50 protein-coding genes (2 of these 50 only partly in view) are annotated in these 57,671 nt (G+C 45.7%); 22 read left to right on the top strand and 28 right to left on the bottom strand.

What is annotated here, in order from left to right; all coding sequences use genetic code 11:
• The 3 genes from ACQ4M5_RS12970 to ACQ4M5_RS12960 all read right to left on the bottom strand — a co-directional run.
• A protein-coding gene (locus ACQ4M5_RS12970; RefSeq protein WP_430676040.1) for an AAA-like domain-containing protein crosses the window boundary here: on the bottom strand, positions 1–2,637 show its 5' portion. It extends 825 nt beyond the left edge of the window; the window shows 2,637 of its 3,462 coding nt (coding positions 1–2,637); it begins with the start codon at positions 2,635–2,637; its stop codon lies off the left edge, out of view.
• A 95-nt stretch (positions 2,638–2,732) separates the two neighbouring features.
• Positions 2,733–3,050 carry a hypothetical protein gene (locus ACQ4M5_RS12965; RefSeq protein ID WP_430676039.1) on the bottom strand — a complete coding sequence of 106 codons (318 nt, stop codon included), beginning with the start codon at positions 3,048–3,050 and terminating at the stop codon, positions 2,733–2,735.
• Between the two features lie 80 nt (positions 3,051–3,130).
• Positions 3,131–3,256, bottom strand: a complete 126-nt coding sequence (locus ACQ4M5_RS12960; protein WP_430676038.1) for a hypothetical protein — start codon at positions 3,254–3,256, stop codon at positions 3,131–3,133.
• A 445-nt stretch (positions 3,257–3,701) separates the two neighbouring features.
• On the opposite strand from ACQ4M5_RS12960, the gene ACQ4M5_RS12955 reads away from it, so the two are divergent.
• A complete protein-coding gene (locus ACQ4M5_RS12955) occupies positions 3,702–4,400 on the top strand; it encodes a TIGR02466 family protein (RefSeq protein ID WP_430676037.1) in 699 nt (232 codons plus the stop codon).
• Here ACQ4M5_RS12955 and ACQ4M5_RS12950 read toward each other — a convergent pair.
• Positions 4,397–5,647 carry an AAA-like domain-containing protein gene (locus tag ACQ4M5_RS12950; RefSeq protein ID WP_430676036.1) on the bottom strand — a complete coding sequence of 417 codons (1,251 nt, stop codon included), beginning with the start codon at positions 5,645–5,647 and terminating at the stop codon, positions 4,397–4,399. The two genes, ACQ4M5_RS12955 and ACQ4M5_RS12950, sit on opposite strands and share 4 nt — an antisense overlap.
• A 206-nt stretch (positions 5,648–5,853) precedes the next feature.
• Between ACQ4M5_RS12950 and ACQ4M5_RS12945 the strand changes: the two genes are divergently transcribed.
• The 6 genes from ACQ4M5_RS12945 (at position 5,854) to ACQ4M5_RS12920 (ending at position 13,228) form a co-directional block, all read left to right on the top strand.
• Positions 5,854–7,440, top strand: coding sequence for an alanine/glycine:cation symporter family protein (locus ACQ4M5_RS12945; protein WP_430676035.1), 1,587 nt, complete (start codon positions 5,854–5,856; stop codon positions 7,438–7,440).
• Between the two features lie 20 nt (positions 7,441–7,460).
• A complete protein-coding gene (locus ACQ4M5_RS12940; RefSeq protein ID WP_430676034.1) occupies positions 7,461–7,892 on the top strand; it encodes a universal stress protein in 432 nt (143 codons plus the stop codon).
• 129 nt (positions 7,893–8,021) lie between these two features.
• The gene (locus tag ACQ4M5_RS12935) at positions 8,022–10,985 is read left to right on the top strand and encodes a protein kinase domain-containing protein (protein WP_430676033.1); all 2,964 of its coding nucleotides are present in this window, start codon (positions 8,022–8,024) and stop codon (positions 10,983–10,985) included.
• A gap of 45 nt (positions 10,986–11,030) precedes the next feature.
• Entirely contained in the window at positions 11,031–11,891 is an 861-nt protein-coding gene (gene crtA, locus ACQ4M5_RS12930) for a cyanoexosortase A (RefSeq protein ID WP_430676032.1), read from the top strand.
• Positions 11,872–12,492 (top strand): cyanoexosortase A system-associated protein, encoded by a 621-nt coding sequence (locus ACQ4M5_RS12925; protein ID WP_430676031.1) that lies wholly within the window; start codon positions 11,872–11,874, stop codon positions 12,490–12,492. Before crtA ends, ACQ4M5_RS12925 begins: the two co-directional genes overlap by 20 nt.
• A gap of 25 nt (positions 12,493–12,517) precedes the next feature.
• A complete protein-coding gene (locus ACQ4M5_RS12920) occupies positions 12,518–13,228 on the top strand; it encodes a biotin--[acetyl-CoA-carboxylase] ligase (RefSeq protein ID WP_430676030.1) in 711 nt (236 codons plus the stop codon).
• On the opposite strand, the gene ACQ4M5_RS12915 is transcribed toward ACQ4M5_RS12920, so the two are convergent.
• From ACQ4M5_RS12915 to ACQ4M5_RS12900, 4 genes are all read right to left on the bottom strand, one after another.
• Entirely contained in the window at positions 13,216–18,624 is a 5,409-nt protein-coding gene (locus ACQ4M5_RS12915; protein ID WP_430676029.1) for a trifunctional serine/threonine-protein kinase/ATP-binding protein/sensor histidine kinase, read from the bottom strand. The two genes, ACQ4M5_RS12920 and ACQ4M5_RS12915, sit on opposite strands and share 13 nt — an antisense overlap.
• Before the next feature lie 77 nt (positions 18,625–18,701).
• On the bottom strand, positions 18,702–20,261 hold the full coding sequence (locus ACQ4M5_RS12910) for an NAD(P)-binding domain-containing protein (protein WP_430676028.1): 1,560 nt from the start codon (positions 20,259–20,261) through the stop codon (positions 18,702–18,704).
• Positions 20,262–20,434: 173 nt separating this feature from the next.
• On the bottom strand, positions 20,435–21,178 hold the full coding sequence (locus ACQ4M5_RS12905) for a hypothetical protein (protein ID WP_430676027.1): 744 nt from the start codon (positions 21,176–21,178) through the stop codon (positions 20,435–20,437).
• 510 nt (positions 21,179–21,688) lie between these two features.
• Positions 21,689–22,342: an endonuclease III domain-containing protein gene (locus tag ACQ4M5_RS12900; protein WP_430676026.1), complete on the bottom strand. Its 654-nt coding sequence runs from the start codon at positions 22,340–22,342 to the stop codon at positions 21,689–21,691.
• 51 nt (positions 22,343–22,393) lie between these two features.
• On the opposite strand from ACQ4M5_RS12900, the gene ACQ4M5_RS12895 reads away from it, so the two are divergent.
• Complete coding sequence (locus ACQ4M5_RS12895) at positions 22,394–22,882, top strand: crossover junction endodeoxyribonuclease RuvC (RefSeq protein ID WP_430676025.1); 489 nt, start codon at positions 22,394–22,396, stop codon at positions 22,880–22,882.
• A 16-nt stretch (positions 22,883–22,898) separates the two neighbouring features.
• Here the strand turns inward: ACQ4M5_RS12895 and ACQ4M5_RS12890 are convergent, their stop codons facing one another.
• The 6 genes from ACQ4M5_RS12890 to ACQ4M5_RS12865 form a co-directional block, all read right to left on the bottom strand.
• Positions 22,899–23,306: a type II toxin-antitoxin system VapC family toxin gene (locus ACQ4M5_RS12890; protein ID WP_430676024.1), complete on the bottom strand. Its 408-nt coding sequence runs from the start codon at positions 23,304–23,306 to the stop codon at positions 22,899–22,901.
• Positions 23,303–23,503 (bottom strand): hypothetical protein, encoded by a 201-nt coding sequence (locus ACQ4M5_RS12885; RefSeq protein ID WP_430676023.1) that lies wholly within the window; start codon positions 23,501–23,503, stop codon positions 23,303–23,305. Before ACQ4M5_RS12885 ends, ACQ4M5_RS12890 begins: the two co-directional genes overlap by 4 nt.
• A gap of 193 nt (positions 23,504–23,696) precedes the next feature.
• Positions 23,697–24,089, bottom strand: a complete 393-nt coding sequence (locus tag ACQ4M5_RS12880; RefSeq protein WP_430676022.1) for a type II toxin-antitoxin system VapC family toxin — start codon at positions 24,087–24,089, stop codon at positions 23,697–23,699.
• On the bottom strand, positions 24,082–24,321 hold the full coding sequence (locus ACQ4M5_RS12875) for a hypothetical protein (RefSeq protein WP_430676021.1): 240 nt from the start codon (positions 24,319–24,321) through the stop codon (positions 24,082–24,084). The genes ACQ4M5_RS12880 and ACQ4M5_RS12875 overlap by 8 nt, the downstream gene beginning before the upstream one ends.
• A 116-nt stretch (positions 24,322–24,437) precedes the next feature.
• Entirely contained in the window at positions 24,438–25,631 is a 1,194-nt protein-coding gene (locus tag ACQ4M5_RS12870; RefSeq protein WP_430676020.1) for a M28 family peptidase, read from the bottom strand.
• A gap of 140 nt (positions 25,632–25,771) precedes the next feature.
• A complete protein-coding gene (locus tag ACQ4M5_RS12865) occupies positions 25,772–25,951 on the bottom strand; it encodes a chlorophyll a/b-binding protein (RefSeq protein ID WP_430676019.1) in 180 nt (59 codons plus the stop codon).
• A gap of 221 nt (positions 25,952–26,172) precedes the next feature.
• Between ACQ4M5_RS12865 and ACQ4M5_RS12860 the strand changes: the two genes are divergently transcribed.
• The 3 genes from ACQ4M5_RS12860 (at position 26,173) to ACQ4M5_RS12850 (ending at position 30,515) form a co-directional block, all read left to right on the top strand.
• Complete coding sequence (locus ACQ4M5_RS12860) at positions 26,173–27,591, top strand: folate/biopterin family MFS transporter (protein WP_430676018.1); 1,419 nt, start codon at positions 26,173–26,175, stop codon at positions 27,589–27,591.
• Positions 27,592–27,695: 104 nt separating this feature from the next.
• Complete coding sequence (locus ACQ4M5_RS12855) at positions 27,696–29,216, top strand: carotenoid oxygenase family protein (protein WP_430676017.1); 1,521 nt, start codon at positions 27,696–27,698, stop codon at positions 29,214–29,216.
• Between the two features lie 63 nt (positions 29,217–29,279).
• Positions 29,280–30,515, top strand: coding sequence for a lipid-A-disaccharide synthase (locus ACQ4M5_RS12850; RefSeq protein ID WP_430676016.1), 1,236 nt, complete (start codon positions 29,280–29,282; stop codon positions 30,513–30,515).
• On the opposite strand, the gene ACQ4M5_RS12845 is transcribed toward ACQ4M5_RS12850, so the two are convergent.
• The 4 genes from ACQ4M5_RS12845 to psbD all read right to left on the bottom strand — a co-directional run bounded on the left by ACQ4M5_RS12845 (position 30,502) and on the right by psbD (position 34,666).
• Positions 30,502–31,338: an NAD(P)H-binding protein gene (locus ACQ4M5_RS12845; RefSeq protein WP_430676015.1), complete on the bottom strand. Its 837-nt coding sequence runs from the start codon at positions 31,336–31,338 to the stop codon at positions 30,502–30,504. The two genes, ACQ4M5_RS12850 and ACQ4M5_RS12845, sit on opposite strands and share 14 nt — an antisense overlap.
• Before the next feature lie 99 nt (positions 31,339–31,437).
• Positions 31,438–32,109, bottom strand: coding sequence for a hypothetical protein (locus ACQ4M5_RS12840; RefSeq protein WP_430676014.1), 672 nt, complete (start codon positions 32,107–32,109; stop codon positions 31,438–31,440).
• 132 nt (positions 32,110–32,241) lie between these two features.
• Complete coding sequence (psbC, locus tag ACQ4M5_RS12835) at positions 32,242–33,624, bottom strand: photosystem II reaction center protein CP43 (protein ID WP_430676013.1); 1,383 nt, start codon at positions 33,622–33,624, stop codon at positions 32,242–32,244.
• Positions 33,608–34,666, bottom strand: coding sequence for a photosystem II D2 protein (photosystem q(a) protein) (psbD, locus tag ACQ4M5_RS12830; RefSeq protein WP_430676012.1), 1,059 nt, complete (start codon positions 34,664–34,666; stop codon positions 33,608–33,610). Before psbD ends, psbC begins: the two co-directional genes overlap by 17 nt.
• A 359-nt stretch (positions 34,667–35,025) precedes the next feature.
• Here psbD and ACQ4M5_RS12825 point away from each other — a divergent pair, with 359 nt between their 5' ends.
• The 5 genes from ACQ4M5_RS12825 (at position 35,026) to ACQ4M5_RS12805 (ending at position 40,019) form a co-directional block, all read left to right on the top strand.
• Positions 35,026–35,592, top strand: a complete 567-nt coding sequence (locus tag ACQ4M5_RS12825) for a photosystem I assembly protein Ycf4 (RefSeq protein WP_430676011.1) — start codon at positions 35,026–35,028, stop codon at positions 35,590–35,592.
• Positions 35,593–35,712: 120 nt separating this feature from the next.
• A complete protein-coding gene (locus ACQ4M5_RS12820) occupies positions 35,713–36,528 on the top strand; it encodes a peptidylprolyl isomerase (RefSeq protein ID WP_430676010.1) in 816 nt (271 codons plus the stop codon).
• A complete protein-coding gene (locus ACQ4M5_RS12815) occupies positions 36,529–37,641 on the top strand; it encodes a beta-ketoacyl-ACP synthase (protein WP_430676009.1) in 1,113 nt (370 codons plus the stop codon). It abuts the gene before it with no gap.
• 14 nt (positions 37,642–37,655) lie between these two features.
• Entirely contained in the window at positions 37,656–39,191 is a 1,536-nt protein-coding gene (locus tag ACQ4M5_RS12810; RefSeq protein ID WP_430676008.1) for an FAD-dependent oxidoreductase, read from the top strand.
• A gap of 3 nt (positions 39,192–39,194) precedes the next feature.
• Positions 39,195–40,019, top strand: coding sequence for a SirB1 family protein (locus tag ACQ4M5_RS12805; RefSeq protein WP_430676007.1), 825 nt, complete (start codon positions 39,195–39,197; stop codon positions 40,017–40,019).
• Here ACQ4M5_RS12805 and ACQ4M5_RS12800 read toward each other — a convergent pair.
• Positions 40,016–40,453 carry an SRPBCC family protein gene (locus tag ACQ4M5_RS12800; protein WP_430676006.1) on the bottom strand — a complete coding sequence of 146 codons (438 nt, stop codon included), beginning with the start codon at positions 40,451–40,453 and terminating at the stop codon, positions 40,016–40,018. The genes ACQ4M5_RS12805 and ACQ4M5_RS12800 overlap by 4 nt on opposite strands.
• Positions 40,454–40,823: 370 nt before the next feature.
• On the opposite strand from ACQ4M5_RS12800, the gene ACQ4M5_RS12795 reads away from it, so the two are divergent.
• A complete protein-coding gene (locus ACQ4M5_RS12795) occupies positions 40,824–42,554 on the top strand; it encodes a mechanosensitive ion channel (protein ID WP_430676005.1) in 1,731 nt (576 codons plus the stop codon).
• Positions 42,555–42,978: 424 nt separating this feature from the next.
• On the opposite strand, the gene ACQ4M5_RS12790 is transcribed toward ACQ4M5_RS12795, so the two are convergent.
• Entirely contained in the window at positions 42,979–43,899 is a 921-nt protein-coding gene (locus ACQ4M5_RS12790; RefSeq protein ID WP_430676004.1) for a DALR anticodon-binding domain-containing protein, read from the bottom strand.
• Between the two features lie 223 nt (positions 43,900–44,122).
• On the opposite strand from ACQ4M5_RS12790, the gene ACQ4M5_RS12785 reads away from it, so the two are divergent.
• Positions 44,123–44,839 (top strand): Crp/Fnr family transcriptional regulator, encoded by a 717-nt coding sequence (locus tag ACQ4M5_RS12785; protein ID WP_430676003.1) that lies wholly within the window; start codon positions 44,123–44,125, stop codon positions 44,837–44,839.
• Positions 44,840–44,909: 70 nt separating this feature from the next.
• Here ACQ4M5_RS12785 and ACQ4M5_RS12780 read toward each other — a convergent pair whose 3' ends face one another.
• From ACQ4M5_RS12780 to trmFO, 4 genes are all read right to left on the bottom strand, one after another.
• On the bottom strand, positions 44,910–45,803 hold the full coding sequence (locus tag ACQ4M5_RS12780; RefSeq protein ID WP_430676002.1) for an SMP-30/gluconolactonase/LRE family protein: 894 nt from the start codon (positions 45,801–45,803) through the stop codon (positions 44,910–44,912).
• Between the two features lie 186 nt (positions 45,804–45,989).
• Positions 45,990–46,124, bottom strand: coding sequence for a hypothetical protein (locus ACQ4M5_RS12775; RefSeq protein WP_430676001.1), 135 nt, complete (start codon positions 46,122–46,124; stop codon positions 45,990–45,992).
• A gap of 74 nt (positions 46,125–46,198) precedes the next feature.
• On the bottom strand, positions 46,199–47,410 hold the full coding sequence (locus tag ACQ4M5_RS12770) for a lipid-A-disaccharide synthase-related protein (protein WP_430676000.1): 1,212 nt from the start codon (positions 47,408–47,410) through the stop codon (positions 46,199–46,201).
• A complete protein-coding gene (gene trmFO, locus ACQ4M5_RS12765; RefSeq protein WP_430675999.1) occupies positions 47,391–48,758 on the bottom strand; it encodes an FADH(2)-oxidizing methylenetetrahydrofolate--tRNA-(uracil(54)-C(5))-methyltransferase TrmFO in 1,368 nt (455 codons plus the stop codon). Before trmFO ends, ACQ4M5_RS12770 begins: the two co-directional genes overlap by 20 nt.
• A 641-nt stretch (positions 48,759–49,399) precedes the next feature.
• Between trmFO and ACQ4M5_RS12760 the strand changes: the two genes are divergently transcribed.
• A complete protein-coding gene (locus tag ACQ4M5_RS12760; protein ID WP_430675998.1) occupies positions 49,400–50,812 on the top strand; it encodes a hypothetical protein in 1,413 nt (470 codons plus the stop codon).
• A gap of 90 nt (positions 50,813–50,902) precedes the next feature.
• Here the strand turns inward: ACQ4M5_RS12760 and ACQ4M5_RS12755 are convergent, their stop codons facing one another.
• From ACQ4M5_RS12755 to ACQ4M5_RS12745, 3 genes are read right to left on the bottom strand one after another with little or no spacing between them, the layout of a single operon-like run.
• The gene (locus tag ACQ4M5_RS12755; RefSeq protein WP_430675997.1) at positions 50,903–51,748 is read right to left on the bottom strand and encodes a metallophosphoesterase; all 846 of its coding nucleotides are present in this window, start codon (positions 51,746–51,748) and stop codon (positions 50,903–50,905) included.
• Between the two features lie 55 nt (positions 51,749–51,803).
• Positions 51,804–53,288, bottom strand: a complete 1,485-nt coding sequence (locus ACQ4M5_RS12750) for a mercuric reductase (RefSeq protein WP_430675996.1) — start codon at positions 53,286–53,288, stop codon at positions 51,804–51,806.
• Positions 53,289–53,292: 4 nt separating this feature from the next.
• Complete coding sequence (locus ACQ4M5_RS12745; RefSeq protein WP_430675995.1) at positions 53,293–53,898, bottom strand: TVP38/TMEM64 family protein; 606 nt, start codon at positions 53,896–53,898, stop codon at positions 53,293–53,295.
• Positions 53,899–54,151: 253 nt separating this feature from the next.
• Here ACQ4M5_RS12745 and ACQ4M5_RS12740 point away from each other — a divergent pair, with 253 nt between their 5' ends.
• A complete protein-coding gene (locus ACQ4M5_RS12740; RefSeq protein ID WP_430675994.1) occupies positions 54,152–54,868 on the top strand; it encodes a heme oxygenase (biliverdin-producing) in 717 nt (238 codons plus the stop codon).
• A 40-nt stretch (positions 54,869–54,908) separates the two neighbouring features.
• The gene (cobW, locus tag ACQ4M5_RS12735; RefSeq protein ID WP_430675993.1) at positions 54,909–56,021 is read left to right on the top strand and encodes a cobalamin biosynthesis protein CobW; all 1,113 of its coding nucleotides are present in this window, start codon (positions 54,909–54,911) and stop codon (positions 56,019–56,021) included.
• Positions 56,022–56,031: 10 nt separating this feature from the next.
• Here cobW and ACQ4M5_RS12730 read toward each other — a convergent pair whose 3' ends face one another.
• Positions 56,032–56,340 carry a Mo-dependent nitrogenase C-terminal domain-containing protein gene (locus tag ACQ4M5_RS12730; protein WP_430675992.1) on the bottom strand — a complete coding sequence of 103 codons (309 nt, stop codon included), beginning with the start codon at positions 56,338–56,340 and terminating at the stop codon, positions 56,032–56,034.
• Between the two features lie 521 nt (positions 56,341–56,861).
• Between ACQ4M5_RS12730 and ACQ4M5_RS12725 the strand changes: the two genes are divergently transcribed.
• A protein-coding gene (locus ACQ4M5_RS12725) for a methyltransferase domain-containing protein (RefSeq protein ID WP_430675991.1) crosses the window boundary here: on the top strand, positions 56,862–57,671 show its 5' portion. 30 nt of this gene lie beyond the right edge of the window; only the first 810 of its 840 coding nucleotides appear in the window; it begins with the start codon at positions 56,862–56,864; the stop codon falls past the right edge of the window.

Below are 57,671 nucleotides of genomic sequence, written 5' to 3'. Positions count from 1 at the left end.
AGATGCGATCGTGCTCAAAAATCGCCCATTCACATCCCAAAGTTTGATACTGCCATCCTGACTTGCACTGACTAATTCTTGACCATTCGGACTAAATCGCACACTATTTACTTCTGCGGTGTGCCCGCGCAACACTCGACGCAATGAATTTTCTAACTTCCAAAGTTTCACACTATTGTCATAGCTCGAAGATGCCAAAACTTTCCCGTCTGGGCTAAAACTGACACTGTAGATTGCACCTTTGTGACCTGTGAATACATTGATTTCGCGACCATCGGACACGCGCCATTGTTTTACAGTTCCGTCTTGGTATGCAGATGCGATCGTTTGACCATCGGGACTAAAACTCACGCTATAAACCTGTCCATTTCGGCTATTCAGTGTTCTAATCAAAGTCCCATCTTTCCAAAGTTTCACAGTTCCGTCACCACTCGCAGAAGCTAATAGATTACCTGAAAAACTTAAGCTATTAATCTGAGTTTCATGCGCTTTCCACTGTTTTAGTAACTTGCCTTGAATTGTCCAAAGTTTGATATCTCCATGTTCACCCGCAGAAGCAAAGGATTGTCCATCTGAACTAAAGCTAACTGTGTAGACTGCACCTTTATGTTTTAGCTGAGGCGTTTCAATTGCATCACCACTAAGCGTCCAGAGTCGAATTGTATTGTCCCAACTTGCGGATGCGATCGCACTCTTCCCAACTGCTACATTCTCAATTCCCCGTGTATGTCCCGGCAGCGTTTTAATTAATTCACCCGCTGAATTCCAAGCGTAAATCTTACCGTTTTGACTGGTTGCGAGTAAGCGATCGTCGTTCGTAAAAGCAACGCTAGTAAAAGCACTACAGCGTTTCTCCGGCTCACAAGATAGCGTTTTAATTAATTCACCTTCGACAGTCCAAAGCTTAACTGTTGTATCATCGCTTGCCGTTGCAATTCGTTTTCCATCTCGACTAAAAGCAACACCATTGATCTTATCTTGATGTTCCTGTAAACGATTCCATTCGTGAATGCTATAGATTGATTGTTGCAGCGTGTTGCTTGTTTCTAGAAGCAATTTAGACTGTGCATCAGGTGGTAAGTTTGAATAACTTTGAACAGCTTTAACACTTTCTAATAGTCCATTGAGTTGATCATTTTTTAGCGATCGTAGTTGTGCCGCAGCATTAAAACTCTCAATTTCAACCGACTTTCGAGCAATTTCAGCATTGCGTAGAACATTCCGAGCTTCGAGACTAACTGTGATTGCAGCGATCGACATCAGTGCCAACATTCCAAACCCAATTCGCGACACCCAACGCGCTTTCCACTGTGTTTTTGCAAGTCGCTGATTTGCTCTTCGTTCTTCAGCTTCCGCTTTTTGTCTTGCTTCAGTGAGAATTTGATTTGCTTGTTGTTCCGCTTTCAAAGCTTTCTGAACTTCACGAGTTTCAAGTTCACGACTCGCATCTAAGAACCAATAATCTCGATCGCTTAAACTTTTCCCTGCTGCCCAAATCTGCGCCTCTTGCAATGCCTGTTTTCGCAGCAACCAAGATTCATCCTGACCCGATGCCATCCAAGCATTTAACGCATCTGAATATGGGCAAATACTTGCTAAAATCTGCTCCGTCCATTCAAGGTTAAATACCTCTGCATAGATTGGATTGTAAACGGTAAGGTAGCCTTGTCTTTCAACTACTAATCCAGACAATCTTAGTTCAATTTGATCAAAGCTGCCGTCTGTTTTGAGTGTATGTGTGAGTGCTTTTTGGTAAAGTCCGAGCAATCGACCTGTACGTTTATTGAGTAAGCGATCGCGAATTGTTTTCAAATGCGTCGGCTCATCTTGGAACTCCCATTGCTCTAAAATTCTCGATCGAACAATGTTTCCAACATCATCTCCTGTTTGCTCTACTAATCGGCAAAGCTTCTGAGTCAGAAAAGGCTGTCCGTCTGTCCAATAGAGGATTTCTTCGATCACTGCTTTTGGATCAGCGACAGGCAAACCTTGAGCGAGGACATCGACTTCGTGTAATTGAAAACCGGAAAGCTCGATCGCGTATCCAATGTTAAACGGTGTTCGCTGCTTGTCCTGCATCAAATGGGAAGGCGAAGCAACTCCTAACAAAGCAAACGTTAATCGATCGTAGTTCGCATTTTCAACGCGACAATTGTAGCAAGCACGAATCGAAGCAAAGAAATCTTCAACCGGGAAAGGCAGACTTAGAACACTATCAATTTCATCAATGAAAATAACAATCTGTTGATTGATTTGAGCGAGAAGGATTTCTTCTAGAAAGCTACTCCAGCGTTGAACTGGGGTGAGAACTTGTCGATCGCGCCACCAATTCACCAGATCAAACTTCAGCTTAAATCGATTTGCCAAACTACCAATTAAACTGGCGTACCATTGTTCTGCACTAATTTGCTCAATTCCAATTGTTGTTAAATCAATTACTGCACAGGCAATATTTTCATTTTGTAACCTGTGCATTGTTTGAACTCGCAAGCTCGACTTTCCCATTTGGCGCGAATTCAACACATAGCAAAAATCACCGTTCTTCAAATGCTCGTAGAGAGTACGATCGGCGTTTCTTTTCACATAAGTGGGAGCATCGATCGGTAAATTGCCGCCGACTTGATACGGATGAGTCATGGGTCTGCTCGACATTGCAGCGATTCCCTATCTTATCTCCCTAAAAACATTTTCAACCTTATCTTACAAATCCGCGATATGTTAACGTCACTTGACTAGGATCTATATCTCCAACTCAGGAAAGCAAATAGAGCCACACCCAGCATTGAATAAATCAGAGTCATAATCCAGGACATTTCGCTAGGATTTACAGCATAAAACGCGGTTCGGAAGAAACCGACCTGAAGCGGAGTAAAAACAACTGCCGCAAATGCGAAATATCTAAACAAAAAATTACGTCTTGGGCTACTTCGCGACTGAACCGGGAGCATGAAAATAGCGCCGAAAATACCAGGCAATAGAAGAACCACCACCACAGGAAGCCAACCCATGATTAACAGTAGAACAAACGCGCCGAAAATACCGATATCCATAGCTCTTTAGGTGTTGGGTGAAAATAAGATGCCACTACCGACAATCACAGTAAGCATTGCTTGCGCGACCTCGGTCTGCACTACTGCCACAGCTTCTGAAATTGCTTCGCTCGTGATTTTCCTTGTGCGATCGCCTCCACACGCCTACGAGTTTCTTTGCGCTCTTCAGGAGCAAAAATCTCATTCGTCTTCAGGATTGAAGGCAAGAAGGATTAAATCCTGTGCAAGATATTGCATAATGAATCTCTTAAAGCTGATATTGTAAAGATGAGTCTGTTCAACAGTAGCGGAGAGACTTTCGTAATCTTTGACCAACATGGCACAAGGATATCAGCGATCGACTCATCCAAAAGATGGAGTTCAATGGCGGTATATTCAGATTGGCGGACTTCAAATTCTTCGCCGTTTCAAGATTCGTGACCCGCTGTTGTAGTGCTTGTAGGTCAATGGCGGACATTTGACGATTGCGAGACAACCGTTTCATCGATTGCTCTAATTGTCGCGTGGCTTGAGAGCGATCGCGCAAGAACTTACCCGTTGTCCACACTTTTTTGCAAATGCTAAACGCGGTTTCTACGAAATTGCGTCAACATGCTTTGATTCAGAACAACTGCTAAACTCGATTATACGAAAGATTGGAAGAAGATTCAGATGCCGATCGAGACTTGGTTTCCCCTAGCGATTTACTATGAAGATTTACCGGATGCTGCAAACCATCAACACAGTTTAATTAAGGCAGTTCTTAAGCTAGAGAGCGAAGTTCCTGAATCGCGAAACTATCCGGGAATGGCTTGGACTGGCGATATTCACGGAGTCAATCAGATTCATACTCACCCAGAATTTACCTGGATTGTGGAACAAGTTGAGCAGCACGTTTCAGCTTATTTACAGGATATTGGAGTTGATTTGAGCAAAGTTGATTTGTACATTCAGCGGGCTTGGTCGATTATCTCCCGAACAGAAGAAGAGGTCGGCGCTCATTCTCACAATACGGCTCACATTAGCGCGGTTTACTACATCCAAGTTCCAACTGATGAGACAGGCGATCCAGGGACTTTAGTGTTTTTCAATGATGCGCGAGTGAATGAAGTTTGTCCGGGCTTAGGAAGCGAGAACACAGATATCGTCGATGCTGATAACTATCTCAATCAGCTTTATGCAGCTTATCCACCTGTCGAGGGTCGGCTGATTATCTTTCCAGCGAAACAACGCCATGCGGTCACGACGAATGAAACTGACGAATTACGACTGTCATTATCGTTTGACATTGTGATTACTGCGACGGGGACATCTTCAGGAACTTATGAGTTTCTTACACCACCTGTGAGCCAGTGGAAACGGTTTGATTAAAGCCGATCGACAAAATACAACCGATACAATTCACATCTCGGAATCGCTGCATTCCCTTGTAAATGAACTAATCCCATACTTTCAAGCTTAAAGGCTTGCAATGGATCGAGCGGCACAGGTTCAGTAGATGAAATCACTGCTTTGAATGCGATCGCCAAATCCGTTCGTTGCTGCAATTGCATCCAATGTCTTCGCAGATGATCGCTATAGATTCCCGATTCGGTCGCGGCTGACTGGAGCAATTCATCGATCGATAATCTCTGCTTGATTGCGTGTTGAATCAAATAAGGATGACCCCCAACGAGATTCATTAAGCGATCGACATTCCAATCTAGCTGATATCGATCGAACAATTCTTGAACCTGATCACGATTGAATTCAGGCAGTTTCACGATCAAACCCACGCCACCAATCGGAGAATGATTAATGTCTAAATTGCTATAGACTTCTGTGGAATGAACAATGATTAATCGCAGCTTTTTCCAAATTGCGCCAATCTCGTCACCCTGCATCGCTCTTTGATTCCAGCCTCTTAAAAGAGCGCAAAAATCAGTCGCGATCGCACTATGTTCAAACACAATATCAACCTTATCGAGTGCTAATACCAACGGCGTTTCGATTTTCTGAAGTAAATAGTTCTCGAAATAGAGCGTACTGTTGTAGTTGCAGCCGAAAATATCAAACCAATACTCTGATAAGCGATTCGGTAAACCAATCGCGTGAGCAATACTCGCACAAAACCACTGAGAGAACTTATTCAAATCGGTCAGGACTGTACTATCACAGAGTTCAAAGTTAAAGACTTGAGTTCGAGAGCCATTTTGCCGAGCGTGACTTAAAACCTGCTCCATCAGCCAAGTTTTTCCCATATCTTGAGCGGCTCGAATGCGGATCAATGCTCCAGGCTTGAGAATTTCAGCGTAACAATCTTGTTCAACTGGAAATCGATCGATATATACTCGATCGCTCATAAATTCGCCCCTGAGCTTCGAGAACGCGCCTTGAAGGTGATTCTTCGTTACTTTCGTTCCTGTCGCTTCAGAGAGCAGTTTCCACAATTCAGGACCCACATTTCGCATCAAATGATCGAGTCCACAGCGATCGCGACAGTCCTGATGAATCTCGGTAAAGCTCTTTCCCTGCCACGCACCCCGAAACACAATGCGCTGAAGGTCACTCATCGATTTCCCGCTCGATTTGAAAATCAACTCATCCGCAAGCGCGATCGCACTCTCCACATCCATCATCGAACACCAGCAAGACGATCGCCTCCATTAAAACCTACTTTTTCAACAGCGGCAATTTTCCCAGATGCGCGATCGCACAATGTTCAAGCCTAGCTCCAACTTTAGACAGAATCCGCTCAACAATCGTTGAAAATGTATCTTACGGTACTAATTTGATTGATTCTTTCGTTTTAGTTGTACAAGTAAAATCAGAAGAAATAATTGCTATGAAGCTACTGCGAAATATTAGTAACCGTCTGGTCGATCGGATTGTCTCCAGTCAATCTTTTATGATTGCACTGATGGGAATCTGGATTGTGCTTGCCCTTGTAATGCCCGTCAGTGCCGCCTCTCCACAGTCTTCCACCTCGCCCACATTTCTAGAGACACTCAATACTACTTTTGCAGCAGTTGTCAAAAGATTATCTGAACTATTCTTTTTTCCAATTGGTGGCGAAAATGGATTTCCACTGATTGTTCTATGGTTGATCAGCGCGGGAGTCTATTTCACATTCAGACTCGGATTCATTAATTTTCGAGCATTTCGACATGCGATCGCAGTTGTCCAGGGTGAGTACGACAACCCAGAAGACCACGGAGAAGTTTCACACTTTCAAGCTTTGACCACGGCACTCTCAGGAACCGTAGGCTTAGGAAACATTGCTGGAGTTGCAGTTGCGATTCAATTAGGTGGACCCGGTGCAATGTTTTGGTTGACTTTGGCGGGATTGTTGGGCATGACTACGAAGTTGGTGGAATGTACGCTGGGAGTCAAATATCGGAAGGTGTTAGCAGATGGAACTGTTTTAGGTGGACCTGCTTATTATTTAACACGAGGCTTTGCTGCGAGAGGAATGGGTTCGATCGGGCGCGGATTAGCGATTTTGTTCGCGCTCACAATGGTGTTGGCAAGCTTGGGAGGTCCCAATATGTTCCAATCCAATCAAGCTTATGCGGCAATCGCAACGATTGTTCCTGGGTTCCCAAGCTGGTTGTTTGGAGGGCTGTTGATGCTGTTGGCGGGAGTTGTGATTTTAGGGGGGATTCAACGGATTGGTGCAGTGGCAGAAAAATTAGTGCCTGCGATGGCATTGATTTATGGGGTTGCTTGTCTATGGATTGTGCTGGTGAATCTTGCTGAAGTTCCGACTGCGATCGCAACAATTTTTCGAGAAGCATTCGCACCGACCGCCGTGGCAGGTGGATTTGTTGGAACAATGGTGCAAGGAATTCGACGGGCGACTTTCTCGAATGAAGCGGGAGTCGGATCGGCGGCAACCGCTCACTCTGCGGTGAAAACAGATGAACCTGTTCGAGAAGGAATCGTAGCGCTGTTGGAGCCGTTTATCGATACGGTGATTATCTGTAACTTAACTGCGATCGTTTTAGTGTTAACTCGAACCTATCAAAATGCAGATCCAAAACTCGAAGGCGTTGCACTCACCAGTCTTGCATTTGGATCAGTGATTAGCTGGTTTCCAATTGTGCTAAGTATTGCAGTCTTTCTGTTTGCATTTTCAACGATTTTGTCTTGGAGTTATTACGGGGTACAAGCTTGGGGCTATCTCTTCGGACAGCGTAGTTTAATTGTTTATAAGTTAATTTATCTGCTGTTCATCTTTCTGGGTGCTGTCACAAGCTTATCTGTTGTGATTGACTTCAGCGATATGATGTTTTTTGCAATGGCAATTCCAAATTTGATTGGTTGCTATATCCTTTCTAACGAAGTTGTACGAGATTTAAAGGACTACTGGCATCGTCTGAAATCAGGACAAATGCCCAAAGCCGCCAAACACACTGCAAACCAAAATTAATGATTCTCGGAGCATTCCCCATGAACTGGCTGGAAAAAAAGGCTGTTTTAGTTCCGATTTATTTTTCAGAAGCTGCTTTTGCTGCGGTTGTTCCGGCTCGATCGTTTGTCCATTCTGCAAATCAACTTCATCTCCTTCACGTATTGCCACCGCTGCATCCGACTGATCCCGCTGTCGTTTGGAACACCGTGAGCGATACGAGTCGAGAACATCAGGTTGAAGTGGCTTTGCGCGATCGACTCAAAGAATTAGGATACGAAGCGGCAAATGTGACTGTTGTAATTGGCAATCCTGTGAATGCAATCTTACAGTACGCGCAAGAGCATGGAATTGATTTGATTGTGGTTCCTGCTAAGGACGAGGAGGAAGGCGTTTTGAGCCATTTTCTGTTTGGTTCACTCGCGGAACAATTAGTCCGAAGTGCATCCTGCCCCGTTTTAGTGATTCGCTAGACTTGGCTGAACTTTCCTGAACTTGTGGAAAAACGAGGCTGAACTATTCTTGAAAACGCTGTATTGCGAGATATTCGCGCCATTGAATAAGGTGTGTGTAGTCCGCAATTGTCGTTTCTCTCCTCGACTATGCAAGCCACAAGTGTAATCTTCACCTCACATTGTTTTAACCCCACCTGCCAGCATCCTGAAAATCCACTCAACGCGGCTCAATGCCAGAACTGTGAAACACCGTTATTGTTGCTCGATCGATATCGTGCCATTCGCTTAATTGGTCAAGGCGGATTTGGACGAACCTTGCTTGTCACGGATGAAGCGAACAATTCGCGCTGTGTGATTAAGCAATTCTATCCACAGTCACATGGGAACTCTGAAAAAGCGGCTGAACTATTTCGACTCGAAGCACAACGATTAGAAACTTTGGGTCAGCATTCTCAAATTCCAAAGCTATTGAACTATTTTGAAAGCGATGGAAATCAATATCTTGTTCAAGAGTGGATTGATGGTCGGAACTTAGCGCAAGAGCTTGCAGAGGTTGGAGCCTTTAACGAAACTCAGATTCGACAACTATTGCAGGACATTTTGCCGATTCTCAAGTTTGTGCATGATCATCGGGTGATTCACCGGGATATTAAGCCAGAGAACATTGTGCGGAGAACGAGCGATCGCAAATTAGTCTTAGTCGATTTTGGTGCAGCAAAGTACACAACTGAGACGACCTTGGGCAAAACTGGAACGATGATCGGGTCTGCGGCGTACACTGCACCTGAACAAGTTCGAGGAAAAGCAATCTACGCGAGTGATCTCTACAGCTTAGGTGTCACTTGCATTCATCTGCTCACTCAGATGTCACCCTTTGAATTGTTCGATAGTGGCGAAAATAAATGGGTATGGCGACACTATCTAAACAAAGAAAGAACACGCGACGGATTTATCAAGCCAAAGCGCAAAACCGTTGTTAGTCCTTGGCTTGGAACAATTCTCGACAAACTGCTGGAGAGCGGCACAACCAAACGATACACCAATGCCGAGAGTGTTCTAAAAGACCTGAAATCGAAGCCTCGAAGATTCAAAAAACGCTATGTGGTTGCAACGATAACTGGAGTTGTCGCGATCGCAGCTTTCGGTGGTCTCAGAACATTTGTATCTCCCGTCGTTCAGCGAGTTTCACCGGATATCATCACACCAACATCATCAGAATCAACCGTTGCGGGGTTATACAGCACCAAAAGCGGAGAACAGCAATCCTTTCCACTGCAACATACTGAAGTCATGGCGCGAGTTACGGGTAACGTGTCGCGTGTGGAAGTTACGCAAACATTTACGAATCCCTATAAAACTCCGATAGAAGCGGTGTATATGTTCCCGCTACCGGATGAAGCAGCAGTCGATGATATGGAAATTCGAGTCGGCGATCGCATTATTCGCGGCATGATCAAGAAGCGCCAAGAAGCAAAACAACTATACGAAACTGCAAAACAGGAAGGCAAAACCGCAGGATTGTTAGAACAAGAGCGCGATAATGTTTTTACGCAATCACTCGCTAACATTAAACCTGGTGAAAAGATTGATGTAAAAATTCGCTATACCGAAAGCTTGAAGTTTGAGAAAGGTAGCTATGAATTCGCCTTTCCAATGGTCGTTGCCCCTCGATACAATCCGCTGGCTGGTGTGAAAGATGCTCTGAAATCGTCTCCAGAAACGCGACCGGGACAAAATATCGGAATGACGATCGAGATCGATGCAGGTGTTCCAATCAAAGGAATTCGATCAACGACGCATCAAATTCAATCACAGCAAGATAGTCGATCGACAAGAGTTCAACTAAAAAACGAGAACACGATTCCAAACAAAGACTTCGTGTTGCAGTATCAAGTTTCAGATACCAAAGCACAATCTACAACTTTAACCGATGTCGATCAGCGTGGCGGGCATTTTGCAACCTATCTCATTCCTGCGGTGAACTATCAGCAAAGTGAGATTGTTCCAAAAGATATTGTGTTCCTGATTGATACTTCTGGTTCACAGTCTGGTGAACCGATTCAAGCTTCTAAAGAGTTGATGCGTCGATTTATCAATGGCTTGAATCCGAATGATACCTTTACCATTACTGACTTCGCCAGTACAACTCAGCGGCTTTCTGATAAGCCTTTAACGAACACACCAGAGAATCGGAAAAAAGCGATCGACTATATCAACAAAATCGATGCAAACGGCGGCTCTGAACTATTCAATGGCGTTCAAGAAGTGATGAAATTTCCTGCTGCACCTGAAGGACGATTACGCAGTGTGGTCTTACTCACAGATGGCTTAGTCGGAGACGATGAGCGTGTCATTGCTGAAGTTCAGAAAAATCTCAAGCCTGGAAATCGATTGTATAGTTTCGGTGTCGGCTTCTCAGTTAACCGATTTTTAATCGATCGAGTTGCTGAACTTGGTCGCGGAACCTCTCAGATTGTGATTCCTGGAGAACCGTCTAATAAAGTCGTTGAGCAATTCTTTCAGCAGATCAACAATCCTGTATTAACCAACATCGAAGTCAGTTGGGAAGGGACAGGCGAAGCTCCTGAAATGTATCCCCAAAAGATTCCTGACTTATTCGCAAATCAGCCGATCGTATTGTTTGGCAAAAAGCGCGATCGTACTGACGGCAATCTAAAAATCACCGGAATCGCGGCGGGCGGCACAAGGTTCGAGAAGCGCGTTCCTGTTGATTTCGCTCAAAATTCGACCAGCTCTTTATCAGGTGGAATTGCTCAGTTGTGGGGTCGATCGCGCATTAAAGAACTATCCAATCAAATGTTTGCTAAAGAAACGGATACAGGTGTGAAAGCGATTACCGAAACTGCTCTCGATTATCGCTTGATGTCAAAGTACACTTCCTTTGTTGCCATTAGCCAAACTCAGCGAGTAGAGCCGAATTCGAGTCAGAAAGTTGATGTTCCCGTTGAGCTACCACCGAATATGCAGCCAACCAATGGAACTCAGACCGAAGAAGTTCCTGAACCTGCGGAAATTGCCGGAAGTCTGGTTGCGATCGCGCTTTTATGGTGGCGATTTGGACGACGACGGGCAAAAGTTGTGAAGCCCTAAAGTCTACTCTTGGGCACAACTGAGGAGGTTTAAGGAGAGGTGTGTTTGATAGTTCCTTTCCGTGTTCTGCCTGCTCGATGTGCCCTTTCCTATTCACCTATTTCCAATATGCGATACAGCTTGCTTGGATTGCTTTCTGCTCTGATCACATTACATTTGAGCTTAGTATTTAGAAGCGATAACACAGATTTAATTGGCTCTAGTCTGTTGTATTGGTCGGCCGCAATTCTGATTCTGCGCCAGAAACATTCACAGCTTAATTTCTCTAGCAATCTAACTTCGACGATCGTGGGTAGCTTAATTTTGATTTCCGTTTTAAGTAAAAGCGCTTCAATTGCTGGCAATGATATTTTTCTCAGAGTGTTTCCGATTTTTTCGATCGCATCTCTCACACTCATCGCATCAGGCATTCAAGGCTTAAAACAACATTGGCAAAAACTTCTCATCTTATTCATTTTCGCCATTCCGCCAGGACTCATTTTATTGTTCTTTGATCCTTCAGCAATTACAGCAAAAGTCTCTGCACTTATTTTATGGAGCTTAGGATTTCAAGTCTCAGTTCAAGGTGTATTGGTCAGCTTACCAAAAGGCTCGATCGAGGTTTATTCTGCCTGTGCTGGAGTTGCCACGATGTTGCAGCTTTTCGGAGTTGCGCTGATGTATCTATTCCTTCAGCCAACCAAGCTCTATCAAAAATTTCTAATTCCTGGAATTGCATTGTTAATTGCATTTCTAATCAATGCCTTTAGAGTCGCGCTCATGGCTGTTCTAGTCGCACTTGGTGATCAATCAGCATTTGAATATTGGCATGTTGGCAATGGCTCATTAGTGTTTTCAACAATTGCTGTTGTTGTGTTCTGTTTATCTTCGCAAGTTTTACTTCCTCATGAAGAACGATCGCTTTAAGTTCATCTATGTTTGTGTGCTAACTGCGGGAACGATCGCGGTTCTAATCAAAGCGCATTTCTACCCGAACAAGCCTACTAAAACAGCATTTGAGATTCCGCAGACTTTGAATCTACCAAATTGGTCATTCAAATCGAGCAGCGCGATTAATGACAACCAAAGCAATTTTCAGAGTGGAAAGACTTATCAATATCAACAGAATCAAAATACGATCGATATCGAAATTCGTCATATCGTAAACACCGATGGCGATGTTCGGGACTATTTGCAGGTTTATCAAGCGATCGCGTTAACACAAGCCCCAATCACTCAGAATAAGAATGGCTTTTACGGATTGTTTACGCATCAAAATCGCACTTATCTGAGTACCTGTATCAATCCAAAAGGCGAAAGTACATTTACTGGAGTTCAATTTGCTCGAAATCGGAATTTGTATGATATTCGACTGGATCGGATTGCTTTATGGCTGTTTAGTTCGACAAGTTTGAGAGATGAGCGGTGCTTGTGGGTGCAACTATCCACCACAAACAGCGATCGAGAACTGTTAGAAAAAGTATGGTTGCAGATTTACCCAACATTGCGCGATCGCTTCAGCGTATGATAGATCAGTCGCACGAAACCCAGAAATGCAACCCTGGCTCACTCATCTAGAATGCTGCGAAAGTACTAACACTTGGGCATTAGAGCACCTCTCTGATCTGTCTCATGGAGATGTTGTATTCACCCGTAATCAAACAGCAGGACGGGGACAGTTCGATCGCGTTTGGGTGTCTTCATCGAGCGTCCTGACTGCGAGCATTGTGCTGGAATTGTCGATCGAGCAATTGTCCGGATTTAGTTTAATTGCTGGACTAGCGGTAATTCGTGCGATCGAGACCTTACTTCCTGACCAACACGGCAAGCTTCGCCTGAAATGGACGAATGATATTTTTGCAAAGGATTGTAAGCTTTCGGGTGTGCTGTGTGAGTCTCGGATTCGAGCAAATCAAGCTCAAATTGTGGTTGGGATTGGAATTAATTGCGAAGCAGTTCCAGAAACCGTCAACAATGCTATTAGCTTGCAAGAGATTTCAGCCTATGTTCCCGATCGAGAAGCTTTGTTAGAACGACTTCGAGTTTGTCTGATGCAATTGTGCGATCGCGCTTTTTCGGAACTGTTGCCAGAAATCCGATCACGCGATCTGTTGCTGGGAAAGTGCATTGTATTCGACGCTGGAACTAAGCAATTGACCGGAGAAGCAGCCGGAATTGATCAAGCAGGACAACTCTTAATTCGAGTGGAGAATGAAGTCAAATCGTATCGATCGGGACGAGTTCTAGCCATTCATTTCGATTGAGTCGGCAATTCGATCACAAACGTTGTACCTTCATCAGGTATGGAGTGACAGGTTAACTGTCCTTGGTGTTTGTCTACGATGATTTGGTAAGCGATCGAAAGTCCTAGTCCGGTTCCACTTCCTACAGGTTTCGTCGTGAAAAAAGGATCGAAAATCTTCTTCATCACCGCTTGAGACATTCCAACGCCGTTATCTTTAAGCTGAATCGCAACTCGCCCTGCATCAAGAGTTTCAGTTTGAATCTCGATCATTGGAGTCCAATTAGAAGCCCCTCGGAGTGGGCGATCGACGACTGCATCGATCGCATTACTAAGCAGATTCATCAAGACTTGGTTGATCTGATTCGCGTAGCATTCAACATTAGGCAAATTGCCATAAGCTTTGATCACCTGAATTTCGGGGGTGTGAGCAGTGCGATTGAGTCGATGCTGCAACAATAGGACAACACTATCTATTCCTGCGTGAAGATCAACCGATTTTTTCTCTGATTCGTCGAGTCGCGAGAATGTTCGCAAACTCAATACAATGTCGCGAATTCGCTCACTACCACTCCGCATTGAGGTGAGTAGCTTTTGTAGATCGGACATCATGAATTCTAGATCGATTTGTTCGATCGCGGCTTCAATGTTTGGAGTGCGATCGGGATACTCGCTCTGATACAAATGAATAAGATCAAGCAAATCCTGAAAATAGTTCGTTGCAGGAGGTAGATTACTGTGAATGAAGGTAATCGGATTGTTAATTTCGTGAGCAATTCCAGCCACCATTTGCCCCAGAGAAGACATCTTTTCGCTTTGAATCAGTTGCGTTTGTGTATTCTTCAACTCTTTCAGCGCTTGTGATAAGCTTTGGTTTTTCTGTCTTAGCTCCTGAGTTCGATGTTCAACTTTCTGTTCCAATGTTCGATAGAGAATTGCATTTTGAAGAGAAATCGCAGCTTGTGCGGTGAGAATTTGTAGCACTTCAAGGCGATCGCTGGTAAAAGCTGCGGTGGCAAGATTATTTTCTAGATACAAAATGCCAATCAATTGTCCTTGATTTTGCACTGGAGTACAGAGAACACTCTTGGAGCGGTGTTTTCGTAAATAGCGATCGGAAGCGAATGCGGCTTCTGTACAAGCATGATCCAGCACGATCGCTTCTGAAGTTCGCATGACATAGTTCACGATCGATTGCGGAATCAAATCGCTTTGTTCAACTGGAGTCGCAGCGATTAATGATGCGCCTTGAGGAGTGGCTTGCGCGACGACTTGCCACTGTCCATTCTCCGGTAGCATGAACACACATTGTTCTGCTCCAGCATTCTCGATCACAACCTGCATCAAGGATGAAACCAAGGTTTCTAGTTCGATCGCGCTGGATAAGGCTTGAGAGGCTTTGACGATCGCAAAAAAGTCCAGCATCATCGTGCCTTTCATGCTGCTTGATAGAGAACTAATGCCCTCAGATGTGATGTGAGAAGTCGATTGCCGTTTCGCAAGTTGGAGCAGCGCGAACTGTTGAGGGTAAATGCTTTCTAGCTGTTGAACTTTCGCCAGAGCACCCCAGCGTAAATAGCCATAGTAAGCATCCGCAAAATAGGATTGAGCTAATTTGTGCTTTTCCCATTGACCATAGAATTGCACTGCGAGTTCGTTCGCGATCGCGGCTTCGTGCAGATAGCCATTCGTGTATGCAGTTGCGATCGCACGATCGTACATCTCGATCGCTTCTAATTTCTGACCTAAAACTCGATATCTTTCGGCTTCTACCAGTTCAAATTTGTGCTGATAGTTAATTGGTGCACAGTTCGCCCAGTGTGCAAGTTTTGCTTGATTGGCTGCGATCGTTTCTAGAATCTGAGATTGCTCTTTGTCTGAAACGTTAGGATAAACCGCGAGTCGAGCAAGCGAATCATAGAAGCAGAACATTCCAGCAGTCGCGTCCGAACTTAAACTGCTTAAACAAGGAGCAACTCGATCGGAATACGCCAAAGCTTCCTCAGCGTTTCCAAACAGATAAGCGAGGATCAATTTCTGAACATAGACCTTACCAATGCTACTAAAATCATTGAGTTGTTGATAGGTCTCTAGCGCTGGAGTTTCGTTGTAGCTCTCCCCGATCAAAATACTCGGATGCTCAGAGGGATTGATCAAATTGAGTACCGCTTGATGCAGCATTTGATTCATCGATCGTGGTGTTTCTTGTTTGAGTTGTGCGATCGCGTCGGTGTAATTGGAAATCTCTTGAGCGAGTTGGGTTAACTCCTGACCTGCATAGTAGGACTGAGTACAGTAATAGGACAAAGCAAAAGCGGCAGCGTTTAAATCACCAACCTTCAAGCCGAGTTGATAGGCTTCGAGTAGATTGGACAAACCGCTTTGAAGAGAGTCACGCCAATGCCGAACGAATGAATTGATCACCATCATTGTGACTGGCTTCAATGTCTCGATCGAATACTTTTCCAAAAGCGCGATCGCAACTTGCCCGAACTGGTAGCCATCCTCAATATTTCCCAGTCCACATAGGCTATTCCCCTGAGCCGCATACGCCAGCGCAGACTCAGGCGCATTTCCATACTGTAGGGATAGCTTCACCTTCTGCAAAATGACAACACCGAGAAGCGTCGGAGAAAAGAAATAAGCCGCACCTGTCATGCTCGCCAGAATTCGCATGCTGAAGAGCATGGTTACATTTGTCATGAGCGGCAGATCAACGAGATCAGAAATTTCTCGCCCCCCAAAGCGATCGAAGGTATCTTTGAATGTTCGCTGGACATCGCTTTCAGTGGGCTGCTCTGGTAAGTTAATTCCTAACTGATTGAGAATGGTGAGTCCAGCCTCGATCGCAGCTTTGTGGTTCCCTTGGGCTTTCTCTGCCTCGACCAAGGTTTGATAGGTTTTAACTCGTTCTAGTGGCGTTTTTGCGTGTTGCAGCACTGATTGAATCGATTGTTTCATCAGAGCAAGATCACCGCTGAGATAGGCGGATTCAGCGGCTTCCTCGTACAATTTCAAAGCTAAATCGTAGAATTGCCACGGCTCTGATCCAAGCAGTTCGATCGCGATTCTGCAATAGTCTGCTGCTGTTTGATAAGCGGTTGATGCTTTCGCTTTTCGTCCGGCTCTGAGATTCAACCGTGAGAGTTGTTCACGCTCTTTCGGATCTGAAATTAAGCTTGCTCCAAGATTGAGAGAATTGACGATCGCAAATAAATGTTCATCTAATCCCGTCTCTGGGATCGTTTGTAGCAGAAGCTTTCCGATTTTCAGATGAGTTGCTGGTTTGTCATCGTCTGAGATCGATTGATAAGCGGCTTGCTGAATTTGATCATGGGCAAATCGATATTGAACCGTTAGCGATTCTGGATGATCATCAGATTGAAAAACTTTGTAGCTATCATCAGTCGGAAAGATTAGTTCTTCTTGCAAAGCATTCCAAAGATCAGAAGCCGTTTCGGTTGGGGCTTGTTCTGCGATCGCAGATAAAATACCCAAATCAAAGGAGTTACCAATGCAAGCTGCAAGTTTTAGTAACGCTTGAGTCTGCTGTGGAAGTTTCTGTAACTGTGATGCCATGAACGCAACGAGATCATCACCCAGCATCACTGTTTTGCTTTGGGTCAGATCATAGTTCCAGGTTCCTAGCTGAAAATCAAAGTGGATTAGCTTTTCTTCGTAGAGTAGTTTGAGAAATTGCCGACTGAAGAAGGGATTTCCTTTGGTTTTGTGATACACCAACTCAGTGAGCGGGACGGCTTGCTCTGGTGTGTAATTGAGCGTTTCGGTGATCATTTGATTCAAATGATGCGGCTCTAGTGGTGCAAGCTCGATCGTATTGATCAGGGTTCCAGTCTGCTGAATCTTTTCGAGGGTCAGCATCAATGGATCGGCTGGAGAAACTTCCTCTTTTCGATAGGTTCCAATCAAGAGTAAATAACCTTTGTTGCTATCCTCCATCAAAACCTGCATCAATTGAAGCGAGGCGAGATCTGCCCACTGAAGATCATCGAGAAAAACGACCAGTGGGTGATGTTCCTGAGCAAATACTTGAATGAATTGTTGCAGGAGTAGATTAAAGCGATTTTGGGCAGCAATCCCTGTGAGATTTGGCGCGATCGATTGTTCACCGAGGATCGTTTCGAGTTCAGGAATGACTTCAACTAGCACTTGGGCATTCTCGCCTAAAGCTCTTAGGAGCTTTAATCGCCACCGTTCAAGTTGGGCAGTCGTTTCTGTCAACAGTTGGCGGATCAAATCTCGAAAGGCTTGAATAAATGCTGAGAAAGGAATGTTGCGCTGAAACTGATCAAACTTTCCTTGAATCAGATAGCCATGCTGATGTTCGGTCGCACTTTTAACTAAAGGTTTCTGAACTTCCTGAATGACAGCAGTTTTACCCATGCCCGAAACGCCCGAAACCAGCATGATTTCACTCGCGCCTTGAGTAATGCGATCGTAAGCAGCAATCAAGGTTTCGATCGCTTGCTCCCGACCATATAATTTCTGAGGCATCACCCAACGATCGCAGTAATCCTGCTGAGCAATTTCAAACTCTGAAATGTCTCCGGTTTGCTTCCATTCCCGCTGACAAAGTTCGAGATCATGCTTGAGTCCTCGCGCACTTTGATATCGATCTTCTGCATTTTTCGCCATCAGTTTTGTGACGATCGCAGCTAAGACTGATGGAATGGTTGGATTGATCTGATTCACTAAAATTGGCTGTTTCGCAATGTGCGCGTAAACCAATTCCATTGGATCATCAGATTGAAAAGGAAGTTGTCCTGCCAGCAATTCGTAGAAAGTCACACCCAAAGAGTAGAAATCTGTGCGGTAATCAATTCCACGATTCATCCGCCCAGTTTGCTCTGGAGAAAGATAGGCGATCGTGCCTTCTAAAATGCTCGGATTGGTTAAAGTCTGCGTTTCACGCGGTAGTAAAGACGCAATACTAAAGTCAATCAACTTAACTTGCTTGGTGTCTGGATGAATTAGAAGATTGTCTGGTTTAATGTCTTTGTGAATAATGCGGCATTGGTAGAGATCACTCAGAATGTCTGCGATTTGAAGCGCGATCGCTAAAAATTCTTCAATGCTAATTTGCTGGTTTTGAAACCGCAGTGCATAGTTCCTCAGAGAAATTCCACCAAAATCTTCTGCAACAATCACATAGCGATTTTGATAGGTCTCCAAGTGATAAGAGCGAACAACACCAGGTAAGCTAATATCTTTGGTCAGCGTATACTGATTTTTGAATTGAACAAGCTCGATCGTATCTGGGTAGGGATTCTTGAGAAGCTTGAGGATGACGAACTTGCGATCAGATTGGCGAAGGGCGCGATACACCAAAGTCCGTGAACCATCGTAGATTGTCTCAAGGACTTCGTATCCAGCGAGGTGAATGGATGTTGCTAACATGGAAACAGTAAGGGCACGACTGAACGGGGCTAGTTCAGTGTGCCCAGACTCATCAACGAATAACAACCAAAATTTGTCTAAGCAGTGACTAGCGCGACTCTTGGCTCGATCGCTTGTTGAAAGAATTCCAATAGCGGTTGAATGTGTTCTTCTTGCTTGAACCATTCTGCATCAAGATCCTCTAGCAGATGCAGTTCTCGAATCAGTTCTGCTCCTTGGTATTCCCGAACGATCGGATGCAAGAAAGTACTTTGTTGAGCATGACTCGGATGCGGATTTCGCTCGATGTTGAACGGATCACCAGAGATTTTGCCAAACTCTAGCGTGATGGTGAAATAGCGATCGAACTCTCCCAGTCGTCCTTCGCGCAAGTAATCGATCGGCACTTCTTCGTAATAGTAGGCATCCTGTCCTGAAAGCGCGATCGTATCGCACAAGAAGCCGAACTGTTGCCACAGGGCTGAACTTTGATTGATGCGTTTGACGATGGCTTGCACGATCGCTTCTGGTGTGGATGCGATCGACTCTGACTGCCAATCTTTGCCGTGGTACTTCACTTCAAAGATGTGGTGGAGTGCTCGAATATTGTAGCGGAAGCCATGAATGAACCCAGAACTCGTTTTCTTAAAGTCCCGCATTTGCATCAAAGTTCCAGCGAAGTACAAGTCTTTGACGTTGACCGATTCCCATTCTGCGGTTTGTTGTGGGAATCGATCGTAGATCACTGTATTCGGACGACAGTTCTCATCAAAGATATCTGTATCGAATCGGAAACCAGTGCAGGCGATGACTCGATCGTAGATCAAATCTTCTTGTTCGCCGTTCGCATGAGTGTAGCTCATAGATACAATGTATTTACCATCGGGTCGGCGCTGGATTCGTTCAACAGTTGCATCTAAAACGGCGTTCTGACACTTCAATTGATAGGTATCAAGGAAATTATTGTTCAGAGCGCGGAGATGCCCCACAAAGTGCGTTTTCCATGCCAGTGTAATCGGATGAGGGCTTGCAACGTGGATCACAGCAGCAGTTTCAATTAGCAGATCTGCGGTTTCAAATGCAGAATTGCCCTTACCTAGCACTAGAACGCGCTGATTGACGTAATCTTGAGGATCGATCGACACATCAATGTAGTTGTCTGCTAATTCAAGACCGGGAATTGCAGGGTAGTAGGGTTTAGAAACACCTGTTGCTACAATCAGCCGAGCCGCAGAATAAGTACGTCCAGCTTCATCAGTAACAGTGAATCGATCGTCTTTTGAAACTCTTGCAACTCTGGCGTTGTATTGAACATTCAATTGATGTCGATCGGCAAAATCGTTCAAATATGTCACCAAGTCATCGGTTGCTGGAAAGTACTTCTGACTATAGTTCTTGAACAACAATTGATCATCATCGCTCAGCAGTGAATTCCAATCCCATCGCAGATTGATCTCCGGATCGTTGTATCCGGTGTGAACTTTGTTGATCGAGATCAATCTTCTGCGACGTGGGTACTGTTTGAAGAAGGTTGCTGCCGATTCTCCAGCTTCCAGAATCAAGTAGCGACGATTTGCTTTGTGCAAAAAGTAGCCGAGTTGCAGACCTGCGGGACCTGCTCCAATAATCAAGTAGTCAAGTTCAGAGTTAATTGTCATCTTTTTTACAATTCTTGGAACGAATACGTGAACAGTGAGGGTAAATTTTTCATGCGAAACTCGTCCAAATTATGAATACGATCGACAAAAATCGATCCCGTTTTCACAATTTAGAATTTACGAATTTTGCCAATGCAAAAAGCTAAATTAGACTCAAATTCAATGAGTTCTAACTATGCAGTTAGGGCTGGAACTTTACCAAGACGATTTGTTTTGAAAGGATTCTCGATCGACTGTGTTTTCACAAATTCCAGCACTTCATTCATGGCATCGGTAAAAACGCGAAAGACCATCTCAACCATCTCGATCGCTTGCTCTTGCTGTTCGGGTGTGAGTTCGATCGTTTCTAAAAAGTTTTCGATCTCTTCAGTTCCCATTGTGTGCCCGGTTTCCACCGCAAGATGATACCGCCCAAAATAGCGACACTCTTGATTCGTCAGTTGCCTAAATTCATTTGCAACCTCTGACATCTTGGAGAATGCAGCGTTTCCAGTTGCCTCGATCGCTTCGATTCCCGCTAAAACAACAATTGGTTCTGCTTTGAAACTGTGCAGCGCAATTTGGTGACACACTTGGCGAGTTTTTCGAGTTGAATCACTCCAAAGAAATCGCATCGCGTCGCTGAATTTCATCTGATGATCAAGTCCCAATTTCTCCAAATCTTCCAAGAACCAGATCCAATGATGGTCATCGACATGAGTATGTTGATTGATCAATTGCTGAATCTTGTCGTCGGTCGGTTCTCTGCGTAAATCAACGCGATTAAGTTCTCCAAAACCCATGACCAGCGGCACAACACACGGTGCCCAAGCTAATCTTTTTCGCGGGTCAATGCTTCTATCTTGTAGGAACTGAAACAGCGGCAATTGAGCAAATTCTTGCTTGCGCTTTTCAATCAATTCGAGGATTTCTTTCACACTAATACTCCTCAACAAATTGTAAATAATTAAGTGGAAAACGAGCTAAATGTTGGCATGAGCAGAATGAAGCTGTCCAGAAGCAGCTAGGGAACCGCACTTGCAGAAAAGATTAAAAATCGTTGAAAACCAAATGAGTTAGAGTGTTATGCGACTTCAGGAATGGATGATTATGCGATGTCGATCGCTTCGAGAAAAATTTGATGAAGGAACACCAAAGTCAGTAAGCAATTGGCAGATAAAGCCCGCCAAGAAAGTCAGCTTGAACGTAAGAAAGTTGTGCAGAATTCAGTGAGCCTGAATCGATTTGCTATTAGAATAGCATCGATTTTTAATCGTGAATTTCTCTACAAAATAAATGCAATCTTACTTTGAATAATTGCTGCCTTCAGCTCAGCTACTGGACATTTTCAGAAACCAACACTTGCATTGTTTCAGACTTTTTTAATATTTGTCAACCCTAGTTTATTTCGATATTCTTTGTATTATTAATTACCCGTACTCAATTGTTTAGATTATTTTTTGTTCACACCAGTTCAAGACTGGACACTGTGAACAGTGAGGACGCTTTCCAGTACAGATATGTTTTCCAAATGGAACTAAGAGTTGATTAATTTCAATCCAGTATTGTTTTGGCAGTTTTGCTTCTAGTGTGATCGTTGTTTTTTCGGGTGTTTTAGTTTCCACATAGCCCCAACGATTGGTAATCCGATGCACATGGGTATCAACGCTGATATACGGCTGTTTACAAGCAATTCCGAGTGCAAGATGGGCACATTTCACCCCAATTCCTTTGAAGCTCATTAACACTGCTGCATCTGCTGGTAGCTGTCCTGCATAGTTGCGAACTATCTGATTCGCGATCGCATGAATTTGCTGTGCTTTTTGCTCTGGATAGGTACAGTCTCGAATTAAAGTCTCGATCGCTTCAGGAGCCAGTTGTGCAATTGCCTCCGGAGTTCGAGCTTGTTCAAACAATCGACGCGAGACAGGCAAGCTCACTTCATCGTATGTTCTGACTGAAATCAAACAGCTAATCAATTGCTCAAATAGCGAAGTATAACCATCTTCGTAGAGTTCAAACATGGCAGCTTTTGGAAGCGTACTCACTGCATCGCGAATCCGATCGATCACAATATCGATTTCAAACGGAAGTTTTTTCATATTTTGATAGTTCGAGTGTATTATGAAAATCTAAAGTGAACGGCAATTTAAATGCTAACGTTACAAGGAAAAGTGATTTTAGGCATCGATCCTGCGATCGCTACGATCGGCTATGGTGCGATCAAGGATGATCACGTTTTAGACTATGGCGTGATTACTACGCCTGCAAAGTCTTCGATTTACGATCGACTTAAACAAATTCACGATGATGTCTGTGAACTGTGCGGAATTCTCAAGCCTGATGTCGTCGCTCTAGAAATGCCTTTCTTCAGTCGCGAAATGACGAGCGCAAACAAAGTTCTCCGAGCATTAGGCGTGATCGAATTAGCCTTGGGCGAGTGTGGCTTGTCTGAACCAATTTTTCTGCATCAATCCCAGGTCAAAGCTTCTGTTGCAAAATACGGAGCACACAAGTCAGAGATTCAACAAGCAGTGATGATGATTTTTGGACTATCAGAACCTCCGAAACCGGATGATGCTGCTGATGGATTAGCGATCGCGTTTGCGGCTCAATCAGGCGCACGAGCGAATGTAAAATGATGGCTACCAAATCCGTTTAAAGTGGTGCAATAATTTGCAGACTGGGAAAATAAGTACGATATCGAGCGCCATCTCTTGTGAGGAGTCTGAAGTCCGAAACAACCGCATGAGCATCAATGTAGAAGTCTGGGAGCGGAGATCGACGATTGCCACCGCGCCGACGATATTCGAGATAGCTTTGTCCTGCTAAGAATGCAGCCTCCCACGGTAAGGGTTTACGCCGAAAATCAGTGGGTGGCAACGCAGCTTCGAGTTCTTCTGGTTGTTCAAAGTTGATTGACGCTTCAGCATAGATAATTGGATTGATGGCTAAGAATCCCTGATTTGCACAAAGCGTAAGTTGTTGCAATGACCATGCAAACCAGTTTGGATCTTCGTTAAAAATATCTAGAAGCACATTAGTGTCGATCAGTGTCGTAGTCATGTGTCTGATCGCGTTAAGTTCATAATTTCGTCTGTTGTAAATTTTCGGGTAGCTTTGCCGCGCATTTGAGCAATAAGTTGATAACCTCGATCGCTTTCAGTTTGATTTCTCAGTTCTGCAACGAGATTGAGAACTTGATCTTGAGCATTTGGGGGAAGCCCGCGCCAGTATTTTAAAAGTTGTTCTTCTTTGCTCATGGGGATTCACCTTAAATTCTGATAGCGCAAATCTCTTTTTTCATTTTACCGTTTGCGCTGGTTTGACTTGCTGTTATTCTTCGCCAAACCCTTCGATCATTGGAGTCGATCGTATTGCCGATGGAGTAGCGATCGCGTTTGCGGCTCAATCGGGCGCACGAGCAAACGTGAAATAACTCGATTAATTCAGCTCCTAAGCAGGAAACGGTAACAGATTCAGGTTTCCAATAAATCTAAAATCGCGTTGATTTCTACTCAAAAGTGGCGCATCAATTACTAAGGCTGTTGCTGCAATTAGGGCATCAGGAATTAGTAAGCCGTGACTCAAATTGTAGTTTCGCAACAACTCTAATGCTTGTTGAGCTACCAACTCGCTTAATGAAACAACTTCAAACGTCGTTAAGAAGCTTTCCACCGTTTTGAGTCCTGCTTTATCTCGACACCCGACAATCAATTCCATCTGAGTCATACTACTGATGCACAGATTTGCATTTATTTCGATTGTTGCTAACTGCTCGATCGTCGGCTCAAATCCGCGAATGACATCCACTAAAATATTTGTATCTACCAGTACGTGATTACTCACCGAGTCGCTCCCATTGCTGGCGACGCAGCGCTTTTACCCAAGCTACACTGTCTTCCATGTCAGAGCGATCTTTCCACATCCCGATCGCTGGATGATTTCGCCAAGCCCCCCGGAGCGGGTGAGTCTCCACCTGTGCTTCCTGCACCAAAGATTCTGCAAACGCTAAAAGTTTTTGTTGTTTGTCAAGCGGCAGAGTATTCAGTTTTTCAACTAGTATTTCTTCGATCGACATTCCAATACCTCACAAAGCAGCGGTGTGACACTAATATTTTATCTGCCATAGAGAGCGAGTTTCTAAAGTTTGCTCAAAACCAATTCAGGCGAGAAGCTAATGCATAGCCTTGAAGTTTATCTTGAGGTGAGAATCCCTGGAATGAGCTTCAGTGCAGCATCTTGTGTCTCTTTCAACAATCGAGGATCGACTACTTTATCGTTTGGTGAATGATAGTTTGGGTCTACGCCTCGGAAAAAGAATAAGGTAGGCACATTCTTGGATTTGAACGACGCATGATCACTTCCACCAAAACGACTAGAGTTCACATTGCCTGTGGTCGATTGTGCGATCGCAGTCATTGTTCCTGAGCCATCCAGTAACAATCGATCATTGATTCCCACCATGTCAAAGTTCAACATTCCTTTTAGCTCGGAAAGAAACTGAGGGGTTGCTCGATCGACAAAGGCTTGCGAACCTTTTAAGCCATCTTCCTCGCCATCAAATGCCATAAACCAGATTTGATTTGCTTCAGGAGATTTGACGAGCGATCGAGCAATTCCCAATACAACCGCAGTTCCCGAAGCATTATCGTTTGCGCCTGGAGAGTTTTCAACCGAATCGAAGTGCCCACCAATGATCAATTTAGGCTGTTTCGCATTCGGTAGATGAGCAATCACATTTCGTCCTAGAGCATCCGGTTGTGCTTTCACAGTTAAAGTTGCCTGAACAGTCGTTTTCTGGGCTTGTTCTAACAATGATGTGCCCACGTCTTCAGGGAGTGCTGCGGCTGGAATCGGAGAAGGCTTCATCAACATACCGCGAATGTTTCCAGGCTGATTGTTCACGATCAGAATTCCGATCGCGCCTGCTGCTGCTGCATTTTCGATCTTTTGAATAAACTGAACTCCGCCACCCCGTTTCACGATCGCAATTTGATTTCTCACATCCACCGCTTTGAAGTCTTCTGGTTGACCAAAGTTTGGAACGGCGACTAATTTTCCAGAAGGATTGCCTGCAATCGATCGCACCATCGCCCAGGCATCGGTCGTTTTGCCATCTACCGCCAAACTCGACCCACCATCGAAGAATTTTGGATAAGTAAAGGTTTGGACTTCGACTTGATAGCCGAGTTTACGATATCGATCGATTAATAATTCGCTGGCTCGTTCTGCTGTTGGAGTTCCTGCCACTCTCGGACCCAAATTGACGAGCGCTTGAGCATCTGCAATGAGAGGATCAGCGGCAAGAATAGAATGCGTTAATGTTGCAATCAAAAAGGCGATCGTCATTCCAAGCCAAATTCGCGATTTACGAAGCCGAAGAAACATCAGGTTTTCAGGAGGTGAGGACTTTTCCAGCTTAGACGACGAAATGTCCGATCGAATTGAGCCATAAAAAATCGGGCATCTCAGAACGAGACACCCGCTAGACTAGCTTTCAAGGTTGACCAGAATTTAGAGGAAAAACATTACATCAAACCCAAGAAATGAAGCGTTCCATTTCCCGTCAAATATTCAGTCGCTAAAGCAGCAACAAAGCCGAGCATTGCAAACCGACCATTCCACAGTTCAGCCTGCGGAGTGAAGCCAAACCTCCAAGCGTTGCGGTCTTCAGTTGTAGCCGTTGTGATCTTTTGTGTATCTTGCATGGTTATTACTCAGAAACGCATTAGCTACAACTATATTAACCAATGTAACGAAAAGTGTCAAAACATTAAACAGATTGCAGAGAATGATACGCAAAACTTATTTTACCGACGGAGATAAGTTCTGATTTTTCAGCAAATGATCAACTTTCATCCCTGAGATTCCCCCCGCTTTTAGATATAGCGATATGATGAAGGCGATTGATTATTGTAAAGAATCATCAATGATTGTTTCTGACACTGGCTTTCGCAAACTCAAAGACTCGATCACCGAGAAGATTTTTTTCGGTCACGAGCCGTCGCCTGAACTGATTGCGATTCTCCTCGTCTATTTTGTCCAGGGGATTCTCGGTTTGGCGCGGTTGGCAGTGAGTTTCTTTCTCAAAGATGAGCTACATCTAACTCCGGCTGAAGTGTCAGCGCTGCTGGGAATTGTGGCGCTACCGTGGATGATCAAACCGCTGTTCGGATTTATTTCGGATGGATTGCCGATTTTTGGCTATCGTCGCCGTCCGTATCTGGTGTTGTCTGGAATCTTGGGCGCGATCGCTTGGATTCTTCTGGCTACGGTGGTTCATTCGGCTTGGGCGGCGACATTGGCGATTTCGCTGGGATCACTCTCGACTGCGATCGCGGATGTGATCGTGGACTCGCTGGTGGTTGAACGGGCGCGGGGAGAATCGGTTAGCGGTGCAGGATCACTCCAGTCTCTAAGTTGGGGCGCGTCAGCCGTTGGGGGCTTGATTACGGCTTATCTTAGTGGATGGCTACTTCAGCACTTTGACACGCGATCGATTTTCTGGATTACTGCCACGTTCCCGCTGATTGTATCTTGTGTGGCTTGGTTGATTGCAGAATCGCCTGTGACTGAGAAAGCGAATTGGTCGGTGGTTGGGGATCAGTTGAAACAGTTGAAGCAAGCCATTACACAGAAATCAATTTGGTTGCCAACTGCATTTTTATTCTTGTGGCAAGCGACTCCGAGTGCAGAATCTTCGTTCTTTTACTTCACAACAAATGAATTGGGATTTGAGCCGGAATTTTTAGGGCGGGTACGACTGGTGACGAGTCTTGCTTCGATCGCTGGAATTTGGGTATTTCAACGATTTTTGAAAGCTGTGCCGTTCAGAGCAATTTTTGGCTGGTCTACGGTGATTTCAGCCGTGTTAGGACTATCGATGCTGTTGCTTGTGACGCATACAAATCGGGCATTGGGAATTGACGATCGTTGGTTTAGTCTAGGCGATAGTTTGATCCTGACCGTGATGGGACAGATTGCGTTTATGCCTGTGTTGGTTCTAGCAGCAAGACTCTGCCCACCGGGAGTAGAAGCGACTCTGTTTGCTTTGTTAATGTCGGTTGTGAACTTGTCCAATTTGGTGTCGTATGAGTTCGGGGCGCTGTTAACTCACTGGTTGGGCGTAACCGATACGAATTTCGACAATCTCTGGATTTTGGTGCTGATTACGAATTTGAGTACGTTGTTACCGTTGCCGTTGTTGGGATGGTTGCCTGCGGCGGATGCGACCAGTTCGAGTACGGAGGCGCATTCAGCGTTAGAGGGCGATCCAGCGAAACCGATCGGACAGGCATTTATGCCGAATTTGGTCACGGTTGCGGGGCAAGAGGCGACGGGTGAATAAGCGATCGATTGGGGAGAGATTAAGTAATTTCTCTCCAAAGAGCGGAGACACAAGAATTAGAACGCGAGATATTTAGACATAAGAGAAAAGGTACGGGTTAAGAAATGCAGGGATTTCAGCTTTTTGAACACGCAGCGACGGTTCCAACTCGATCGTATAACACTAAAGAATGGCAGCGGGGATATCGATCGCTAACTCAGGAATATGATTACTGGATTGATGAGATTGAAGGTGAGATTCCCGCTGAGTTGAATGGAACCTTGTTTAGAAATGGTCCCGGATTGTTTGAAGTGAACGGGGAACGGTTTCAGCATCCATTTGATGGCGATGGCATGATTAGCGCGATCGCATTTCAGGACGGACGCGCTCACTTTCGCAATCGTTTCGTCAAAACTGAAGGCTATTTAGCAGAACAGAAAGCCGGAAAGATTCTTTATCGCGGTGTGTTCGGCACTCAGAAATCGGGTGGCTTGTTAGGAAACGCTTTTGATGTTCGGATTAAAAACATTGCGAACACACAAGTAATTTACTGGGGTGGAAAGCTGCTTGCACTCTGGGAAGCAGCAGAACCGCATCGCCTTGATCCCAAGACTTTAGAGACTTTGGGTTTAGAGTACTTTGATGGCAAGTTAGGAAAAGGCGCACCGTTCGCGGCACATCCGTGGATTGATCCTTCTAGCAAATTCGCTGAGGGTCAGCCTTGTTTGGTGAACTTCTCGATTAAGGCGGGCGTGTCTTTTACGATCGCAATCTACGAACTCGATCTCAATGGCAATATCATTCGCCAGCATGACTATCCTGTTCCCGGATTTGCGTTTATTCACGACTTTGCGATCACACCGAACTACTGCATCTTCTTCCAAAATCCGGTTAAGTTTAATCCACTGCCGTTTTTATTCGGACAGCGATCGGCGGGTGAATGTATCAAGTTCCAACCCGATCAGCCGACGAAAGTTTTGATCATTCCACGCGATCCTGCGAACAAAGCAAAACCTCGAATTCTCGAAACTCCTTCAGGCTTTGTGTTCCATCATGCAAATGCGTTCGAGCAAGATGGCGAAATTGTGATTGATTCTGTCGCTTATACAAGCTTGCCTTCGGTTGAACCAGGAGCAGACTATCGAGAAACCGATTTTGATGCCCTTTCACCGGGTCAACTGTGGCGATTTCGGATGAACTTAGAAACGGGGATTGTCGATCGACAATTACTCGAATCTCGCTGCTGTGAGTTTCCCTTTGTTCATCCAGCCAAAGCAGGCAGACAACATCGATATATTTATCTTGCAGCGGCTCATGCAGACAGCGGAAATGCTCCACACCAAGCGATTCTCAAAGTAGACGCGGAAACGGGAACGCATCAAATTCGCAGCTTTGCACCGTCTGGATATGTGAGCGAACCTGTATTTGTCCCACGTGGGAAAGCTTCAGAATCAAGACTGTACACCGAACTGAATGGCGATGAAGATGACGGTTGGTTGATTGCAACTGTGTTTAATACAGAACGCGATCGCTCAGATGTTGTGATCGTGGATGCAAAAGACTTGAACGTTGTTGCGACACTCCATCTCAAGCATCACATTCCTTACGGTCTACACGGAACATTCACGCCGCATTATTTTGAATAAGATTCGCTCTTTTTCCCCGGAGCTTCGTCACCGATAATCAGAGTTAACATTCTCGGTTTTTCTATGGCTGTTGATATTCTGATTCTGTCGAATGCTCCGGGTGAATTGGCGACTTGGGTGAAGCCTACTGTGCGGGAACTAAGAGCGCAACTCGGTTCAGAGCCGCGAATCTCGATCGTGCTTTCCCCGTGTCCGAATGCGAGCGGTCAAGAGGCGGAAATTGCTCGAAGCTATCCCGAAGTCGATCGAGTTCAAGCGGCTGAGGATTTTTTTCCATTCCTGCTCTGGGGCAAAACAGCAGAAAATTGGGATTGGCACGATCGGGGAATTGTGATCTTTCTCGGTGGCGATCAGTTCTTTCCAGTTGTGATCGGCAAACGATTGGGATATCGCACCGTTATCTATGCGGAATGGGAAGCGAGGTGGCATCGATGGATCGATCGCTTTGGAGTCATGCGATCGCAGATTATCGATCGTGCTCCAGAAGCGTTTAAGCATAAGATGACGGTGGTTGGGGATTTGATGGCGGAAGTACAAACCCAACAGTCAGATAGTTCGTCAGAAGAATTGATCGGATTGCTACCCGGATCGAAGCCTGCGAAGTTAACTCAAGGGGTTCCCTTGACATTAGCGATCGCAGAACAGATAAAACGCGATCGTCCTCAAACTCGCTTCGTGATTCCGGTTGCGCCGACCTTAGATTTACAAAATTTGGCGAAGTATGCTGACCCGATACAAAACTCGATCGTGCCTTTGATGGGGAATGTTTCTGCCAAGTTAGTTGAAGGCGATCGACCTTATTTAGAAACAGAGAATGGACTCTCGATCGAGCTTTGGCAATCGAAAAACGAGCGAGTTCCCGTGTATGAATTGCTCTCTCAATGTCGATTATGTTTAACAACTGTTGGAGCAAACACCGCAGAACTCGGATCATTAGCAGTTCCAATGATTGTTCTGCTCCCGACTCAGCAACTTGATGCAATGCGAGCTTGGGACGGATTGCCAGGACTGTTAGTCAACCTGCCAGGAGTCGGATCTAGTATTGCGAAACTAATCAATTCAGCTATGTTGAAACGATTAGGGTTACTGGCTTGGCCCAACATCTGGGCGAAAGAGATGATTGTTCCGGAACTGATTGGAAATTTAGAGCCAGAAGATGTTGCAGAATTAGCGATCGACTATCTCGATCATCCCGAAAAACTCGAACAAATGCGCGATCGACTGAAACAAGTTCGGGGAGAACCGGGAGCCGCGAAAAAATTAGTCTCGATCGTGGTTGAAGAACTTAAACAGACTTAAGCCACAGTTGACGATGATCCCGAATGTACTCACGGGTGCTACGAGAGGAATGCTCTAACAATTGAGGAAGCGTTTCATCGACTGTTTCTGCCTGTCCAAATCGTAATCCCACATGCAAGATCGTAAAGATCAAAATCTGCTCTAGAGGAGTTTTGCGTCGAAACAGATGTAAACAATACCCTGGAATGCTGGCAGGATGATAAGTGATTGTTCGATCGAGTTCTTCAGATAGCATTGCTGCAACTTCGTAAAAGGTACTTGCTTGTGCTCCAGTCAACGTGTAAGTCTTACCTTGATGATTTGCGGAATTAATCAAAATTTTCGCTGCAACTTCGGCAATATCACGAGTATCAATAAAAGCAACTCGACCCGCACCCGCAGGCAAGAAAATACGATCGTCGTTCAAAATATCTTCCCGATAAGCATCTCCCAAGTTTTGAGCAAAGAAACCCGGTCGCAGAATTGTCCAATCTTTCTCACCCTGCTTTAGATGTTGCTCGGTTGCATAATGCGGTACGGCTGGATTGTCTCCTGCTCCCGCCACTGAGATAAACACAATGTGTTGAACACCCTGCGATCGAGCAACATCAATCAAACGATTTAATGTATTTTTAGTATCAGAAATGGCTGGAGGACGCAGCAGAAACATTGCTCGACAATCTTGAACCGCAGATGCAAAGGTATTGGGATCAAGGAAATTGAAGGCGATGGCTTCATCAGAATTTGGAGAGCGTGAACCAATCCGAAACGGAACTTGTCGATCGCGCAAATACTCGACAACGGCTTTTCCAATATTTCCAGAACCTCCAGTCACCAAAATCATAAGTTAAGCCAAAGTTTTGATTCACTGTCCGAGGAAGATAATTAATTTCCTCGATCGCGCCGCAGAACACGAACGCGATCTGGGTCATTTGTATCGGTTTTAATCCGTCTGTGTCTCAACCGAAATCATTGCAAGTGATGTTCCTGCTTGAACGCGAACTTCTAAATCGGCATCTTGAGTCAATTGATTGAGTAAAGTGACTACTCGATCGTGAGATTGTCCTTGTTTTGCAAGTTCTCCCAATTCCACCGCAGCCGCCAATCGCATTAAATGATCCGACTCCGCTGCTTGATGCTGTAGTCGATTTAGTTTTTCATCAATATGCTCTAGCTGTTCAATCTCTTCAAAGACAGAGTGAGAATGATGTTCTTCAGACTTGGAGCCGATCGATAAATCTGAGTCAACTACATCGGAGATTTTTAAAGAAGTGGCTAATGGGATATCAACTTCAGCGATCGGCATCATCGGAGGAATTGCGATCGTCGAACCTTCATGATGTGAAGCAGAAGACCCGATCGATCCCATCGACTCAGAACTTGGAGAACCCGTTGAAACTTCAGGCACTTCTGATGGCACCTCAATCAGTTCGGAGCGTTCAGAATCCAAATCAGGCTGCATTCTTGGCTGATCTGCTTCTTGAGATTTAGCCTCTTGTACCGTGTTGAAAGATTGCGGCGCGGCTTGAGGTTTCAACTTCGTGTAAGTACGGGCAGCGGCACTGATCGCACCCGCGATCGCAGCAATTACTGTCAGAAATAGGGCAATAGTCATTCTTCTTTACATCTAATTCAATGCTTCTATTGCACAGCAATTGATCCAAGTGAGACATCTGACTTGATGAAGACTTTTCCATGCAAAAAGCCCCCGCACAAGGCAGGGGCTCAGAAAGAAGATGACTAAAAATTAGTCAAGGTTCGGCATCGACAACACGGGTTCAGTTTCGCGATCGATACCTTTCTCGAAGCCTGCAACTGCCGCACGTGCGCGACCTGCATGCCACAAGTGACCGACCAAGAAGAAGAAGCCCATGATGAAGTGGAAGCTTGCCAACCAAGCACGGGGGTTCACATAGTTGAACGAGTTAATTTCCGTTGCAACACCACCCACCGAATTGATCGAACCCAACGGAGCGTGAGTCATGTACTCAGCCGCACGGCGAACTTGCCAAGGCTGAATATCGTTCTTGATCTTGTTCAAGTCAAGACCGTTCGGACCCCGCAGCGGCTCCAACCAAGGACCCCGGAAGTCCCAGAAGCGCATGGTTTCACCACCGAAGATGATTTCACCCGTGGGCGATCTCATCAGGTACTTACCAAGACCAGTCGGACCTTGAGCAGAACCCACGTTCGCACCCAGCTTTTGGTCACGAATCAAGAAGGTCATTGCTTGCGCTTGAGACGCTTCAGGACCAGTCGGACCATAGAATTCGCTAGGGTAAGCGGTGTTGTTGTACCAAACGAAGATAGACGCGATGAAGCCCATCAGGGACAACGCACCCAAACTGTAGGACAAGTAAGCTTCACCCGACCAAACGAGCGCACGACGCGCCCAGCCAAACGGCTTGGTCAGAATGTGCCAGATACCGCCTGCAATACAGATAATGCCTACCCAAATGTGACCACCAACGATGTCTTCGAGGTTATCAACACTGATCAGCCAGCCTTCACCACCGAAAGGTGCTTTCAGCAAATAGCCGAAGATCTTAGCAGGGTTCAAAGTCGGGTTCGTGACTAAACGGACATCACCACCACCGGGTGCCCATGTGTCATACAAACCGCCAAAGAACATTGCTTTTACAACCAACAACAGCGCACCTGCACCCAAGAGGATCAAGTGATAGCCGATGATGTTGGTCATTTGGTTCTTGTCTTTCCAGTCGTAACCGAAGAAAGACGAGTACTCTTCAAGGGTTTCCGGTCCGCGAACTGCATGATAGATACCGCCTAAGCCGAGAACAGCCGAGGAGATCAAGTGCAGAACGCCAACAACGAAATAAGGGAAGGTGTCAATCACTTCGCCACCCGGTCCAACACCCCAACCTTGGGAAGCCAAGTGAGGCAGCAAGATCAAGCCTTGCTCATACATCGGTTTTTCAGGGATAAAGTGAGCGACCTCAAACAAGGTCATTGCACCTGCCCAGAACACGATCAGACCAGCATGGGCGACGTGAGCACCCAGTAATTTACCAGAGAGATTGATTAAACGAGCATTACCAGCCCACCATGCGAATCCGGATGATTCTTGGTCGCGGTTGCCTGCAAATGAAGGATTAGAGAGCGTTACCACGGGGGAGAACCTCTTCAGGGAATACAAAGTGTTCATGCGGCTGATCCTGAGATGCCATCCACGCCCGGATGCCCTCGTTCAGCAAAATGTTCTTCGTGTAGAACGTTTCAAATTCCGGGTCTTCAGCAGCGCGAAGTTCCTGCGAGACGAAATCATAAGCTCGCAGGTTCAACGCAATCCCAATGATGCCCACTGATGCCATCCATAGTCCCGTCACCGGAACGAACAGCATGAAGAAGTGCAACCACCGTTTGTTCGAGAAGGCGATACCGAAGATCTGCGACCAGAAGCGGTTCGCCGTCACCATCGAATAGGTTTCTTCGGCTTGGGTTGGGTTGAACGCCCGGAAGGTGCTCGACCCGTCGCCGTCTTCAAACAAGGTGTTCTCCACAGTCGCGCCGTGAATCGCACAGAGCAGTGCGCCACCCAAGATGCCCGCCACGCCCATCATGTGGAATGGGTTGAGGGTGAAGTTGTGGAAGCCTTGAATGAACAAGATGAATCGGAAGATGGCAGCCACACCAAACGAAGGTGCGAAGAACCAGCTCGATTGTCCCAAGGGGTACATCAAGAACACCGAGACGAACACGGCAATCGGTCCGGTGAACGCGATCGCGTTATAGGGACGAATGCCGACCAGACGTGCGATCTCAAGCTGACGCAGACAGAAGCCGATCAAACCGAACGCGCCGTGGAGGGCAACGAACGTCCAGAGTCCGCCGAGTTGACACCAGCGGGTGAAGTCGCCTTGCGCTTCCGGTCCCCAGAGCAAGAGCAAGGAGTGTCCCAAGCTGTCGGCGGGTGTGGAAACGGCAACGGTAAGGAAGTTACAGCCTTCGAGGTACGAGGATGCGAGTCCGTGGGTGTACCAGGAAGAGACGAAGGTGGTTCCGGTCATCCAGCCGCCGAGTGCCATGAATGCACAGGGGAAGAGCAGGATACCAGACCAGCCGACGAAGACGAATCTATCGCGTTTGAGCCAGTCGTCGAGGGCATCGAATACGCCTCTCTGCGCTGGTGCGCGACCTACTGCGATGGTCATGAATCAAAATCCTCTAGCTTTACTAAAATTGCGAGCTGTCTAGAGTGAACGAGTTTATATGTCTATTAATAATAGGAGAAATTAAGAAATTTACAAACTGATACGTGAAATCTCAGCTAACTTTTTTTGAATTTTTCTGCGATCGCTGCTCTTATCAACTGTTTCAGCGTTTTCATTCAGCGATCGCTTTCTGAGAGAGTTCATTTGTCAATAAGTATTTATACTTATGTTTGCGTTCACGTAACGAAGCGTTGTAGGGAGTATACTGGTTAGGGTTGTTTTTAAGATTGTAGAACGCTCTAGGACACGATTCGGAGCGATCGACAAAGTAGAAAATTTTGAAATTTTTGGGAAACGTCATGGCGACAGAAACCACGTCTTCAGAAAATCTTGTGTTGCGGCAGTCGGTGTTGGGGGCGCGGCGGTTTAGTAATTATTTTTGGGCGACCATTGTTTCGATCGGGGCAACCGGATTCTTTCTCGCTGCAATTTCCAGCTATACGAAGGTAAATTTGCTGCCGTTTTCTGATCCGACTCAGCTTTTATTTGTCCCACAAGGAATTGTGATGGGCTTTTATGGTACGGCTGGATTGTTGTTGGCGACTTATCTTTGGTTGTCGATCGCTTGGGATTTGGGTGGCGGGTACAACGAATTTAATAAAGAAACTGGGGAAGTAAAAATCTTTCGCTGGGGATTTCCAGGCAAGAATCGACGGGTCGAACTGGATCTCAAAACCGCAGACGTGCAAGCGATCAAGGTGACTTTGAGAGAAGGTGTGAATCCGCGTCGATCGCTGTATCTCAAGGTGAAAGGAATGCGCGATCTTCCTTTGACGCGGGTGGGACAGCCGATGACCTTGGCAGAATTGGAAAATGAAGCGGCGGGACTGGCTCGATTTTTGAGTGTGCCGTTGGAAGGACTGTAAAGTTTGATCTCCAAAACGTACAGAGGCTTGTGGAGCGAAATTCTACAAGCCTTTTTTGTCGGTTCATCTCGGCAAAAATGCGTAAGATGTTAGATGGTTTGTTGGAATAGGTATCTAGAAATGCAGACAAAACTCCAGAATTGGCTGGTATCCCTGGTAATTATCACGATGTTTGCTCTAGTTGGATGCAACGGAGAACAAGGAACATCGGCTGCACCCACTGGATCGCCTACTCCAAGTAGTCCTGCTCCAACCGCAACTGTGCCTGCAACTCCTTCTCCTCAAGCGGGTGGAGTGCCGAGATTGCAAGGAAAAGCGACTGTGGTAATGACTGTTAAAGGGTCGCCGATCACAATGGAAATTGATGGCACGAATGCGCCGATCACCGCTGGAAATTTTGTCGATTTGGTGAATCGGAAAGTGTACGACGGTTTGGTGTTTCACCGTGTGGTGAGAGAGCCGCAGCCGTTTGTGGTGCAGGGGGGCGATCCTCAAAGTAAAGACCCGAATGTGCCGATCGACCGTTTAGGAACAGGTGGATTTATTGATCCAGCAACGAAACAGCCGCGTGATATTCCGCTAGAAATTACGCCTCAGAATGCGAAAGAGCCGATTTACAGTCGGACGTTTGCGGAAGCTGGGGTGAATGTGGCTCCGAAACTGAAGCATACTCGTGGTGCGGTGGCGATGGCTCGATCGATGAATCCGGATTCTGCTTCTTCGCAATTCTATGTGGCTCTGTCAGATTTGCAGTTTTTAGATGGAAACTATGCAGTTTTTGGCTATGTAACGCAGGGAATGGAAGCTGTGGATAAGATCCAGCAGGGCGATCGAATCGATTCTGCGACTGTGACGAAGGGAATTGAGAATTTGAAAACGGGTGGAGTGACAAGTTCTACCGCAAGTCCGTCTCCGAGTCCGACAACTTCGCCTTAAATGAACGTTGCTGTTACTGGTATTGGATTGATTTCAGCGTTGGGGAATCTGACGCAAACTTGGGAAAGGTTGGTAGAAGGTCGCTCAGGCATTCAGTTCTACCAGCCTTTTTCGTCGTTGGAGCCAAAACCGATCGCATTAATCGGCAAGCAGCCAGCAGAAATTCTGAGCTTAACTCAGCAAGTCGTTTCAGATGCGGTAAAAGATGCGGGTCTAGAATTTCCGCTGTCTGACTGTGGAGTTGTGGTTGGATCGAGTCGGGGAAATCAGGCGCAATGGGAACGATTCACGACGGGGCAGGGTGAGCTTTCAGATTGGCTGAATACATTTCCGAATGGAAGCGCGATCGCGACGGCTCAATTGATTCAATCTCAAGGAATTATTTTGGCTCCGATGGCGGCTTGTGCAACGGGACTTTGGGCGATCGCACGAGGGGCGGAACTGATTTGGAGTGGGCAATGTAATCGGGTAATTTGTGGCGCGATCGAGGCTCCGATTACACCCTTAACGCTGATTGGATTTGAACGGATGGGAGCGCTGGCAAAGGATGGAGCGTTTCCGTTTGATGTCGATCGACAAGGTTTGGTTTTGGGTGAAGGGGGCGCAGTTTTTGTACTCGAATCAGAAGAATTAGCGTATCAAAGAAAGGCAGAAATTTATGGGAAGGTTTTGGGATTTGGGCTGACGGCGGATGGCTATCATGTGAGCGCACCGGAACCGGGAAGTCGAGCAGCGATCGCGGCGGTGAATCAGTGCCTCGATCGGAGTGGTTTAACGGCAGACAAGATCGATTACATTCACGCACATGGAACGGCGACACAGTTGAACGATCGGAATGAGGCGCATTTGATTCAACGGTGTTTTGCGGATTCGGTTTGGGTGAGTTCGACGAAAGGCGCAACGGGTCATACATTGGGCGGATCGGGCGCGTTGGGAGCAGCGTTTTGTTTGATGGCATTGAGGAATCAGATCGTGCCGCCGAATGTGGGAATTAGGAATAGTGAATTTGGAATTGCGATCGCTCGATCGGCTCAGTCAACAAAACTAGAGAATGTTCTCTGCTTTAGTTTTGGATTTGGGGGACAAAATGCGATCGTGGCGTTCGGTCAATAAATTATGATGAGTGAATGTCAATCACTGAAGAAGTTCTAGCTAAGATTCTGGGGAGTCCACTGGAGGGATTGCGTCGAGTTGATGCCTTGTGGAAGGCGCTACGAGAAGACGCAATGCCTGTTCCGAATGTGGTTGAGATTTGCGATCGCGATTTAGAGTCCGTCGATTGGGATGTTGTGATCTGCGGCGGAACTTTAGGAATTTTGATTGGGGCAGCGTTGGTTCAGAAGGGTTGGCGGGTGACGCTGATCGAACGCGGAATGCTGAAAGGACGTGAGCAAGAATGGAATATTTCACGTCAGGAATTAGAGACATTTATTGAATTGGGATTGTTGAGTAAGGAAGAGTTGAAGACTGCGATCGCAACTCAATTCAATCCGGTTCGAGTCAGTTTTTCTGAAGATTCTGAGATTTTCGTCAAAGATGTCTTAAATATCGGTGTTGATCCTGTCTATCTATTAGAAACACTGAAGCAATTCTTTCTTAAAAATGGTGGGAACTTGCTTGAAAATACGCCCTTTGAAACGATTGAAGTTTATCAAAATGGCGTGAGTGTGAATCGATCGATCAATGCTCGTTTGATGCTTGATGCAATGGGGCACTTTTCACCGATCGTTCGACAAGCAAGACAGGGAAAGAAACCCGATGGAGTCTGCTTAGTTGTTGGCACTTGTGCGAAAGGATTTACTCAGAATGAATCTGGTGATTTGATTGCGTCGTTCACACCAATTCAGAAACAGTGCCAGTATTTTTGGGAAGCGTTTCCCGCACGAGACGGGAGAACGACTTACCTGTTTACTTATTTGGATGCAGATCGCGATCGCTTTTCTTTAGAAACGCTTTTCGATGATTATTTCAGATTACTTCCTGAGTACCAAAACATCGAATTGAATCAACTCGAATTCGTTCGTGCATTATTCGGGATTTTTCCTTGTTATCGTCAAAGTCCTCTTAAATTGGAGTGGGATCGAATTCTACCCGTTGGGGACAGTAGTGGGAGCCAATCACCGCTGAGTTTTGGTGGATTTGGTGCAATGGTTCGACATTTGAAACGGCTAACAAAGGGAATTGATGAAGCATTAAAATTAGAACTGCTCGATCGTTCTTCTCTGGCTTTATTGCAACCGTATCAGCCGAATTTATCCGTGACTTGGTTATTTCAACGATCGATGAGTGTGGGTGTTAATCAAAAAGCTGATCCTGAGCAAATCAATCAGTTATTAGTCACTGTGTTTGCAGAGATGCAGCAGTTAGGCGAACAAGTTTTAAAGCCGTTTTTACAAGACGTGGTTCAGTTTATTCCACTTTCTCAAACGCTTCTTAGAACAGGCATTCTTCATCCAGCGATCGTTTTGAGAATTATTCCCCACGTTGGAATCTTTGCTTTGCTAGATTGGATGCTGCACTATTTCAATCTGGCAAGTTACACCGCGCTTTATTCGATCGCACAAAAATTCAAGCCTACTCTTTCGCCCCCGCAGCAATATGTTTGGAATCGATGGGTAGATGCTTGGCAATATGGTTCAGGAAACGATTACGCAGGACATTAACGAATGGAATTCTCGCTGGCTCGACAACGTTTTTATCAAGAAGTTCGTCAAGATGACGAGAATATTGATCTAGAAAAAGCAGCACTTTATATTGCACAAGAAGAATATCCAAACTTAGACATTGAGCAATATTTGAATACGATCGACAAAATGGCAGCGGAGATTCAAGCAAGACTTCCTGAAGAAGCTTATCCGCTCCGAATTGTTCAAACAATTAATCAATATTTGTACAAAGATTTGGGATTTTATGGCAATTCTGAAGATTATTACAATCCTCAGAATAGTTTTTTGAATGATGTTATCGATCGCAAAACTGGAATTCCAATTTCTTTAGCACTGTTGTATTTGGCGATCGCAAAACGAATCGATTTTCCAATGGTTGGGATCGGAATGCCGGGGCATTTTTTGATTCGTCCGGCTGTGAATGATGAAATGGATATCTTTGTCGATGCGTATCACGATGGAGAAATTCTTTTTACTCAAGATTGTCAAGAACGGCTGAATCAATTGGCAGGTCAACCTGTTGAAATGCGTCCTCAATTTTTGGAAGCGGTCACATCGAAGCAATTCCTTGCAAGAATGCTCACTAATTTGAAAGGAATCTATCTGAATCAAGGCAAGATTGGAAAATGTTTGACGATGATCGAACGGATTCTCATTCTGTTTCCAGATGCACCTTATGAATTACGCGATCGAGGAATTATCTATTTCCAAACCAATCGCTGGATCGAAGCTCGCCAGGATTTGGAAGGTTATCTCGATAGTGTTCCAAAGGCGAACGATCGCGATGTGATTCAACAATTGCTCGATCGGATTGAAGGCAGCTAACGCAACGTTTCCGCAACTCGTTTCAATCGGCGTAGTTGTGCCTGCATATCTTCTTGAGTCCACTTTGCCGCGAACTGATTGAAGCCGAAACGGATGACTGGATTCGGGATCTCGAATTCAAATCGATTTAAAAGAAGCGTTCCTTTCTCTTCGGGTTGGCACTCCCAGCGATCGCGTCCCTTGAAAAATCCCTCAAACTGCCAAACAATTAAACCGGGTTGTCGTTCTGCGACTACATTGTTTAGCGTTGGCTGTAGAACTGGGACTTGAATCACAAAGCGACTCTTACTGCCGATCTCAGTTGACCACTGCTCGATCGGCTCACATCTGAGTGCGGGATTCAGCCAGCGGTGCATCAAATTTAAGTCCGTAAAACAGCGCTCCACATCGGTTGCACTCGCTTGAATTAGAATTGACTGCTCAAAAACCTCCATCCGTTTCACCTCGCTAGAACTCACCACTTAATTTTTCTATATAGCGCACGATCGCAGTCGAGATCCTCAGACATCTCTCTCTGGAATGAAGATAAAACGATTTAGGAGGTGGGATACTCGGCTCAAACTCGTGCGAGTCAGCAAATAAGCTGAGTAACGCACGAGTTCAGCGCAATTGGACGCTCGATCGACTCTCTAAACACTTCATAGAAAGTTCAAAAAAGTGTTACTAAGAGCTTTTCTCTAATGAGAGATACGAGTACTCTTATGGTGCAACCGTAAATTTAGTGAGGTTTGCCCCGCCAATTCATTCGACTCCGTAATTTTACCGTGGACTTGATGAAGACCAGGCAGAGCAATTTCTCACTGAATGGCGGCTGTGACACATCTACAAAAGCGATCGAGTCGGCGCTTTTTTTTGAAAGCGAAAGGGATTTATCAAAACACCATGAACGAGTTCTGGCATCATATTGAACCGTTGGGGGGAATGCAGCTACTCACGGGAAACCTGGAGTTGGCTCAACTTCCACCCGGAGAAGCACCATTTGGCTTCATTCAGGGAGTCAATGTCGCAAATTTATTAATTCAGTTAGGCGGTGCGCTGCTCATTCTATTGATCGGAGCGCTGATTGCCGCATTTGTATCCAGTATCGTGCGCGGACTGCTGAAGAAAACCACGATCGATAATCGATTGGCAAGTTGGGTTGCAGGCGGACAGACCAATTTTAATGTTGAAGGTTTGATCGGGTCGATCGTGTTCTGGGTCATTTTGATCCTGTCTGTCGTTGCAGCGTTAAATGTTCTTGGGCTGAACACCGTATCGCAACCGCTCAATGACTTTCTGAGATCAATTTTCGCCTTCCTGCCTCAGTTAGGTGCAGCGGCGCTCTTAGCAGGATTGGCTTGGGTCGTTGCCACGATCGCCAAAACGATCGTGACTCGGACTTCCCAATCGTTTGGTTTGGATGAACGAGTTTCTGACCCCAGCGAAAATCAGTTGGGTGCGCCTCCGTTCAGTTTGAGCGATACGTTAGGAAATGCCGTTTATTGGTTTGTTTTCCTATTTTTCTTGCCGCTAATTTTGGGCGTTTTGAATCTGCAAGGTCCGCTCCAACCTGTTCAAAACTTGCTGAATGATATTCTAGGCGCACTTCCTAACATTATTAAAGCGATCGCGATCGCGGCAATTGGTTGGTTTGTGGCACGAACCGTTCGCGGCATTGTGACGAATCTGTTAGCAGCGATCGGAACGGATCAAGTAGGATCGCGAATCGGATTGAATCGTGCTAGGGGTGGACAATCGCTTTCTTGGATTTTAGGCACGATCGTCTATGTGCTGATCTTGATTCCAGCAGCGACCGCAGCATTGGACGCTCTGCGGATTCCAGCGATTTCGGGACCTGCAACTGCAATGTTGAATCAGATTTTGAACGCATTGCCGTTGATCTTTACCGCAGTAGCAATTTTAGCGATCGCGTATGCAGTCGGCAAATTTGTGGCAGATTTAGTCTCCAGCATTCTTTCCAGTGTTGGCTTTGATAATCTCTTTTATTGGCTAGGTCTGCAATCCTCACCGCCAATTCCGACGGTTTCGCCTGAACAGTACAGCACTGAGTTTCAAACAGGCGAAACGATGCTGCAACCGGAAGGAAAATCGGGAATTCGCACCCCATCAGAAATTGTGGGCGTGATTGTTCTCGTCGGCATTATGCTGTTTGCGACGGTGGCGGCTGTGGATGTCTTGGGCATTCAGGCACTAACGGCACTAATCGCTGGATTGCTGGTGATTTCTGGGCGAATTTTGTCCGGGCTGGTTGTGTTCGCGATCGGCTTATATTTGGCAAACCTAGCATTCAGCTTGATCACAAGTTCGGGCAGTCGGCAGTCGAAATTGCTTGGTCAAACGGCACGAGTGGCGATTCTTGGATTTGCGGCAGCGTTGGCACTTCAGCAGATTGGCATTGCTCCGAATATCGTGAATCTGGCGTTTGGTCTGTTGCTCGGTGCGATCGCGGTTGCGATTGCGATCGCGTTTGGTCTGGGTGGTCGCGACGTGGCTAGTGAGCAGTTGCGCGAATGGCTGAAAGACTTTAAGCGTTAAGGCAAGGCTGATCCTAATTAAATAGAGTGCGCTGGGTGAATTCTCAGCGCATTTCCTTTAAATTTAGTGAAACAAATTGCTTTATTTAGAGAACGCTCTAAAGGTGTCTTCGCTGCGCTCGATTCAAGAAGGTCATCTGATGCGAAGAGCAATTCGGTGAACTATTTGATGAGCGATCGCATTTCCTTGTGGTTTCCAATCGCCAAGCGTCCAACCTTACGCCGCTCTCAAATTTCTCTTTAAAATCAGAAAGGACACCGACGACTGGCCGTGTTTCGTCTCGGTGTCCTTAGCTGGTTCGCTCCTCACACTCCAATACTATAGGCGGCTTCTATAGGTTTGTCACGCTTTGGTTGATAAAAATTCGTTATGGCAATCTCGTGACATTGCTGTGACAGCGGGCGACATCTTATGCTCCTTATTCTTAAAGGGTTTCCGGTGCGAAAACGCCCAATCCTCGCTCTAAAAGCTGTTTCAAAAGCCAATGAGTAATCATTACTAAAGCTAATCGACAGTGAGCAATTTGAGGATCAATCGTGTCGTGCTTTACAATTTGGCAAGTTTGATAAAAATGCAGAAACGTTTCACTTAGGGCGATCGCGGATTTCAACGGCGTTTCATCCTCCCATTCATCCAAAGTTTCAATAATTTGCATAATCAGCGATCGCTCTTGTCCTAATTGAAGTTTTTTATCAGTCAGCCAGAGTTCTACCGTTTGACCTATGAGAATCGAAGGACTTGTCAAGCGCAGAAGCGCCGAACAACGTGCATAACAATACTGACAAAAGAAAACTTGAGGATTTTCTGAAGGCACTCGGTTCGCTGAAAAAGCTGAATTAAAGTCAGGTTCAGCGAGACACGCCTGTAACACAGCTTGTAGCCAATGCGCGATCGCCCACTCTCCAAACTCAAATTCTACAAGTCCTATGTTGGTAGTACTGATCGTAAGATCACGGAGAAGTATACTTTCGATGTCTGCTGATGCAAGATTAGACTGAAGTGACTGAAAGAAGTGAACCACTTGAGAGGTGATTTTTTCTCGAATCTGCATTGACTCAGCCCCTAACTGAAGTCCGATCGATGATCGGTAAAGCGCAAGCGAAGTTTGATTTTTAACTTTTTTCAACACGGATTTTTGGCTAAAAGGCTGGAGACCAGAGAGTTTTTGCTCAAAATCTGGATCGTCGATCGAAAAATTACCCGCTTCAACATCCGTCTTAGGGGTGATTGCCTCACAAATTGTCACCAGTAACAATGTGCGAAGTCTAGGATAAGTAATCTTCGGTAAGTTACAATTCACTGTAATTACGGTTGAAGCTTTGAAATGGGATCGTTTTCGGTTCAAAAAGTTCAAAAATACCAGCGATTTATGCTTAATTCTGTAAAGATCACCGTGATCTCACTGGCAAAAGGTTAATTTCTCCGTATGATCTCGTAAGATACTGGATTGTAAGAAACCTACCACACCAATTGAGCAATCTCCTGGTTCGTCTGGATTTTTTGCAACCCCGCTGATTACTCAGCGCTTGTCAAAGTCCCACTGTTCTCCAACAGCCTAAAAACAACTTATGTACTCAGTCACACCTCAAAACTCTGATGCGGCTCGTCCGTTCCTGACCTGGCAACGAATTATTGATTGGGCGCAGGAGCACTATCGTGTTCGCAACTTTAGTAAAGATGAACGAGTTCCGACTCGTCCGGGTCTACTTTATCTCGTACAAAAGGGTGCAGTTCGTTTAGTGGGTACGGCTCAGGTCAATGCAACGGGTGGGAATGCGACTCGCTTGGCGCGGATTAGTCCAGAGGAAGCGTTTCTAGGATTTGTGGGTACGGGTCAACCGTTTGAAATTGTGGCGCAATCGCCGTTCACGCTTCAAGCTTATGCTCACGTGGATCAAACATCCGTGGTGTGGATGTATTGGCACGACTTGGATAATTGGCCTCATTTCCGGCGGGAGGTGTTGGATGCGTTCCGTTATCAGCATCAGCGGAAATTGTTGTGGCTGAGTACTCTGGGGCAGCGTCGGACGATCGATCGTCTTCTCGGATTTTTGACGCTACTCATTGAAGAGTACGGTGAGCCGACGGATGAAGGGTATTGCCTGCCCTTTCCGCTGACTCATGCTCAAATTGGCAGCGCGATCGGTTCGACTCGTGTGACGGTCACGCGCTTGATGGGTAAACTCCGTCAGAAAGGCATGATCCGGACACAGGGCGATAACTTGCTCTGCTTGCCGACGGATTCGGTGCTGAATCGATCGGAAGGAAAGCTGAACGAAAATTAGATCGGGCTGGTTGCTGTGAAAGATTGAATGAATTCGAGGATTTCAAATCGAGATCCTCGAATTTTTGGTATTAAGCGATCGACGAAACAAAGCTCGGCATTCCACTCGAATCAGCCGCGAACCGAAAGAGATCGCCTGCATTGACTTGTTGCTGAATCTCTTTTTGGCTCAGTCCCACCGAAGCAGATGTAATGTACAGATCGGTGAGTTGCGAACCTCCGAAAGTCACACTGGTTGGACGTTGTATCGGTAGCTCAATGCGCTTCAGTTCTTGTCCGGATGCGTTGAAACAAGCAATGCACCAACCATTCCAAAGTGCTGTCCAGATATTGCCTTCGGTATCGATCGACAATCCATCGGGTTCAACCTCTTCGTCGCTTAGATCGATCAGAGTTCGTCGATTCTGAATGGTTCCTGATTCCACATCAAAGTCATAAGCATAGATTTGATGTTTGACCGAATCGGTAAGATAAAAGGTCGATTGATCGGGACTCCAGCCCAAACCATTCGAGATTGTTAGCTCAGTTTCCATGACCCGAATCGAGCCGTCTGGATCATAGCGATAGAGTTCTGCTTGCTGAGGTGCTTCACTCACAGTTCCGATCCAGAATCGACCTTTAGAATCGCTCTTGCCATCATTACAGCGAGTGTTCGGATAAGGGAATTTGAACTGATAGAACGGAGTAACTTCGCCAGAGTCAATGTTGAGAAAGGCAAGTCGATCGCGCAGTGCAATCAACAGTCGATTTTCGCCTGCAAGTGCGATCGCACTCACGACATCCCCTACATCAAAGAATCGATTCTGACCCGTTGCTGGATCAAATTGATGAACGCGATAGTTATAGGCATCGACCCAGAATAGCTGTTGTCGATCGACATTCCAGACGGGACATTCACCCAAGCGAGCGCGGGCATCTACAACGATTTGAACTGTCATATTGCATCGTTGGTTTTCGATCGTCATAGAACTGTCCCTGAGATATGAAGGCTTCTCAGACATGACTGTATCGGATTTCGTGCAGGAACAGGGCTGTCTTAAGGAAGTTTGCTCTTTTTGGATAGAAATAAAGATGCCGCCATTCCAGGATTGCAGTGTTAGTGATCCTGATCGCGTTCCAGTAGCTTTTAGAACGCGATCGATAGCAGCAAACTATGAGGTCAAATGCGTGTTGGTTGAGAAGTAGTAGAACATCGCTAAAAGCACGATCGACAGCACGCCAACTAATGTACCGATTAACAGAACAGCAGAAGATTTTTCGGGGGTGTCTTTAGAATTTGATTTCATCGTAGGGACTCCTTGACTATAAATTTAGTCCCCATTGTGAAGAGAACCGATTCGGAGTTCATCCCACTGTGGAATTAGAGCGTTTTCATGATTTCAATGAGTCGATCGCTAATTCGATCTGCGGCTCCCGGTTCTCCCATTCGTCGCCGCCCATTGTCTGCAATGATTTGAATCCGATCGGGATTTTCAAGCAAAGAACGAATTGCATGACTCATTTGGGAAGGATGCGGAACGAGCGTCACAGATGCACCTAACAATCGAGTTTGAGCTTCAGCAAATGCAGGTGTAAATTGGGGTCCGGCTCCTGGCATGATCAAGGCAGGTTTCCCAAGTCCGATAAATTGTTCGGTGGCGGTTCCTGCCATTGCGATCGCGATCTCACTCCGTTGGATACATTCAGCAAATCGTCCTGGTAGTAACTTTAGTATTGGTAAATTTTCACCGTAGCCATTCACATAAGTATTTGAATCTATGGAACGCCAGCGATAACTCACTAATAATTCATGTAGTTGATCAAGATCGATTCCAGGTGCGATCGCGCTCAAGAACTGTAAGGGGCGGTTTAGATCGCGTAGTTTGTCGATCGCTTGTAAAATCAATTCCCAATTGGCAAAACATTCGGGCGGACGGGAACCGGGAATTAATGCGATCGTTAATCCATCAAATTCGTTTGATCCTGACCACTCTAAGCCGTCCATCATTGGATTGCCGAGATCAAAAGCCGGAACATTAAAGCGTTTGAGCACTTGAGCGGTTAAGCGATCTCTTGGAAAAACAGCTTTACACTGAGGACGCTTCATCAGCCAGCGATCCCAAGGTTGAAAAATACATCCCGTCGATCGCTCTAATCGATCGTCCCACCAGGATTTTCTCGGCAATTCGCCTTTTTCATCCCGAATGTAATACTCCGATTTTGCAGTTGCAACAAAAGCAAACGGAGCGCGACTCATCCAAGCAAAGAACATTGGAACAATATCGCCCACTGCCAGAATTAGCCCGTCTTCTTTTGCCCAGTTTTTGATCGTTTTGATTTGTTCTAGCGTTAGTTTTACTAATCCCCCTTGTATATCTCTAACGAGTTGCTTGTTATCCATGTAAATGAATCCACCCGATGGCATCACTTTCACAGAACCAATCACCGAAATGTTTGCGTTTCTGTAAGCGTGACCTTCCCCAACGATCGGTAAAGCTTCGATCGAGCAATCCGATTTTTGCTGTAAAGCTTGAAGAATGCGAATTGCGATCGTATCTTCACCGTGACCGTTACTAAGACAAAGCAAGCGCATAAGGTTTGGTTAGAGAGAGGCGGAATTGGTCGAGATCTGAAAGGGCGCGATCGCGATATTGTCCATACCGCTCTTGTTTGTTGCGAATCTTCTTCGGGAGTTCCGGTAAAATTCCAAAGTTCGGCGGCATCGGTTGGAAGTGCTTGGGAGAAGCAGAACTGATGAAGTCGAACATTGCGCCCATCATAGTCGTGACAGGTAAAGTAACCGTTGGTAATCCTAGAGCAATTCGCGCCGCATTCGTTCCCGCAAGCCATCCACCTGCACAAGCAGCCGTGTACCCTTCGGTTCCGCTCAATTGTCCAGCAGCGAGTAAGGTCGATCGATTCTTAAATTGCAGCGTCGGTGAGAGCAATTCAGGGGAGTTGATGAACGTATTTCGGTGCATCACACCCATGCGGACAAGTTCGGCATTTTCTAAGCCTGGAATCAGTTGAAAGACGCGCTTTTGTTCGCCCCATCGAAGATTCGTTTGGAAGCCGACCATATTCCAGAGTTGCCCAGACTTGTCTTCTTGGCGGAGTTGAACAACTGCATAAGGGCGATGCTCTTTGTTCTCGCGGAAATCACCTTTTCGAGCATCAAACAGTCCCACAGGCTTAAGCGGACCATATCGCATCGTATCTTCGCCACGTCGAGCCATTTCTTCGATCGGTAAACAAGCCTCAAAAAACTTTGCCGTTTCCCGCTCAAAATCTTTGAGTTCCGCCTGTTCTGCCTTGCACAATTCTTGCCAGAAGTGGAGATACTGCTCTTTATTCATCGGGCAGTTCAGGTACGCAGCTTCTCCTCGATCGTATCGGGATGCCAAAAACGCTGTTTCAAAGTCGATCGATTCACCCACAACGATCGGACTTGCCGCATCGAAAAAGCTCATATAAGCCATTCCGGTAAAATTACGCAAATCTTCCGCCAGCGCTTCACTGGTCAGCGGTCCGGTCGTCAGCACCACGATTCCATCTCTGGGAATTTCCGTAAGTTCCCCACGTCGCAATTCGATTAGAGGATGACTGGAAAGCGTTTCGGTTAAATCCTGGCTGAAAACTCCTCGATCGACTGCCAATGCTCCTCCGGCTGGAACCTGATGCTTGTTCGCCATTTGAATCACGATCGAGTCTAATCTCCGCAATTCTTCGTGCAAAAGACCTGAAGCGCGATCGGTTGCCTGCGCCCCAAAAGAATTACTACAAACAAGTTCTGCCAAATGTTCAGAATGATGAGCGGGACTTTGTCGAACAGGGCGCATTTCGTGAAGAATGACGGGAATACCTGCTTGAGCGATCTGCCAAGCGGCTTCTGTGCCTGCAAGTCCGCCTCCAATGACGTGAATGGGGGAAAAGTCGGTCATGGTCAATACTGCGATCGAGTCCTTATCTAGGATAGATGCTTCTGTGAAAAGTCGCAGATCGAGGAAAATTCGCCGCAAAGATTCTAGCGAGTTATCCGGAGGATATGAAAAACTTTATGGTTTCTTCATATTAATAAGTGAAGCATCCGTGAAAACACGAGCATCCGTAGAATTGCTCTAGTAGACCCTCGATTGATTCTCAGCGATTTCGATAGAAACAATATCAAAACGTCAATACAACGATTGCAGACTGGTCTATTTATTGCTGGCGATATATCGATAAGGGCAGCGATCGTGATCCATTTCACTCCAAAACTTCAGTAAGTTGCGACTTATTCTATAAAGAGAATATAAATTGTCCGTAATAACACTGGCTTTTGTCCTGGAGATGTCTTAGTGTCTGTATAGAAACCGAAACAGATTATCTCTACTCAGAGCCGTTTAGTCAGGTTGCTCTACCTTTATTCACAGTATTCAGGGGATTCAAGGTGCGAACTCCCTCCAGGGAATGAAATTAATATCGGGCGATTCTAGGAAGCAACGAAAGTATTTCTACGGAGAAACTGCTTCTTCCATCCGTGTGAAGCCGATGATTAACGATCGAGATTAGAATTCAGACAGTGAGTGCTGGTTTGAAAGCTATGCGATCGTCTCCGTCTCGTTCTCCGCTGCGTCGAAACCTCTTGTTCGAGAGAGCGATGGCGCTTTTGGCTGTGGCAAATTTGGGATTGGTTGCGTTTGATAGCTCTTATGTGCCGTGGCGGGATTTCTGGTTTCGGAATTTTCCAGAACTAACGCGAGTTTACGATCGTGTCAAAGGCATCGAACCGCATCGTGACACTGAAGCGTATTTAGAAACTGTCGATCTCTTGCAGCAGGAACTTCAACAGGCAGGATTGCAAAGCGCACAGGTTCAAGCAAGACTTCAAGAATTGCGCGATCGCAGTGCAGAGATCGTCGATACGAATCCCTTTGCAGTTGCGAATAAGAGCGGAACGCTAGAGAAAATAAAAAATCGAATGCGTGAGCATATCTTTCAGCAACGTAGGCGTGAATCTGCAAAACAAGCATTTACAACATTTTGGAGCACAGAAAATCTAACGCAGCGCGGAGCGAATAGCGAACTGGAGTTTTTCGATCGCGAAATTCGTCCGTTGATTGCTTCAAATTATTATCGATCGATTGGTGAAAACGGCGAGTTTGTCGATTGGTTTTGGCTCCTTGACGCGCCTTTTGTTGCGATCTTTGCACTAGAATTTATCGCCCGAACGTTCTATCTCAGTCGCCGCTACAAGAGTTTGAGTTGGATCGATGCAGCACTTTGGCGATGGTATGACTTATTTCTGTTATTACCCTTTTGGCGCTGGTTGCGGGTGATCCCAACGATTGTTCGACTCGATCAAGCCCGGATTGTCGATTTTAGTCACATTCGCCAGCAAGCTAGTCAGGGATTTGTCGCCAATATTTCCGAGGATATGGCGGAAGTCGTCGTGATTCAGGTGATCGATCGAATGCAATCGTCGATCGAGCGCGGTGAACTATCGCGCTGGATTATTCAATCCGTGAATCGACCTTACATTGACTTGAATCAACGCGACGAAATTCAAGAATTAACGACTCACATTTTGCAAACTACGGTTTACCAAGTTTTACCGAAAGTTAGACCTGATTTAGAAGCCTTACTCCGCCATAGCATCGATACGGTTTTGAGTCAGTCGCCTGCTTATCAGAGCTTGAAATCGATGCCATTGGTGGGAGATTTGCCGAGACAGATGAATGAACGATTAGTGGCTGAAGTGACCAGTGGAGCTTATGACGCTATCGTGCTGGCTTTGAATGATAAAGTCGGCGCGGAATTAGTGAGCAAACTTGTGAAAAACTTTGGGCAGAGTTTTGCAACTGAACTACAGCAACAGCGATCGCTTCAGGAGATTCAAAGTTTAGCGATCGACTTGTTAGAGGAAGTCAAAATCAATTATGTGCGGCGCTTGAGCGATGAAGATGTCGAGGGAATTTTAAAGGAAACCCGACAAATTCGGAAATTAAGAAGCTAGAGGATGTTTGAAAAGTATCAAAGTTTTCTCGCTGCGTTCGATTAGCCCCGAATTCATTCCGGGGCGGGTGAGCGCAATGAACAGCACGTTTCAAATATCCTCGGTTCGACTGTGCAACGTAATCACCGTGACTTCTGGAGCGCAGAACAATCGACCTGGAAAATAAGTTCCTAATCCTCGATTTACGTACAATCGATTGCTACCAACTTGATGAAATCCTTTAACCCATTCCCAGTGTTTCATCACGCGGTAGCAAGCTTTTAAGGCTGAAATTCGATGTTTTAAGTTTCTAGGCAAGGTTCGATAAAGATAGGCACACGTTACAGAAACATTCAGAATTCCAGGAATGATGATTTGCCCACCGTGGCTATGTCCTGATAGCTGTAGATCGACGCGGTACTGTTGCAGTGATTCAGCAGAATCAGGATTATGAGCAAGCACAATCCGAGGTAAATCTGCGGGAAGTTGCGCCATCAATTCACCCGATTGTTTATAAGCAGATGACCAAAGATCAGCTAGACCCACCAGTGCAAGCCCTTCTCCCACCGGGTAAACAATCTCGTTCCACAAAACTTTAATATCTACCTTGGCAAGTCCATCAATAATGGTTTGCTTGCTATCGTGACGATACAAATCGTGATTTCCCAAAATTCCATAGATACCGCAACGAGATTCTATGTGTTTCAGTCGCTTCGCTAACTCATGAACCGGAGTCGGATCATCGGTGACAAAATCGCCTGTAATCACCACGAAGTCTGCTTCAGCTTGATTGGTTGCAATAATCGCTTGATCTAGCACTTCGTTAGATAAACGCATTCCATCAAAGTGCAAATCCGAAAGCTGAACGAGCTTCGTCCCATCTAAATGAGCAGGGAAATTGTCGATCACAATTTCCAACGTCTCGACCTTGACCGATTGATTGAATAAGGGTTGCATACCATCCAGATCTAATGCGCTTTCAGCTTAACAAACCTTAGCAAACCTGAACGCCCTATGAAAGTTTGGTCAATAAGCCTAAAAGCTTCCGGCTTCTCGGAGTGAGTAAGGTTTTGCGGTAAGCATCAGCGGCTTTTCGGATCGCTTCGGCTTGAGTGGGATAGGGATGGATCACGCTGGATAAAGTGTTCAAGCTGCATTTTCCAACGATCGCTAAAGTGATTTCGCTAATCATTTCGCCTGCATGACGGGCAACGATCGTAGCTCCCAAAATTTCGCCATTTCGATGCAAGATTTTGACGAATCCATTGGTTTCTCCATCTGCGATCGCTCGATCGACTTTTTCCAATGGAATCTTGATCACCTCTGCATCTGAATCGTGATCAACTCCAACTTGAGCGATTTCGGGATCAGTATAAATCGCTCTCGGCATGATTAAATCACTCAGCTTCGATCGACTTAATCCAAAGGGCGAAAAGAGCGCGTTTTTGATCACAATTCTTGCTGCCGCGTCCGCTGCATGAGTGTATTTCCAATCCATGCAGATGTCGCCCGCAGCAAAGATTTTAGGATTCGTGGTTTGCAGGTAGTCATTCACTTTCACGCCTTTTTTTGTGTAGTCAACGCCAGCAGCTTCGAGGTTTAATCGTTCAACATTAGGCGATCGACCTGCTCCCACTAGAATTTCATCGACGGTAATTTGCTGTGAATTGAAGTGAATGATTTTGCCGGGTTCTACTTTGTCGATCGAGCTATTGAAAACAATTCGGATTCCTTCATTAATCAGAACTTGTTTGAGAAGTTCAGCCGCTTCGGGATCTTCTCGATCGAGCAAGCGATCTTTGTTATGAAATAGTGTCACTTCACAGCCCAATCTTCGGAACGTTTGAGCCATTTCACAACCGATCGATCCACCTCCAATCACAGCCAATCGATTCGGTTGCTCAGTTAACGAGAACACCGTTTCATTCGTCAAAAATCCGACTTTTGCTAGTCCGGGAATATTCGGCTTACTTGCTCGTGCTCCGGTTGCGATCGTAGCTTTTTTGAACTTTAGAATGCGATCTCCAACGGCAATCCGTTCTCTATCCAAAAACTTTCCTTCGCCCAAAAACACATCAATTCCAAGCTTCTGAAATCGTTCTGCTGAATCGTTTTCGCTAATCTCTGCTCGAATTCGCCGCATCCGTTCCATCACTGCGGGAAAATCGACCTCAATCGAATCGGGTGGCATCACTCCAAACGATCGAGCCTGTTGCATTTCTCCTACAACACGCGACGATCGGATCACCGTTTTAGAAGGAACACATCCAACATTCAGACAATCACCGCCCATTAAATGCTTTTCAATGATGGCAACTTTCAGCCCAATTCCTAATCCCGCTGCGCCCGCTGCCACAACTAATCCTGCTGTTCCCGCACCGATTACAACCAAGTCATATTGGTCTTTTGGCTGTGGGTTCACCCAATCGATCGGATGCACACGAGAGATTAATAATTCATTGTGAGTATCAAGCGGAGAAATCAGCGAATCTTTCATCAGATTAATTCTCTTCTAATTCTTTCAAAGCTTTTTTAGCGATTCTAGTCACGTATACCGTTACGACTACTGTAGCGATGAATCCTATGATCCGAAGTGCCCACTGTACGAGTTGTGCTTCTTGACTCAGTTCCGTTGCTCCCAGCGTTGCTAAATTTCCCGCTAATGAACCGATATAGACATACATCAAAATTCCGGGAATCATTCCAAAACAGCCGATCGCATAATCTTTCAACGCCACTCGCGTCAGTCCATACGCATAATTCAGCAACGTAAACGGAAACGCTGGAGATAATCGGGTGAGCAATACAACTTTCAAACCTTCTTTAGAAACGGCTTCATCGATCGCTTTAAATTTGGAATTTCCCTCAATTTTGCGTGTGACCCAATCTCGTGCCAGATAGCGACCAACTAAAAAAGCTGCGATCGCGCCACAAGTTGCCCCTACGAAAACGTAAACTGATCCCAAGAAGATTCCATAAACCGCTCCTGCGCCTAGCGTTAAGATTGTTCCGGGTATGAAGAAAACAGCAGCGAAAGTATAGAGAGCGATGAATGCGATCGCGCCCACTGCACCAAGATTTTGAATCCAACTAAGAACTTCCTGCATGAGAAAAGGAAAAAGAAATCGTCTAAAATCTAGCGCGACATCCGCCTCACGTAAGAATTTGTAATGAAAACGTTCATCAAATCGGAATACCTTAATAAATAGCGAAACATGGTGATTCTGACATTTCGGGTACGATTCCGGGTTCAAAGCCTTTAATTAAGCCGAATTCAGGGATTTAAACTAAAATTTGGGATCGCCAGCAAAAAATACGCGCCAGCGAACCACTTAAATTTACAGTGTTGGGAAGTTTAGAATGAGCAGCAATTTAGCAACAAAACTTCGCGAAGGAACCAAAAAAGCTCACACGATGGCTGAGAATACAGGCTTCATCGCGTGTTTTCTAAAAGGAACGGTCGAAAAAGAATCGTACCGCAAGCTCGTTGCCAACTTCTACTTTGTCTATTCGGCAATGGAAGAGGAAATGCGCCGCCACAAAGATCATCCGATTTTGTCGAAGGTGTACTTCCCAGAACTGGAACGCAAGGAAACTCTTGAGCAAGATCTGGCTTACTATTTCGGCAAAAACTGGCGGGATCAAGTCGCTCCTTCGAGCGCAACTCAATCGTATGTGGCGCGAATTCACCAAATTGGTAACAGCAATCCTGAACTCTTGATCGCTCACTCCTACACCCGCTACATCGGAGATTTATCTGGAGGTCAAATCCTCAAGAAGATCGCCCAAAACGGCATGAATCTCACTGAAGGTGAAGGAACGAGCTTCTACGAGTTCAAGCACATTTCCGATGAGAAGGCGTTCAAGAAAGAGTACCGCGCTCGCTTAGATTCGATGCCGATCGATGATGCGACCGCTGATCGAATTGTCGAAGAAGCAAACGACGCATTTGGCATGAACATGGACGTGTTCAAAGAGCTAGAAGGCAACCTAGTTAAAGCGATCGGGCTTGCATTGTTCAACGCTTTGACCCGGAAACGCGGTCGGGGCAGCACCGAATTGGTAACGGCAGAATAGAGTTTTTGAGCTTTTCAATTTTTGAATCCAGGGAATCTAGGTGAAGAAATTCATCGGGTTTCCAGGATTCGTCGTTTGGACTTGGTATGATCGAGCGCGACTGCTCAATAAAAAATTTATGGCTGCAAAGATTCCGGTTACTGTCATTACTGGCTTTTTAGGAAGCGGAAAAACGACTCTGATTCGTCACCTGCTGCAAAACAATCAAGGGCGACGAATTGCGGTACTGGTCAACGAATTCGGGGAATTGGGGATCGATGGGGAATTACTGAAATCGTGCGAGGTTTGCCCCGAAGACGAAACCAGTAATATCGTCGAACTGACTAATGGTTGTCTGTGCTGCACGGTTCAAGAAGAATTTCTCCCAACGATGCTGGAATTGCTCAAACGCAGAGACAGCTTAGATTGCATCCTGATCGAGACTTCTGGTTTAGCATTACCCAAACCGTTGATTAGAGCATTCCGCTGGCATGAAATCAGAAATGCAGCGACCGTTGATGGTGTCATTACCGTGGTCGATTGTGAAGCTGTTTCGACTGGAACTTTAGCGGCAGATCTCCAAGCTGTTGAAGCTCAGAGACAAGCTGATCCCAATCTCGATCACGAAACTCCGCTGCAAGAATTGTTCGAGGATCAGCTTGCTTGTGCCGATCTCGTAATTTTGAATAAAACCGATTTAGTCGATTCCGAAGCTCAGGGAAAGGTTCGATCGATAGTTGAACAAGAACTGCCCAGAGCCGTCAAGATTGTCGAAAACGGACGTAGCGATCGAGAAATTGATCCCAATCTCTTACTCGGCTTCAATGCAGCAGTGGAAGAGAACTTAGATGCCCGTCCAAGCCATCACGACACCGAAGAAGAACATGATCACGATGATGAAATTCAATCGACGCATCTGATCCTGGATAAATCGTTCGATCCGAATCAATTGCGATCGCAATTAGAAAAACTGGTGCAGGAACAAGAAATCTACCGCGTGAAGGGATTTGTAGCGGTTCCCGATAAACCGATGCGGCTAGTGGTTCAAGGCGTGGGATCACGATTCGAGCATTTCTACGATCGACCCTGGCGTTCTGATGAAGTGCGGCAAACTCGATTGGTCTTCATCGGCAAAGATTTGGACACAACCCAGTTAGCGGCACAACTCGCTTAGGCGAATTTGTCTAGACCACCATTTCGCCGCATTCATCGACTAAGTAGCAGAGTGCGCGGAACCGCAGACCGATAAGTTGATCGTAGAGCGGATTCAGCTTGCACATCGGTGGAATGTGAACGATCGTGCGTCCGAACAACTTAATCTCACGCTCGAACGGGCATTGTGCAGGGATCAGCTTGCAGACGAGATGAGCGGACTTACGATCGTTGACTTCGATCGAATCTAACCAGTTGCGAATCGGCTTCAAGAGGTCAAATTTGTTGCGAGGTTGACCGGAAGAAATCGGAAAATCAAATGTGAATTGTGACTCAGACATGACGACCTTCCCAAAGAAATAAGAGAGAGTTTTGCTCTGTTTCAAGGCTGAGGAATTGTTGCTTTTCTCACTACTAGATACACAGCAGATTTTAGATTTCCGTGAGTTTTAGAAGAGAGATTAGCAAAGCCTTGATAAAGATGAAATGAAACAATTTGGGTGAACTGGCGACCTAGATTTAAGGCTCAACATACCCATATCTACGTCGAAATTCTTCAGTTTATGCAGAAATTTGAATTCAATTATTCCTGCCTTTTCTCAGAGTTATTTCCATTAAAGTGATCCCCAGAACTACTGCACAGCACCCTAGAGGGTAAAGTTTTCTTTACCATTCGATAAATCTACGTCCGCAGATATTGACCTCTAGACATAAAGATAAAGGCTGGAACCAGTTTCGCAGAACTGTAGTTTTTATTACCTAGTTAATCTGGAGTTATCAAAAGCTTTTCTTAATTTTCTATGACTCGTTTTTTTCGAGAATGATTTGATAAATTGAATACAATTTCAAATTGAACTTATCCATGACTTCATCGCTATCTGATCAAATTCGCCAGTTTTACGATGCGTCTTCTGGACTGTGGGAGCAGGTCTGGGGTGAACACATGCACCACGGCTATTACGGTGCAGATGGGAAGACGAAAAAAGACCGCAGACAGGCGCAAATCGATTTGATCGAGGAATTGCTGAACTGGGCGAACATCACAGAAGCAGAGCAAATTCTAGATGTGGGATGCGGGATCGGAGGAAGTTCGCTCTATTTAGCAGAGAAATTTGGGGCAACCGCGACGGGGATCACGCTCAGTCCAGTGCAAGCGAATCGAGCAACGGAACGAGCACGAGCAAACAATATCAACGCTCAGTTTCAAGTCGCTGATGCGCTAAATATGCCATTTCCAGACCATTCCTTTGATTTGATCTGGTCGCTCGAAAGCGGTGAACACATGCCCGACAAAGCAAAATTTATGCAGGAATGTATTCGCGTTCTCAAACCGGGCGGAACGTTTGTGATGGCAACCTGGTGTCATCGTCCGACGGATAAAGTGCCATTGACGGTAGACGATCGAAAACGTCTTGCTGAGATCTACCGCGTCTATTATCTGCCCTACGTGATTTCGTTGCCGGAATATGAAGCGATCGCACAATCGATCGGTCTTCAAGACATCCGAACCGCTGATTGGTCGAGAGCCGTTGCCCCATTTTGGGATGTCGTGATCGATTCTGCTTTTGATCCCGCTGCAATTTTCGGCTTACTCACATCTGGTTGGACAACGATTCAAGCTGCTTTATCGCTTGGAACGATGCAGCAAGGCTACAAACGCGGATTGATTAAA

It is taken from the genome of Leptolyngbya sp. AN10, from assembly GCF_050565645.1.
Classification (GTDB): Bacteria; Cyanobacteriota; Cyanobacteriia; order Leptolyngbyales; family Leptolyngbyaceae; genus Leptolyngbya.
The sequence above is the reverse complement of the archived record's forward strand: the minus strand, read 5'-3'. Positions and strand labels throughout refer to the sequence as shown.

Excerpts from the sequence above, each read along its gene's own strand:
- ACQ4M5_RS12965 (WP_430676039.1), bottom strand. The coding sequence starts at position 3,050 with ATGGATATCGGTATTTTCGGCGCGTTTGTTCTACTGTTAATCATGGGT.
- ACQ4M5_RS12955 (WP_430676037.1), top strand. The coding sequence starts at position 3,702 with ATGCCGATCGAGACTTGGTTTCCCCTAGCGATTTACTATGAAGATTTA.
- ACQ4M5_RS12950 (WP_430676036.1), bottom strand. The coding sequence starts at position 5,647 with ATGATGGATGTGGAGAGTGCGATCGCGCTTGCGGATGAGTTGATTTTC.
- ACQ4M5_RS12945 (WP_430676035.1), top strand. The coding sequence starts at position 5,854 with ATGAAGCTACTGCGAAATATTAGTAACCGTCTGGTCGATCGGATTGTC.
- ACQ4M5_RS12940 (WP_430676034.1), top strand. The coding sequence starts at position 7,461 with ATGAACTGGCTGGAAAAAAAGGCTGTTTTAGTTCCGATTTATTTTTCA.
- ACQ4M5_RS12935 (WP_430676033.1), top strand. The coding sequence starts at position 8,022 with ATGCAAGCCACAAGTGTAATCTTCACCTCACATTGTTTTAACCCCACC.
- ACQ4M5_RS12925 (WP_430676031.1), top strand. The coding sequence starts at position 11,872 with ATGAAGAACGATCGCTTTAAGTTCATCTATGTTTGTGTGCTAACTGCG.
- ACQ4M5_RS12920 (WP_430676030.1), top strand. The coding sequence starts at position 12,518 with ATGCAACCCTGGCTCACTCATCTAGAATGCTGCGAAAGTACTAACACT.
- ACQ4M5_RS12915 (WP_430676029.1), bottom strand. The coding sequence starts at position 18,624 with ATGTTAGCAACATCCATTCACCTCGCTGGATACGAAGTCCTTGAGACA.
- ACQ4M5_RS12910 (WP_430676028.1), bottom strand. The coding sequence starts at position 20,261 with ATGACAATTAACTCTGAACTTGACTACTTGATTATTGGAGCAGGTCCC.
- ACQ4M5_RS12900 (WP_430676026.1), bottom strand. The coding sequence starts at position 22,342 with ATGAAAAAACTTCCGTTTGAAATCGATATTGTGATCGATCGGATTCGC.
- ACQ4M5_RS12895 (WP_430676025.1), top strand. The coding sequence starts at position 22,394 with ATGCTAACGTTACAAGGAAAAGTGATTTTAGGCATCGATCCTGCGATC.
- ACQ4M5_RS12890 (WP_430676024.1), bottom strand. The coding sequence starts at position 23,306 with ATGACTACGACACTGATCGACACTAATGTGCTTCTAGATATTTTTAAC.
- ACQ4M5_RS12885 (WP_430676023.1), bottom strand. The coding sequence starts at position 23,503 with ATGAGCAAAGAAGAACAACTTTTAAAATACTGGCGCGGGCTTCCCCCA.
- ACQ4M5_RS12875 (WP_430676021.1), bottom strand. The coding sequence starts at position 24,321 with ATGTCGATCGAAGAAATACTAGTTGAAAAACTGAATACTCTGCCGCTT.
- ACQ4M5_RS12870 (WP_430676020.1), bottom strand. The coding sequence starts at position 25,631 with ATGTTTCTTCGGCTTCGTAAATCGCGAATTTGGCTTGGAATGACGATC.
- ACQ4M5_RS12865 (WP_430676019.1), bottom strand. The coding sequence starts at position 25,951 with ATGCAAGATACACAAAAGATCACAACGGCTACAACTGAAGACCGCAAC.
- ACQ4M5_RS12860 (WP_430676018.1), top strand. The coding sequence starts at position 26,173 with ATGATTGTTTCTGACACTGGCTTTCGCAAACTCAAAGACTCGATCACC.
- ACQ4M5_RS12855 (WP_430676017.1), top strand. The coding sequence starts at position 27,696 with ATGCAGGGATTTCAGCTTTTTGAACACGCAGCGACGGTTCCAACTCGA.
- ACQ4M5_RS12850 (WP_430676016.1), top strand. The coding sequence starts at position 29,280 with ATGGCTGTTGATATTCTGATTCTGTCGAATGCTCCGGGTGAATTGGCG.
- ACQ4M5_RS12845 (WP_430676015.1), bottom strand. The coding sequence starts at position 31,338 with ATGATTTTGGTGACTGGAGGTTCTGGAAATATTGGAAAAGCCGTTGTC.
- ACQ4M5_RS12840 (WP_430676014.1), bottom strand. The coding sequence starts at position 32,109 with ATGACTATTGCCCTATTTCTGACAGTAATTGCTGCGATCGCGGGTGCG.
- psbD (WP_430676012.1), bottom strand. The coding sequence starts at position 34,666 with ATGACCATCGCAGTAGGTCGCGCACCAGCGCAGAGAGGCGTATTCGAT.
- ACQ4M5_RS12825 (WP_430676011.1), top strand. The coding sequence starts at position 35,026 with ATGGCGACAGAAACCACGTCTTCAGAAAATCTTGTGTTGCGGCAGTCG.
- ACQ4M5_RS12820 (WP_430676010.1), top strand. The coding sequence starts at position 35,713 with ATGCAGACAAAACTCCAGAATTGGCTGGTATCCCTGGTAATTATCACG.
- ACQ4M5_RS12815 (WP_430676009.1), top strand. The coding sequence starts at position 36,529 with ATGAACGTTGCTGTTACTGGTATTGGATTGATTTCAGCGTTGGGGAAT.
- ACQ4M5_RS12810 (WP_430676008.1), top strand. The coding sequence starts at position 37,656 with ATGTCAATCACTGAAGAAGTTCTAGCTAAGATTCTGGGGAGTCCACTG.
- ACQ4M5_RS12805 (WP_430676007.1), top strand. The coding sequence starts at position 39,195 with ATGGAATTCTCGCTGGCTCGACAACGTTTTTATCAAGAAGTTCGTCAA.
- ACQ4M5_RS12800 (WP_430676006.1), bottom strand. The coding sequence starts at position 40,453 with ATGGAGGTTTTTGAGCAGTCAATTCTAATTCAAGCGAGTGCAACCGAT.
- ACQ4M5_RS12795 (WP_430676005.1), top strand. The coding sequence starts at position 40,824 with ATGGCGGCTGTGACACATCTACAAAAGCGATCGAGTCGGCGCTTTTTT.
- ACQ4M5_RS12785 (WP_430676003.1), top strand. The coding sequence starts at position 44,123 with ATGTACTCAGTCACACCTCAAAACTCTGATGCGGCTCGTCCGTTCCTG.
- ACQ4M5_RS12780 (WP_430676002.1), bottom strand. The coding sequence starts at position 45,803 with ATGACGATCGAAAACCAACGATGCAATATGACAGTTCAAATCGTTGTA.
- ACQ4M5_RS12775 (WP_430676001.1), bottom strand. The coding sequence starts at position 46,124 with ATGAAATCAAATTCTAAAGACACCCCCGAAAAATCTTCTGCTGTTCTG.
- ACQ4M5_RS12770 (WP_430676000.1), bottom strand. The coding sequence starts at position 47,410 with ATGCGCTTGCTTTGTCTTAGTAACGGTCACGGTGAAGATACGATCGCA.
- trmFO (WP_430675999.1), bottom strand. The coding sequence starts at position 48,758 with ATGACCGACTTTTCCCCCATTCACGTCATTGGAGGCGGACTTGCAGGC.
- ACQ4M5_RS12760 (WP_430675998.1), top strand. The coding sequence starts at position 49,400 with ATGCGATCGTCTCCGTCTCGTTCTCCGCTGCGTCGAAACCTCTTGTTC.
- ACQ4M5_RS12755 (WP_430675997.1), bottom strand. The coding sequence starts at position 51,748 with ATGCAACCCTTATTCAATCAATCGGTCAAGGTCGAGACGTTGGAAATT.
- ACQ4M5_RS12750 (WP_430675996.1), bottom strand. The coding sequence starts at position 53,288 with ATGAAAGATTCGCTGATTTCTCCGCTTGATACTCACAATGAATTATTA.
- ACQ4M5_RS12745 (WP_430675995.1), bottom strand. The coding sequence starts at position 53,898 with ATGCAGGAAGTTCTTAGTTGGATTCAAAATCTTGGTGCAGTGGGCGCG.
- ACQ4M5_RS12740 (WP_430675994.1), top strand. The coding sequence starts at position 54,152 with ATGAGCAGCAATTTAGCAACAAAACTTCGCGAAGGAACCAAAAAAGCT.
- ACQ4M5_RS12730 (WP_430675992.1), bottom strand. The coding sequence starts at position 56,340 with ATGTCTGAGTCACAATTCACATTTGATTTTCCGATTTCTTCCGGTCAA.